We start from the raw sequence: 55,345 nt of genomic DNA on the forward strand, positions 1-55,345 counted from the left end.
CTGCATTTCGGTGCCCGACATCCGTGCCGCGTGTGAACGTTTTGAAGCGCTGGGCTGTGATTTCCAGAAACGTTTGAACGATGGCCGCATGAAGAGCCTGGCGTTTATCAAGGATCCGGATGCTTACTGGGTCGAAATCATCCAGCCAGCACCGATGTAAGACCTGGCCAAATCCCCTGTGGGAGCGGGCTTGCTCGCGAAGGCGTCGTGTCAGTCGCCATCATTATCGACTGACCCACCGTTTTCGCGAGCAAGCCCGCTCCCACATTGGAAATGCGCAAGACAACAAAAAACCCCATGATCACTCATGGGGTTTTTTGTGTTTTCAGCGCAGGCGTTTAAGCCGGAGCCGAGGTGCGGATCAGGTGATCAAATGCGCTCAGGGAAGCCTTGGCGCCCTCGCCCACTGCAATCACAATCTGCTTGTACGGCACGGTGGTCACGTCACCGGCAGCGAACACCCCCGGCAGCGATGTTTCGCCACGGGCATCGACGATGATCTCGCCGCGTGGCGACAACTCGACAGTGCCTTTGAGCCAGTCGGTGTTCGGCAACAAACCGATCTGCACGAAGATCCCTTCCAGCTCGACCGTGGTGAACTCACCCGAATCGCGATCCTTGTAGACCAGGCCAGTCACTTTCTGCCCGTCGCCCTTCACTTCGCTGGTCAGCGCGCTGGTGATGACGTTGACGTTCGGCAGGCTGTACAACTTGCGTTGCAGGACCGCATCGGCGCGCAGCTTGCTGTCGAATTCCAGCAATGTGACGTGGCTGACAATACCGGCCAGGTCGATGGCTGCTTCGACGCCGGAGTTACCGCCGCCAATCACCGCCACGCGCTTGCCCTTGAACAACGGACCATCGCAGTGCGGGCAGAAACATACGCCCTTGGCTTTATATTGCTGCTCACCCGGCACGCCCATTTCGCGCCAGCGGGCGCCTGTGGCAAGGATCAGTGCCTTGGTTTTCAGGCTGGCGCCGCTTTCGAAGCGCACTTCGTGCAACTCGCCGGCATTTTTCGCCGGGATCAGCGCAGTGGCTCGTTGCAGGTTCATGATGTCGACGTCGTATTGCTTGACGTGTTCTTCCAGGGCGCTGGCCAGTTTCGGCCCTTCGGTTTCCTGCACAGAGATGAAGTTTTCGATGGCCATGGTGTCGAGCACCTGCCCACCAAAACGTTCAGCCGCCACGCCGGTACGAATGCCTTTACGGGCCGCGTAAATCGCGGCCGAAGCACCGGCCGGGCCACCGCCGACGATCAAGACGTCAAAGGCTTCTTTGGCGCTGATTTTTTCGGCTTGGAGTTCGGCACCGCTGGTGTCGATCTTGGCGAGGATTTCTTCCACGCCCATGCGGCCCTGGCCGAAGATTTCGCCGTTCAGGTAAACGCTCGGCACGGCCATGATCTGGCGCTTGTCGACTTCAGCCTGGAACAAAGCACCGTCGATGGCGACGTGGCGGATGTTCGGGTTGAGCACGGCCATCAGGTTCAGCGCCTGGACCACGTCCGGGCAGTTCTGGCAGGACAGCGAGAAGTAAGTTTCGAAGCTGAACTCGCCTTTGAGCGAGCGGATCTGTTCAATCACCTCGACACTGGCTTTCGAAGGGTGACCGCCAACTTGCAGCAAGGCCAGCACCAACGAAGTGAATTCGTGGCCCATGGGGATGCCGGCGAAACGCAGGCTGATGTCGGCACCCGGGCGGTTGATCGAGAACGATGGCTTGCGCGCATCATCACCGTTGTCGAGCAAAGTAATTTGAGTGGAAAGACTGGCAACGTCTTTCAACAGTTCCAGCATTTCCTGGGATTTCGCACCGTCGTCGAGGGAAGCAACGATCTCGATCGGTTGGGTGACCCGTTCCAGGTACGATTTCAACTGGGCTTTAAGATTGGCGTCCAACATACGGGCGATTTCCTTTACTTTATTTGAGGCAAAAAAAAACGCCCGAGCGAATCTCGCCCGGGCGTTTTTATTGGGCGGTTGCAGCTTACTTAGGTGCGGAAACCCGCCCTGATGATGCGTGTGTCACAGACTTAGATCTTGCCGACCAGGTCCAGGGACGGAGCCAGAGTAGCCTCGCCTTCTTTCCACTTGGCTGGGCAGACTTCGCCCGGGTGAGCAGCAACGTACTGGGCAGCCTTGATTTTGCGCAGCAGTTCGGAAGCGTCACGACCAACACCGCCGTCGTTCAGCTCAACGATTTTGATCTGGCCTTCTGGGTTGATCACGAAGGTGCCACGGTCAGCCAGGCCAACTTCTTCGATCAGCACGTCGAAGTTGCGGGAGATGGCGTGGGTCGGGTCGCCGATCATGGTGTATTCGATTTTGCCGATGGCTGGCGAAGTGTTGTGCCAGGCAGCGTGAGCAAAGTGGGTGTCGGTGGAAACGCTGTAGATTTCGACGCCCAGTTTCTGGAACGCGGCGTAGTTGTCAGCCAGGTCTTCCAGTTCGGTTGGGCAAACGAAAGTGAAGTCAGCTGGGTAGAAGAACACGACAGACCACTTGCCTTTCAGGTCAGCGTCCGACACTTGTACGAAGTCGCCATTTTTGTAAGCGGTAGCTTTGAACGGTTTTACTTGGCTGTTGATGATAGGCATCGGTGACTCTCCGTCAGGGTTGAAAAGTTTGGTTGAGAAGTTGATGGAGTGAATCCTACCCACTCGATCGCCGGATGGCTCATTGGCAAAGCTCATGCTGCTCATTGGTTTTCGCTATTAGCGGAACGTATTAATAGAAGAAAACTTACTTAGCAGCGCCAATGGCCTTTTCCGCAAGGGGCGTCATCCCGAGAAACGGGTTGGCTTCAACATAGCGCATGGCGGATTTCATATCCTTCCAGCCCACGTAACTCATCAACGACTTCAAATCCCAACCACTTTGATGGGCCCATGTTGCAAAACCGCGACGCAGGGAGTGACTGGTGTAGTGCTCGGCCGGGATGCCGGCGCGCTCCAGTGCCTGGCGCATTAATGGAATTACGCTGTTGGCGTGCAAGCCCTCCTCGCTCAAGTGGCCCCAACGATCGATGCCACGAAACACTGGGCCGCGCACCAGAGCGGCTTCGGTGATCCAGGCGATGTAGGCCTGCACCGGACACAAACGCTGCAATGCCGGCGTTTGATAAGTCTTGCCGAGGTTTTCGCGGTCGCTCTTGCTGCGCGGCAAATAGAGCGTGATGCCCGATTGGGCAACGGCTTTCACATGCTCGATCTGCAATCGGCACAGCTCATCGCTGCGAAAGCCGCGCCAGAAGCCCAGCAGGATCAGCGCCATGTCGCGCCGCGCCCTCAGTAAACCGGGCTGATCTCCTTCGGTTCGAGCGGTTTGCGCTTCCTGCTCAAGCCACGCCACCACTTGCTCCAGATGCTGAAGCTGCAACGGCTCGGCTTGCTTTTCCTGTACCGGGTGCAATGCGCGAATCCCTTTGAAGACCTGGCGCACCACTGGCGCCTTGGTCGGATCGGCAAAGCCCTGGCTGTTGTGCCATTGCGCCAACGCCGACAGACGCAACTTCAGCGTGTTGATCGACAGCACGCCTGCATGCGCGACCAGATAGCGCGCGACGCTGTCGCCGGTCGCCGGCAGGAACCCGCCCCAACTGACTTCGAAGTGCTCGATGGCCGCCCGGTAGCTGCGACGGGTGTTGTCGCGGGTAGCAGCTTGCAGGTAGCGATCCAGATCGGTCATGGGCTCAACTCTCGAAAACGTACCGTTTTGGCGGGTGAAAACCGCATCTACTACTCATCACGCGGGGTAATACCAGTATATCCCGTGTTAGAAAACTAAAGGATTTAACTTTTAATATGCAATGGTACAATGTGTACATTAGTGGTACGCACCACATTACAAAATCGTAGGAAGACTCATGGCTCGTGGCGGTGTAAATAAAGCAGTGGTGCAAGCGGCGCGTTTGGCGATCCTCGCCCGTGGCGAAAACCCCAGCATTGATGCTGTACGGATTGAGATGGGCAATACCGGCTCGAAAACCACGATTCATCGGTATTTGAAGGAGCTGGATGGCGGCCCGGAGCGCACTGAAGCAACACACGAACCCATCGACGATGAGCTGGCCGGCCTGGTGTCACGCCTGGCGCAACGCCTGAAAGAGCAGGCCCAAGAGCCTATCGACCAGGCGCGCGAGCAGTTCGATCGCCAACGGAAGGAGCTGGAAACCCAGCTCGACGAAGCCCGCGAGGCCAATAGCGAACTGCATCAGCAGTATGAAATTCAAAGCCTGGCGCTGACCCAGGAATCCGACGCGTTGCTGGAAACCCGCTCGATGCTGCAGACCGAGCAGACCCGCAACGCCGGGCTGAACCAGGCGCTGGCGGATTTCGAGCTGCGCTTGCAAGACAAGGACGAGCAGATCCGCTCCCTAGAAGAGAAGCACCTGCACGCGCGGGATGCGCTCGAGCACTATCGCAACGCGGTCAAAGAGCAGCGCGAACAGGACCAGCGCCGTCACGAAAGCCAGGTGCAACAGATTCAGATGGAATTGCGACAGGCCCAGCAAAGCGCCCTCGTCCGCCAGGATGAGATCACCCAACTACATCGCGACAACGAACGCTTACTGACCGAGAACCGTGGCACCCTACGGGAATTGAGCCTGCTGCAAGAGCAACTCAAACAAGCCAACACGCGCCAGGATCAACTGCTGGAACAAGCCAACCGCGTCGACAGCGAACGCACCCTCCTCCAGGAGCGCTTGCGCATCGCCCTGCTGGAAAGTCAGGCGCTCAAACAGAACGTCGATGAGCAATCGCAGATCAATCAGTCATTGGAAATCGAATTGGCGAAGACCCAGGCCAGCCTGGATGAAAGTGTGCGTCTGGCAGCAGTCGTTGCGACCGCGCCAGACGCAGCAAAGGACGATTAACTCGCGACAGGCGTACGCATGGTGACGAACTCTTCGGCGGCCGTCGGATGCACGCCGATGGTTTCGTCGAAATCGCGCTTAGTGGCGCCGGCCTTCAGGGCAATCGCCAAGCCTTGGACGATTTCCCCGGCATCGGGACCGACCATGTGGCAACCCAACACTTTGTCGGTCTTGCCATCCACCACCAGCTTCATCAGCGTGCGCTCCTGACACTCGGTCAGGGTCAGCTTCATCGGTCGGAAACGGCTTTCGTAAATCACCACGTCGTGCCCGGCTTCACGAGCCTCTTCTTCGGTCAGGCCGACGGTGCCGATGTTCGGCAAGCTGAACACCGCTGTCGGGATCATCATGTAATCCACCGGACGATACTGCTCCGGCTTGAACAAGCGCCGCGCAACGGCCATGCCTTCGGCCAGCGCAACCGGGGTCAGCTGCACGCGACCGATCACATCGCCCAGCGCCAGGATCGACGGTTCGGCGGTTTGATACTGCTCGTCGACTTCGACGAAACCTTTCTTGTCGAGTTTGACGCCAGTGTTCTCCAGCCCGAGATTGTCCAGCATCGGACGCCGCCCCGTGGCATAGAACACGCAGTCAGCTTCCAGCTCGCGACCATCCTTGAGCGTCGCTTTCAGGCTACCGTCGGCCAGCTTCTCGATACGCTCGATGTCGGCGTTGAACTGCAGGTCCATGCCGCGCTTGGTCAGCTCTTCCTGCAAGTGTTTGCGCACCGCGCCATCGAAGCCACGCAGGAACAGATCGCCGCGATACAGCAGCGTGGTGTGTGCGCCCAAACCGTGGAAAATCCCGGCGAATTCCACCGCGATGTAACCACCGCCAACCACCAGCACGCGCTTCGGCAATTCTTTGAGGAAGAACGCCTGGTTGGAGCTGATCGCGTGCTCATGCCCCGGAATCTCCGGGATCTGCGGCCAGCCGCCCGTAGCAATCAGGATATTCTTGGCGCTGTAGCGCCCGCCATTGATCTCGACTGTATTCGGATCAACGATCTTGGCGTGGCCTTCATGCAAGGTCACGCCGCTGTTGACCAGCAGGTTGCGATAAATACCGTTGAGGCGATTGATCTCGCGATCCTTGTTGGCGATCAGCGTCGCCCAATCGAACTTCGCCTCACCCAGGCTCCAGCCGAAGCCGGAAGACTGTTCAAAGTCTTCGGCGAAGTGCGCACCGTAGACCAGCAGTTTTTTCGGCACGCAGCCGACGTTCACGCACGTGCCGCCCAGGTAGCGGCTTTCGGCCACGGCCACTTTCGCGCCAAAACCGGCAGCAAATCGCGCAGCCCGTACACCGCCGGAACCGGCACCAATCACATAAAGGTCAAAATCGTAGGCCATTTCTATCTCCTCGGCAGGCCATCAGCATACCCGCAGACGCCCTTTGGGCAAACGCTGCGAAGAATATGGGGCCGGAAAACGAAAAAACCACCCGAAGGTGGTTTTCTCAATACAAGTGGGTCAGGCGCTATCAGTAAGCCTTGCCAGTCTTGTAGAAGTTCTCGAAGCAGAAGTTGGTCGCTTCGATGTAGCCTTCAGCGCCACCGCAGTCGAAACGCTTGCCTTTGAACTTGTAGGCAATCACGCAACCGTTTTGCGCCTGCTTCATCAGGGCGTCGGTGATCTGGATCTCGCCGCCCTTGCCTGGCTCGGTTTGCTTGATCAGGTCAAAGATGTCCGGGGTCAGGATGTAACGGCCGATGATCGCCAGGTTCGACGGTGCATCTTCCGGCGCTGGTTTCTCAACCATGTTGCGCACGCGGTACAGGTCGTCACCGATCAAGTCACCAGCGATAACGCCGTACTTGTTGGTTTCCAGCGGGTCGACTTCCTGGATCGCGATGATCGAGCAGCGGTACTGTTTGTACAGCTTGACCATTTGGGTCAGGACGCCGTCACCGTCGAGGTTGACGCACAAGTCATCCGCCAGTACCACGGCGAACGGTTCGTCGCCGATCAGCGGACGGCCGGTCAGGATCGCGTGACCCAGGCCTTTCATTTCGGTCTGGCGAGTGTAGGAGAACGAGCACTCGTCGAGCAGTTTACGGATGCCGACCAGGTATTTTTCTTTGTCGGTGCCCTTGATCTGGTTTTCCAGCTCGTAGCTGATGTCGAAGTGGTCTTCCAGGGCGCGTTTGCCGCGACCGGTCACGATGGAGATTTCAGTCAACCCAGCGTCCAGTGCTTCTTCGACGCCGTACTGGATCAGTGGCTTGTTTACCACCGGCAGCATTTCTTTGGGCATGGCTTTAGTCGCTGGCAGGAAGCGAGTACCGTAACCGGCTGCTGGGAACAAGCATTTCTTGATCATATAAGTCCTTGAAAGGGCTGTGTGTACGAGTTTCGGCGCAGTCTAATCAGGCGGCGCGCACCTTACAATGCCCCGCACTGGCTAACCGATGCCATCATAGAGAAATATTCTGGCGGATAGTTCCCGTAAGCTTTTATAGATAGCACAGACCATCGGCTTTGCACTGACCGACAATCACACCACCATACGCCCATCAGCACCCGTTGAGGGCATTTGGCGTTATCATGGCGCGATTGAACCAGCCAACGAGGCAGATAGATGTCGGTAGCAAAAAGCGTCAACGGGTACCTGATCAACCAGGCAAAAGACGGCCAATGGTGGGTAGACAGCGTTGCTGGCGAGAATATCGCCGGACCTTTCCCGACCGAAGCGTTGGCGATCGAGGTGGCATCGGTGTTGCAGGATCAACCCGCAGGCCCCAAGCGGCGCGGCAAGGACAAGTCCTGAAACGCACCTGATTCGAGCAGCCCTGCCCTTGCGCAGGGCTTTTTTATGTTTGCCTGCATCAAAGTGGCCAATCGCTATAACCTTTTGACACCGCTGCTGTCACAGGCTTAGCCCCATCATCTGACGACGACAACGACATGAACAAACTTCTGGCACTGATTGCGGTACTGGCGCTCACTGGCTGCGCGACTTCTGAAAAAACCTACCTGAACAATGGCGAGCAAGGCCTGGCCATCGACTGCTCCGGGGAAGCCAATTCCTGGGCCACCTGCTACGAAAAAGCCGATGACTCCTGTGCCGGCACCGGCTACCGGATCGTGGGCACCGATGGAACACCCTCGACCAAGGAAAGCGACAAGACCCTGGGAGTCGATGTGGGCAACTACAAGAACCGCAGCGTGGTGGTGGTCTGCAAGTAAGGCGCCTGCCCTACATGTGGATTTCGGCAAACTTGATCCCGAGACCGCGCACGGTCTCGATCAAGTCGTCCAGGCGGCTGAAGGATTCGACTTCATCGTTATCATCCACCAGGAAATAACTGCGCCCGGCGCTCTTCTTGAAAAACACGATCCACTCCCCGGAGTTCGCCGGATTCTGAATCACGTGGGTGGCAGAGATATGGCCCTCTGCATGGCGCTCCCGTACTTGTTCTCGCTTCATGCGCGGCTCCAGAAATGACAATGCCGCCAAAGCATTGCTTAGGCGGCATCAGGTGGCTGTCGATAGTCTATCAGCCGGAAATGCACGCGGTGGCGGCACGCTGTACATCCTTGGGACGTACCGGCACGTTGGACATGCGCTCATGCAACTTGATGCCGCTGCCGCCGGAGCGGTCTTCGATATCAAATACGGCTGCCGGACCCGAGGAAAATTTCCCTGGAACGATCACACGCACGCCATCCTTGTGCGGCTCGAGCTGCAAGGCACCGCGGCTGGGGGCCAGCTTCTCGACCAGGCATTGCGCGTACTCCTGGGGTTTTTTACCTGAAATCACGCTCATGGTCGGCAGTGACTCGTTGATTTCTGCGACATTTGCACAACCACTCACCGCCAACGCTAGCGGCAGGACCAGGACACCCCATTTCATACAAAACCTCCGATAAAGACCCTCCGACAGCGTAATGACTGTTTTTCTCCGAGGCTCGTTGCATTTATCGCTCATAGAATTCCGAATAACTGTTTTTAATTGTCAAACACGACGCTGACAGCCAGATAATAACCCGTTCGGGCTGATAAACTGTGCCAATTGCCCTGCTATCGTTTTGATTTTGTAGAAAAAGCCCTTCTGGAGGCGCCTCATGAAATTTATCCACCAGCGCGAGCACCTCAATGAAGACGACATCGTCGTCATCCAGTGCTCCCAAATGTGCAACATTCGCTTGATGAACGACGCCAACTTCCGCAGCTTCAAGAATGGCGGCCGTCACACTTACCACGGCGGCGCATTTGATACTTTCCCGGCGCGCATCACCGCGCCGAGCACCGGTTTCTGGAACATCACCATCGACATGGTCAACAGCCGCAAGGCCATCAGCGTGACCCGCAAGCCGACCCTGACCCACTCGATCAAGATCGTCCGCCGCTCCAGCACAAAACTGAGCTGAGTAACGCCCACTTACGCAAACAGGCAGTCATGACCGTGGCCCAAACGACCAAATACGTCATCAAATACAAACTCAACGGCGAACGCCGCTTCGAATTTGCCCAGCTGGTAAACGGCTCTGAAGAAGAAGCCAAAGCTGCGCTGGACGCCATTCACGGCCAGAGCGAAGACGTCATCAGCGACATCAGCGTCAGCAAAGCTCTGTAACGCGACCGGGAGCGACAACACGGACGTCGGCTCCCTCGCCCGAATTCGACCGCAAGCGCCGGAGTGTTCGCACGATTGGCGCTCCCTAGACTGGCCACCTCAACCTTTGGTTAAGGAGTCAGAACATGTCTACTTCCTCGATTCGCTACATCAGCGGTACTTGCTCGCTGGGCGTGTTGTTGCTGGCCTTCAGTGACAAGGGGCTTTGTGCGCTGCTGCTCGGTGATGACCTGGCCACTCTTGAGCGCGATCTGGCGCGACGCTTTCGCGGCGAGCTTCAACGGGATGAGGGTTTGACGCCTCAGCTGCAGCAGACCCTGCGCCACCTCGACGATCCACGCCAGGCATTCGACTTGCCGCTGGATCTGGCGGGCAGCGACTTTCAACGGCAAGTCTGGAACGCCTTGCGGCAAATTCCGGCGGGTAAAACCGCCAGCTATCGCGAGATTGCGCAACGTCTCGATCAACCCAAGGCTTTTCGTGCGGTGGCCAATGCCTGCGGGGCCAACCCGGTTGCCGTGATCGTGCCTTGTCATCGAGTGCTGCGCCAGGACGGCAGCCTCGGCGGTTACCGCTGGGGACTGGACCGCAAACGGCAGTTGCTGGAACGTGAGGCGCACGCATGAGCAAACTGGACTGGGCGTTGCTGGAACAACAACTCGATCAAGACGGTTGCGCCATTATCCGTTCGTTGTTGAGCCACGAAACCTGTGACCAGGTCAGCGCGCTGTACCCCCGGCCCGAGCCCTTCCGCTCGCAAGTGATGATGGCCCGCCACGGCTTCGGGCGCGGGGAGTACAAGTACTTCAAGTACCCGTTGCCGGACACGGTGGCCCGGTTGCGTAGCGCGCTCTACCCGAAACTGGTGCCCATCGCCAATCGCTGGTACGAGCAGATGGACCTGCCGACCCGATTCCCCGACAGCCACGCGGCGTTTCTCAAACGCTGCCACGCCGCTGGTCAGGAGCGCCCGACACCCTTGTTGCTGCAATATGGCCCGCAGGACTACAACTGCTTGCATCAGGACTTGTACGGCGAGCATGTTTTCCCACTGCAAGTGGCGATTCTTCTGTCAGAACCGGAGGAAGACTTCACCGGCGGCGAATTCGTGCTGACCGAGCAGCGACCGCGGATGCAGTCGCGGCCCCAGGTGATCGGCCTGAAGAAAGGCGACGGACTGATCTTTGCGGTCAATCAGCGTCCGGTCAAAGGCGTTCGCGGCTATTACCGGGTCACGATGCGCCACGGCGTCAGTCGCCTGCACAGCGGTAAACGGCATACCCTTGGAATCATCTTTCACGATGCGTTATGACCCCATGAACCCGACCACCCTGGATTTATTCGCCGACAGCGAGCCCGAACAGCCGCCCCGCCGCGAACAGATCGGCGAACAGTCCTACGTCCTCCGGGGCTTTGCCCTGCCCATGATCGACCGATTGCTGCCGGCACTGGAAGCTGTGCTGCTGGCCGCGCCGTTTCGGCAAATGGTCACGCCCGGCGGTTTCACCATGTCGGTGGCCCTCAGCAGTTGCGGCGCGCTGGGCTGGACCACGGATCGCAGCGGCTATCGTTACACCCGCAATGATCCGCAAACCGGGCAACCCTGGCCGGCGATGCCCGAGGTGTTTTTCGAGCTGGCGCAAGCGGCGGCACGGGAAGCAGGATTTGAGGGCTTCGTGCCGGATTCCTGCCTGATCAACCGCTATATCCCGGGCGCCAAGATGTCATTGCATCAGGACAAAGACGAAGGTTCCTACGCTGCGCCCATCGTTTCGGTGTCGTTGGGTTTGCCGGCGATGTTCTTGTTCGGTGGATTTGAACGCAGTGACAAGAGCCAGCGTGTGCCGTTGTTTCACGGTGACATCGTGGTCTGGGGCGGTGTCGATCGCTTGCGTTATCACGGCGTCTTGCCGATCAAGGACGGGCAGCATCCGCGACTGGGCGAACAGCGGATCAACTTCACGTTTCGTACCGCGGGTTGAATTTGACCGCAAGACCCGGAGTGCGGCCTCACAACCAGCTGCATAATCTGTACGAAACCCGTCAACGGACCTGAAGCCATGACCTCCTCATCGACCAAGATCGCGACCGAGAATGACCCACGCTGGGCGGCCGTGGTTGCCCGCGACGCCAAGGCTGACGGGCAGTTTGTCTACGCGGTGAAAACCACCGGCATCTATTGCCGCCCCAGCAGCCTGGCGCGCTTGCCGAACCCGCAGAATGTCGAATTCTTCGATACCGCCGAGCAGGCCCAGGCAGCGGGTTATCGCCCTAGCAAACGGGCAGCGAAGGATCAAAGCGAGGTCGCCGCCCAGCATGCTGCGACCGTGGCGGCTGCCTGTCGCCAGATCGAGTCCGCCGAGAATTTACCGGCGCTGGGTGAACTGGCCGACGCGGCGGGCCTCAGCAGTTTCCACTTCCATCGCGTGTTTAAAGCCGTGACCGGCCTGACACCCAAGGGTTACGCCACCGCGCACCGTTCACGCAAAGTGCGCGATCGCTTGAGCGATGGCGGATCGGTGACTGACGCGCTGTATGACGCGGGTTTCAATTCCAACAGCCGATTTTATGAATCCGCTGATCAGTTGCTGGGCATGAAACCCGGCGATTACCGCGCCGAAGGCCAGAACAATGACATCCGCTTTGCGGTCGGCCAATGTTCCCTCGGGGCGATCCTGGTGGCGCAAAGTGAACGGGGTATCTGCGCGATTCTGTTGGGGGACGATCCACACCAACTGGTGTGCGATCTGCAGGACAAGTTCCGGCGCGCCAACCTGATTGGCGCCGATCACGGGTTCGAACAATTGATCGCCCAAGTCGTCGGATTTATCGAAGCGCCGGCCATCGGCCTGGACTTGCCCCTGGACGTGCGCGGCACCGCTTTCCAGGAAAGAGTCTGGCAAGCCCTGCGGGAAATTCCCGCCGGCAGCACCGCTAGCTACGCCGATATCGCCCAGCGCATCGGTTCGCCAAAAGCGGTGCGCGCCGTGGCCCAGGCCTGTGGCGCGAACAGCCTGGCCGTGGCAATCCCCTGTCACCGGGTGGTGCGCAGCGACGGCAACCTGTCGGGTTATCGCTGGGGTGTGGAGCGCAAACGGCAGTTGCTCGAACGTGAAACCCAGCCTTAGACGATGCCGATATGCACCGCGATCGACTCGGGGCCGTTATAGACTTCGAAGTCGGTGGCGAATCGGCGCGGGACCTGTGGATTGGCCTCGAAATAATTCCAGATATATTGCCAGGCACTGATCACAGCATCCGGCATCGGTCCGGAGCCCTCGAATACCAGGTAACGGCCCTCTTCGATGTTGATCGTCTCGTAACCTGACGCGGGTTCCTCGACCGCCATTCCGGCGGTCACATCGAACGCGCCGGAGGCATCGGATTCATAGCCGGAATACACGCCGTAGATCGGCGCGGCGGGTTGCTGCGGCGCAATCTGTTCATTCAACCCTTCGCCAAAGAAACGCCCCCACATCGGGCCGATTTTCGCCGTGTCAGCGGTTAGCTCGGCACTGTTACGGGTACGTACTTTCAAGCCCGAAACGTTGAACGGGGCCACGTAAACCTGTTTGACTTCCATTGAGGCGCCACTCCTTTTCATTGGGATCTGCGGCCCTTTCGAGCCGCAACGGCGCCTACCTTGTCAGCGATTGACGTCGACGACAACCCTGCCCCGTAGCTGACCGGCGAGCAAGCGCGGTGCGGCTTCAATCGCTTCGCTCAAGCCGATTTCGTGGCTGATCAATGGCAACAAGGCAAAGTCCAGATCCTCGGCCAGACGATTCCAGGCCTGCACGCGCTTGGCTTTCGGCTGGGTCACGCTGTTGATCCCGGCGAGGGTCACGCCACGCAAAATGAAGGGCGCGACGGAGGCCGGGAAATCCATGCCTTGCGCCAAACCACACGCAGCGACTGTGCCGTTGGCTTTGGTGCTGGCACAGGCGTTGGCCAGGGTGTGGCTGCCGACCGAATCGATCACCGCCGCCCAACGTTCCTTGGCCAGTGGTTTGCCCGGCTCGGACAGTGTGGCGCGGTCGATGATGTCATTGGCGCCCAACTGTTTAAGGTAGTCGTGCTCCGAGGTGCGCCCGGTCGATGCCACCACTCGATAGCCGAGCTTGCTTAACAGTGCAATGGCAAAACTGCCCACCCCGCCGTTGGCCCCGGTCACCAACACTTCACCCTGATCCGGCGTGACGCCGTTGTGCTCCAGCGCCAGGATGCAAAGCATCGCCGTGTAACCGGCCGTGCCGATCGCCATCGCTTGAGCCGTGGTGAAAGCCTTCGGCAGCGGGATCAGCCAGTCGCCATTGAGCCGCGCTTTCTGCGCCAACCCGCCCCAATGCCCTTCACCCACGCCCCAGCCATTCAGTACGACAAGGTCGCCGACCTTGTAGTCCGGATGCCCGCTGACTTCGACACTGCCCGCCAGATCGATCCCCGGCACCATGGGGAATTTTCGCACCACCGGACTGCTGCCGGTGATCGCCAGGCCATCCTTGAAATTCAACGTGCTGTACGCCACGCGCACCGTCACATCGCCTTCGGGCAGTTGATCGTCATTGATCTCTTGCAGTGTGGCCCGGTAACCGCTGTCATCTTTGTCGATCAAAATGCCCTTGAACATCGCTGCCTCCAATGGGTTTGCTGAAGTTGTGGTTCCATTGAAATAACACAAAGCAACACATTGCCCCACCCGACTTTCATCCAATCGCCAAATCCGCCGGGCGTTTCCAACACCGGCGGCTATGCTTTTTTCGCGGCCCTGAAATACCTGAAAAACCGCCCTGTCGATGGAGCTGACAATGCCTTACCTTCGCTCGTTTACCGTTTTGCTGATGCTTGGCCTGCTGGCGCTCAACAGCGCCCAGGCGGCACAGCCTCAAGCATCGACAGCCCCTGCGGCCCAGGCCGCAGCGAGCCCGACCTGGCCGCAGGTCCTGACCGCCGGCGATACCAAACTGACGATCTATCAGCCGCAACTCGACAGTTGGGACGGTTATACCCTTCAGGCCCGGGCGGCGGTCGAAGCCACCGGGGCCGATGGGAAATCCACCTATGGCATCGTCCAGTTCAGCGCCCATACCCTTGTGGACAAAGCCACGCGCTGGGTGGCGCTGGATCAATACACCCTGATCAAAGCGGATTTTCCGTCCAGCGCCGCGCAATCCGACGCGTGGGTCGCCGCCCTGAAAAAAGACGCAGCGAATCGCAAGAAAACTATTTCCCTGGACCAGCTCGAAGCAGCTGTCGGCGTGCTCGCGGCGGAGCAGAAATCCAGCAGCGATCCAATCGAAAATACCCCGCCGACCATCATCACCTCCGACGTCCCGGCATTACTGGTGTACATCGATGGCGAACCGGCCTACCGGCCGGTGGACGACACGGCGTTGCAACGGGTGATCAACACGCGACCGCTGCTGCTCAAGGATGCCCAAGGCAAACATTACCTGCATGTGTTCGACGGCTGGATGGTCGCCGATCAGCTCGGCGGCCCATATGCGCCGCTGCCCTCACCGTCAGCCGACCTGGAAAAAGCCAAGAAAGCGGCGATCCAGAGCCGTCAGGTTGATTTGCTGACCGGCCAAAGCGATCCGAAAGATAAAATTCCTACGCTGGCCAAGCCACCGATCCCACAGATCCACATCGCGACGACACCCACCGAATTGATCGTCACCGATGGCGCGCCGCAATGGCAGCCGATCCAGGGCACTCAGTTGCTCTATGTGACCAACACCACCGGGCATATCTTCAAGGAAATCGGTGATCAGGACAGCTATGTGCTGATCTCTGGGCGCTGGTTCAAAGCGGCTGATATGAAAGGACCGTGGACCTTCGCCCCGGCGGACAAATTACCGGCCGACTTCGCCAACATCCCCGATGACAGCGCCAAAGAAAACGTCAAAGCCTCGGTGGCCGGCACGCCCCAGGCCCGGGAAGCAGCGATTGCGGCAACCATCCCGCAGACCTCGGCCATCAAGAAGAGCCAGGTGAAAATGACCGCGCCGCAGTTCGACGGCCAACCGCAGCTCAAGGCCATCAGCGGCACGCCGCTGCAATATGTGGTCAACACGCCGACGCCGATCATCATGGTCGATGCCAAGAGTTGGTACGCGGTCGAGAACGGGATCTGGTTCAGCGCCACGTCGGTCCAGGGCCCGTGGTCGGTCGCGACTTCGGTGCCGGCGGTGATTTACTCGATTCCGCCCAGTTCGCCGATGCACTACATCACCTACGTGAAAGTCTATGAGGCCAACGGCGATACGGTGGTCGTGGGGTATACGCCGGGGTATCAGGGCTCCACCGTGGACCCGGCCAGCGGCGTGGTGGTCTATGGCACCGGTTACCCGTATACGCCATGGGTCGGCACTGTCTGGTACGGGCCGCCGGTGACCTACGGTTTCGGCGTCGCGATTCGCTACACCCCGTGGACCGGTTGGACCTTCGGTTTCGGTTTTGGCTGGAGTTGGGGCGGCAGCACCATGGCCATGGGCTGGGGGTGGGGCGCTTACCCATGGTGGGGCAATTACGGTTGGGGTTACGCCTGGGGCCCGCGCCTTTACCCGGCGCCAATGCCGTGGGGTGGCGCGGCGTATGGTTATCACGGCGGCGCAGTGGCTTGGGGACCGGGTGGTTGGGCCGGCAGCACCGGCAACATCTATCGCCAATGGGGCGATCGCGCCTCGGTCAGCCGTTACGGTGCGGGCTACAACGCCTGGACCGGCAATCGCTGGGCCGGTCAGGTCGGTTCTTCCTACAATTCTCGCACCGGCATTGCCACGGCCGGTCAGCGCGGCGCTGTACACAACGTCTACACCGGCAACTACGCCGCCGGCCGCAGCGGCGAGATCGTCGGCCCTAACGGCGGCGCGATTGCCGGCGGGAAGGTCACGGCGGGCAACGTGCGTAACGGCACCCAAGTCACCGCCAATCGCGGCGCCGTGTACAACCCCAACACCGACAAAACCACCCAGTACGGTGCCATTCGCGGACGCAACAGCGGCGCTGCGAAAGTCGGCGACAACGTCTACGCCGGGCATGACGGCAATGTGTACAAAAAGACCGACGATGGCTGGCAATCGATGGTCAAGGGCGGCGCGACACGGGTCAATCCGTCGAACAACGCTCAGTTGCAGAATCTAAACCGCGAATCGGCGGCGCGCTCTTTTGGCAATGAACGCTTCAACAACTATCACAACTCATCCCAGGTCATGAATCGCTCGTTCGGTGGAGGGGGTGGTGGCGGGTTCCATCGTCGTTGACATCCCGTTGAATGATCGCTGAAGGGACTGCCATGTTTCGTTTTATCAAAACCACCGTGGCCGGTGGGCTGCTGTTTATCCTGCCGCTGTTGCTGGTCTTCATGCTGCTGGAAAAAGGCGTTCGCCTGCTGCGCGAGCCGATCCACAAATTGCTGCCGATGTTCGCCGAGTACAGCGTCGCCGGGGTGACGCTGTTTACTCTCGTCGCATTGGTGGTGTTGGTGTTGATTTGTTTTTTTGCCGGGTTGCTGGCCAAGACCCGCTTGGGAACCACCGTGTTTAATGCGCTGGAAGACAACGTGCTCGGCAAAGTGCCCGGTTATACCCTGCTCAAGGATGCGACAGCGCACCTGGCCGGCCTGGAAAATGTCGAGGGCACCAAGGTCGGGTTGATCAACGAGGACGACGGTTGGTTGTTTTGCCTGGTGCTTGAACAGCAGCAGGCGTGGTATTCGGTGTTTATCCTCGATGCAGGCCCGGCGGGTGGCACGTCGGGTGAAGTACGCGTGGTCCCGGCTTCCCAGGTTCGCTTGACCGAACTGACCTGGGTGCAGGTGCTGGCCTGCGTCCGGCGTGGCGGCCATGGCGCGCTGGCACTCGCGGCCCCCTGGCTGCCAAAGGCATAAACATCGGCGTCGGTCTATTCTGAAAAACCGACTCGGACCGTTCAGAAAAACCGACTGGCCGGCCCTCCCCGTAGCTGATACAAAACGGGTATTACCGTCGATGTCGGAGAAGCTTCAAATGAGCCAATGGCCAGACACCCGCATTCTTGACCTGCTCGGGATCGAGTTACCGATCATCCAGGCACCCATGGCCGGCGCCCACGATTCCGCCATGGTGATTGCGGCGAGTAACGCCGGCGGTCTGGGCTCATTGCCCGCCGCGCTGTTGAGCATCGAGCAGTTGCGCGAAGAGCTGAAGACCATCCGCCAGCACAGCCAGCGGCCGTTCAACGTCAACTTTTTCTGCCATCAACCGCCAGCGCCCGACGAGCAAAAAGCCCGGGACTGGAAGAATCTGCTGGAGCCTTACTACCGTGAACTGGGCGCTGATTTCGACGCGCCTACGCCGGTGTCCAATCGTGCGCCGTTCGACGAAGCCGCCTGCGCATTGATCGAAGAGTTTCGCCCCGAGGTCGTGAGTTTTCACTTCGGCCTGCCGGAAAAATCCCTGCTGGATCGAGTGAAAGCCACCGGAGCGAAAATTCTGTCATCGGCAACCACTGTTGAAGAAGCCGTGTGGCTGGAACAACGCGGCTGTGACGCGATCATCGCCATGGGGTACGAGGCCGGTGGGCATCGCGGGATGTTTCTCAGCAATGATTTGACCAGCCAGGTTGGAACGTTCGCGCTGGTGCCGCAAATCGTCGATGCCGTGAAAGTGCCGGTGATTGCTGCTGGCGGAATCTCGGACGCGCGCGGGATTGCCGCCGCGTTTCACCTGGGCGCGTCGGCGGTGCAAGTGGGGACCGCGTATTTGTTCACGCCGGAAGCCAAGATCAGCGCGGCACACCACAAGGCGTTGCGCACCGCCAAGGAAAGCGAGACGGCGGTGACTAACCTCTTCACCGGACGCCCGGCGCGGGGGCTGCTGAATCGGGTGATGCGTGAAGTGGGCCCCATGAGCGACAAGGCCCCGGCCTTTCCACTGGCCGGTGGCGCGCTAATGCCATTGCGAGCAAAGGATCCTGCGGACTTCGCCAACCTGTGGGCCGGACAGGCGTTCAGGCTGAGCGTTGAATTCCCCACGGCGGAACTGACCCGGCGCTTGGCCGAAGAAGCTTTGGCAAAACTGACTCGCCACTAACCTGAGAACACCATAAGACCCTGTGGGAGCGAGCCTGCTCGCGAAAGCGGATCAACATTCAATAGACATGTTGACTGATCCATCGCCTTCGCGAGCAGGCTCGCTCCCACAGGGGATAGCGGTACCCCTGAAACCCTAATCAATCCATCGCAATACCAACAAGTTCCGTTTACCGGCATTTCGCTATATATTCCGATATATAGCGTTTCACCCCTCGCATCGGCGCAGTTCACCCCCCTATAAAAACTGCCCACTGCACTTGCCTACCACGGAGCCGTTCCATGACCATTCGTGTCTCACGTTTTGCCCCTACTTGCCTGGCGAGCCTGCTCGCTGTCTTCGCTTTCGGCTCGGCCCAGGCGGATGAAGTCCAGGTGGCTGTTGCCGCCAACTTCACCGCGCCGATCCAGGCGATCGCCGCCGATTTCGAAAAAGACACCGGGCACAAACTGGTAGCGGCTTATGGCGCGACCGGTCAGTTCTACACCCAGATCAAGAACGGCGCGCCGTTCGAAGTGTTCCTCTCGGCGGACGACACCACTCCACAAAAACTCGAAACCGAAGGCGACACCGTCAAGGGCTCGCGCTTCACCTACGCCATCGGCACCCTGGCGCTGTGGTCGGCCAAGGAAGGTTACGTCGATGCCAAAGGTGAAGTCCTGAAGAAAAACGAGTACCAGCACCTGTCCATCGCCAACCCGAAAGCCGCACCGTATGGCCTGGCGGCCACTCAGGTATTGGCTAAAGAAGGCCTGACCGACAAGGTCAAGGACAAGATCGTTGAAGGCCAGAACATCACCCAGGCCTATCAGTTCGTGTCCACCGGCAACGCAGAACTGGGCTTCGTGGCCTTGTCGCAGATCTACAAAGACGGCAAAGTCACCAGCGGTTCGGCGTGGATCGTTCCAGCCAGCCTGCACGACCCGATCAAACAAGACGCGGTGATCCTCAACAAAGGCAAAGACAACCCGGCTGCCAAGGCGCTGGTTGAATACCTGAAAGGCCCGAAAGCCGCCGCTGTTATCAAGTCCTACGGTTACCAACTCTAAATGACGCTGACGAGTGCCGATTTTTCCGCCATCTGGCTGACCCTGAAACTGGCGTCCCTGACGACCGTCATCCTGTTGGTGATCGGCACTCCGATTGCGTTATGGCTATCGCGCACCCGCTCCTGGTTGCGCGGCCCGGTCGGGGCGATCGTCGCCCTGCCCCTGGTGTTGCCGCCCACGGTGATTGGCTTCTATTTATTACTGGCACTCGGGCCTCACGGTTTCGTCGGCCAGTTCACCCAATCCCTGGGTTTCGGCACCCTCACTTTCAGTTTTGCAGGGTTGGTTATCGGCTCGGTGCTCTATTCGATGCCGTTCGTGGTGCAGCCGCTGCAAAACGCCTTTTCCGCCATTGGCACCCGCCCATTGGAAGTCGCCGCCACCTTGCGCGCCAATCCCTGGGACACGTTTTTCAGCGTGATCCTGCCCCTGGCGCGTCCCGGTTTCATCACCGCCGCGATTCTCGGTTTCGCCCATACGGTCGGCGAGTTCGGCGTGGTGTTGATGATCGGCGGCAACATCCCGGACAAGACCCGTGTGGTCTCAGTGCAGATCTACGATCACGTCGAAGCCATGGAATATGCCCAGGCCCATTGGCTGGCCGGGGCGATGTTGGTGTTTTCTTTCCTGGTGTTGCTGGCGCTCTACTCCAGCCGTAAAACCAAAGCGGGCTGGAGCTGATTGATGATTCACACCCGTCTGAAACTGAGTTACTCGGGGTTCGCCCTGGATGTGGATTTGCAATTGCCAGGGCGCGGCGTCACCGCACTGTTTGGCCATTCCGGCTCGGGCAAAACCACCTGCCTGCGCTGTATCGCCGGGCTGGAGAAGGCTGAGGAAGGCTTTATCCAGATCAACGATGAAGTCTGGCAGGACAGCAGCCGGAAGATTTTCGTCCCGCCGCACAAACGCGCGCTCGGTTATGTGTTTCAAGAGGCCAGCCTGTTTCCACATTTGTCGGTGTTGGCCAACCTGGAGTTCGGCCTCAAGCGCATCCCGAAACAGCAGCGCCGGGTCGATATGGCCCACGCCACCGAGTTGCTGGGCATCGGTCATCTGCTGGACCGTCATCCGCAACACCTGTCCGGCGGCGAGCGCCAACGCATCGGCATCGCCCGCGCCCTGCTCACCAGCCCGAAACTGTTGCTGATGGACGAGCCCCTGGCGGCGCTGGACAGCCAACGCAAAAACGAAATCCTGCCGTACCTGCAACGGCTGCACGATGAACTGGACATTCCTGTGCTGTACGTCAGTCATTCCCAGGATGAAGTGGCGCGACTGGCCGACCATATCGTCCTGCTCAGCGACGGCCAGGCTTTGGCCAGCGGCCCGATCGGCGAAACCCTGGCCCGCCTCGACCTGCCGCTGGCCCTGGGGGACGACGCTGGCGTGGTGATCGAAGGACACGTCAGTGCCTACGACAGCGCTTATCAATTGCTGACCCTGCAACTGCCGAATTCCGGCCTGAATCTGCGTGTGCCCCATGCGCCGATGACCGAAGGCCAGGCCCTGCGCTGCAAAGTGCAGGCGCGGGACGTCAGCCTGAGCCTGCACAGCGTCGAGCAAAGCAGCATTCTCAATCGCCTGCCGGTCACGGTGATCAGTGAACTCGGCGCCGACAACGCCGCCCATGTGCTGATTCGCCTGGACGCGGGCGGCACGCCGTTGCTGGCACGGATCACCCGCTACTCCCGGGATCAACTGGGCATCCATCCCGGACAGGCGTTATGGGCGCAGATCAAGGCAGTCGCCGTGCTGGCCTGAATCCGTTGGCACCACGGCGATAGCGCGCGGTCAATGGCTTAACAAGCCCTCGATTCGTTGCCAAGGACTACCGCCATGCCCGACACCGCGCTGACCGATGTGTTGCCGCCCGACCTGCATTACGTCGATGACACCCAGCCCGGCATCACCCGCAGGAAACTGCGGGGCAAGTTCTGTTATTTCGACCCGGCCGGCCAGCGCATCACCGATCCCGATGAAATAAAGCGCATCAACGCCCTGGCGGTGCCCCCGGCCTACACCGACGTGTGGATCAGCGCCGACCCGCGCGGACATCTGCAAGCCACCGGCCGCGATGCCCGGGGCCGCAAACAATACCGCTATCACGTGCGCTGGCGCGAAGTGCGCGATGCCGACAAGTACTCACGACTGCGCGACTTCGGCCTGGCCCTGCCGAAACTGCGCAAGCAACTGGAAGCCCTGCTGGCGGCGCCGGGCTTCAGCCGCGACAAGGTCATGGCCACGGTCATCACCCTGCTCGACGCGACGCTGATCCGGGTCGGCAACACCCAATATGCGCGGGACAACCGCTCCTATGGCCTGACCACCCTGCGCAACCGGCACGTCGAGGTCAATGGCAGTGCGATCCTGTTCCAGTTTCGCGGCAAGAGCGGCGTCGAACACCAGATCACCGTGAAAGACCGGCGACTGGCGCGAATCATCAAGCGCTGCCTGGAAATCCCCGGACAAAACCTGTTTCAGTACCTCGATGAAAACGGCGAGCGACACACCGTCACTTCCTCCGACGTCAACGCCTACCTGCAAACCCTCACCGGCGCCGACTTCACCGCCAAGGATTACCGCACTTGGGCGGGCAGCGCACTGGCGTTGTCGGTGTTGCGGGAACTGCAGTGGCAGCCTGAATCCGATGCCAAGCGGCATATGGTGGAAATGGTCAAGAACGTCGCCAAACAACTGGGCAACACCCCGGCGGTGTGCCGCAAGTGCTACATCCATCCAGCGGTGCTGGAGGGTTTCCTGCTTGGCGCCCTGGCTGAATTGCCGCGACCGAGGGTACGTAAAGGACTGAGGGCTGAAGAAGTCGGGCTGGCGATCTTCCTTGAAAAAATGGTCGCGGCCGCCCAAAAATCCTGACACTCACTCCTACGAGGGCCTTGATCGAGCATCCAACCGACGAACAGACCTGTCTATTTTTTGCACGATCGTAAAGGGCTTCTATAGTTGATCTGAACACGAATCAGCTACGGTGGTGCCATGGAAGACATTTTCGTTGTGAAACGTTGCAACAAGATCATCATTCATGGCCGCCGGGCCGGAGAAGTGAATCACGCACCACCGGCCGCCGCCGTCTGGTATCGCATCGCCGATACCCGCACTCGTGGCTTTATTGGTGACGGTTACGATCACGAAGAAGACGCCCGCCGTGAGTGCCACCAACTGAACGCCCGCTCACAAGTGACAGCCCGGCAAAGCTGAAAGGGTTCAAGATTTTTTACCGGGTCTATACTGAAATCAGCTGAAGGACCAGCGACCCCATCGGCAGAGAGCTCGCATCCGCGGGCTTTTTGCTGCCACTGCCAGGTTTGCTTTAAATGGAGGTGTGTCATGTCCGAAAAAGAGTCCATCACCACCCTGCTCACCCTGCTTGACTCCCGTCAGGCTCGTCTCGCGGCCGCGTGCAAGGAAATTGCCGACTGGGTCGATCATCAAGGCGGGCATCCGACGGCCCTGAAAATTCGTGACCGGCTGAACGACATCGAGAAAGACGCACCGCTGATTCGCAGCACGCTGTCTTCGTTGCGCCCTGTCGAACCACCGCTGCCCCGGTTCAGATAATCATTTGACTCAAGGACAGGCCTGACTCAGGAAGCATGAACGGCGACAACCGTGTCACCGAGACCCTGCCTGCCTGATAGCCTCCTACCACACCCGCAACCCGGCCTCGCGCTGGGATTTTTTTGCGCCTGATCTTTCACATCCTGTTCACAACCGACGCCCTACTGTGGACTCACTCCTTTGAAGAATCCCTTGGCCCGCCCGCATGCGGGCTTTTTTTTGGACTGGATTCCATCAACGAACGCTGCCGACGGCGGGAGGTCAAACGATCACACGTCAAGAAGGAGACGTCCCAATGGTCACTCACTTCAAAGTCGGCGGGCATCTGGCCTGCGGTCATACAGGCACCAAACTGGTTTCGAGCAAAATACTCGCCCAAGTGAAATGCAGAAGCTGTCGCAACACCGATGCGTTCAAGGACGCGCGAAAAGACGAACGCAATGCGGCACGGCGCGCGGCGCGCAAGGCAAAGGTTACTCATACCGCCAATGATTGGCGTGCCGAGTGGGTTCAGCGACTGACTGCGATGGCAGGCATGCAACGCCTGCCCCGGGGATTCAGAGGCCAACCGTTTGTTTAGCTGACACGCCGCATGCCCGTTAGCGATCCGCAACGGTGCCCGCCCTGGTCTGTTTAGACGCCAGGCGGGTTATCGGGAGGATCGCTTCCGTCGCGGCTATTGATAAAGGCATTCCAGTGCACATAGGCATCGTGCTGGCGTTTGACGGCTTCCTCCCAGACAGGTCCGGACACAGACCTGGATGAGATCAGCTTCATCATTTCAGAGGTTGCAGCATCGAGATCCACAAGTAGCTCATGTGATTTGATCCTGAAATCATCGACAGATGTCATTGCCCACTCTCCGGTCTTGCCATCCTTTAGAAGCAAATGCTTCTGGACAAGTTGAGCGTGGATTCACTGAATGATTCATAGATGCCGATCACCGGTACAGCCCCACCGAAAATAGTGGACCAGAAACAAACAAGGGTTTGCATCAGCTTTCGCTCGCAAACCCTTGATTTTAGATGGTGCCCGAAGCCGGAATCGAACCGGCACGCCCTTACGAGCGGGGGATTTTAAGTCCCATGCGTCTACCAGTTTCGCCATTCGGGCGGTAGCGCGGTGAAGTGGTCTGAAGGCTGCCGGATAAACACCTGGCAGTTCTGACGCTTGTGCAGCAGAGGTGGAAATATATACATCCCTCCCCCGTGAAGCAAGTTCGCCGATGGCCTTTTCAAGACTAAATCTTGCAGGACGGCGAAAATAAAAAAGCTCCGTAGATCAAGGATCTACGGAGCTCGTCTAAAGTGGAGGCCGAGGTCGGAATCGAACCGGCGTAGGCGGATTTGCAATCCGCTGCATAACCATTTTGCTACTCGGCCTCAAACATCTGATGTCAGTAGCACGACACCAAATGCATACAAACGCTGAGCTTCGAGAGTTGATTAAATCATTCTCTAACTCGTTGAAAACATTGAGCTTTTTAAGCCGTCAGTGCTTTCGATGGCGTGAATTATGTACTGATTTCCCGAGGCTGGCAACCCCTTGATTTCAAAAAAAATTTCTGCCCCGTTGATCACGCCGGGTTTCACGCAGCGTCACGTTGCTCATGCCGTTCCAGCGACTGCTGTACCAAGTGAGCAAGGTGATTGTCCAATGCGTTAACCAGGGCTTTGGTGCGTTTTGAATCTTTGAAATACTGATAACCGTAAAACACCGCTCCCACCAGGAAACCCAGCGCATAGGCGCCAGTCACGTAGCCCAGGACAATCCACAACGCCAATGCGATCAGCAGCGCTTTGTAGTTGTAAGGCGTCAGTCCCAGTTGCTTGTTCAAGCCATCTCCATTTTTCAGCACCCACTGTTTGTCAGCGCTGTGGTTGACCAGCACGCTGTGATAGACATTCGCGCCGCCCTTGTTGCCGGCGCTGATCAACGTGATCTGCTGACCGGTGCGCAACGGAATGTCATAGCCCCGAAGTTTCACGTCGCATTCCTTGCCATTGCTGGTCTTTACCCAGAACTCATGGTTGATGACGTTGACCGAACTGATCTGCGCCGCCGCGACATGACCGCCCTCCTTGCCCACATAACCGCCGCCACCACTGGAGGAGACCAAGGTTTCGTTGAGCTTTTCACTGCCGATCACTTCGCCGCTCAACGCTTGGAATACAACCGTTTTGTCGCCATGGATAAAGTCTTGCATCTCGATTCCTTGATAGGCCTATGTCAACTGACAGTCAGGGCGCAGGGTCCGTAAAGGTCGAATGCTACTAATTAGCCATCATCCTGTCCAGAAAGCCTCTGCACCTTGACATTGGTTGCCCCACCGCTCCTTAAAGTGACCTAGAATTTCCCACCCAACGGATACTCCACCGCCAGCCGAATCTGGTTGGCATCCAGCTCGGCCTGGGCCGCATTCCCTCGATGCACCGCATGGCGCAAGGTAACCGCCAGGTTCTTCGCCGCGCCGGATTGCACCACGTATTTGGCCTGTAGATCCCGTTCCCAATGTTTGCCGCCCTGCCCGTAACCCAGCCATTTGTAGCCGCCGTTCGGGTCCATGTGGCTGCCGTCGATGCCACTGCCTCGGACGTAGAGTGCGCCGAAGGTCAGGCCGGGGATGCCATAGCCCGCCAGGTTCAGGTCGTAGCGAGCCTGCCAGGATGCCTCTTGCGGGGCGTTGAAGTCGGACAGGGCTACGGCGTTGCTCAGGTAGATTGCGCCCCGTGTGACGTAGTCGTAGGGCGTGTCGCCGTCGACTTTTTGATAACCCAGACCAAAACTGTGGGAACCGACCTTATAGGTCGTCAGAAAACTCCACGTGGTGTTGTAGATCCGGCCGGACAAGGCTTTGCCGGTGTCCTGGGTGCGATACAGATTGAGGTCGAAAGTCAGGTCCTGCCCGTCCGCCAGCGGCTGAGTGTAGACAGCGCCCAGATAGTGCTGCCGCCACGTATCGGCGTAGAGCGCACTGAACAGGCTGGCATTCAGCCCTTTGACCGCCGTGTTGCGCACGCCCACCAGATCGAAGCTGTCGCCCTGCTTGCCGTTGGAATAATTGACCACAAATCCCTGGTCATGACTGGTGGCGTTGCGGTCGGTGCTTTCGTTGAAGTGTCCGCCGTACAGCGTAGTGGCGGGCAATTCTCGGCTGGTCAGCAACCAGCCCGTGGCGGTTTCGGGCAGCAGTCGGCTGTCCGACGATCCGAACACCGGGGTTTTCACCCGTTGCTCGCCGTAACGCAGTTCGGTGGAAGAGAAGCGCAGTTTGGCCACCGCACCACCGCGACTGTACTCATCCTTGGGATGCCCATCATTGTCCACGCCCAGCAACCGCGCTTTGCCGGCCCGCCCGCCCCCGCTGTCCAGCTCCCAGCCAGAATAAACATGGGCGTCGAAGCCAAAACCTACAGTGCCACGGGTATATCCAGAGCTGAAATCAGCCATCAGACCGTAGGCCCATTCTTCGGCAAGGTCACTGCGCTGGGCGCGGGGTTTGTAGGCATTGCGCGCGCCGTTGCTCAGGGCGCCATGTTGATAGTCGCGACGGTCGTAGACGCTGCGGTTGAGCAGGTTCCACTGACTGTCCTCGACAAAGCCTTTTGCGTTGTCCTGCTCTGAAGCCAGGGCGAACAGGGACTGCCCGCCCAATGCCAATAGCAGGGTGTGTGTCGATAGGGTTTTCACTGTGCAACTCCACGGAATTCGGGGTCTGCAAGGTGTCCCGCCAAACGGGGGGACACCCTCGGGCACCTCAGAGGTATTTGAGGATCGCGATGTCGCGACGACGCTGCTTGAGGCTGGCGAACCAGCGCGTCGGGAAGAACATCAGCACGCCGAGAATCGCGCTCCACAGCCACACGGTCGGCAGGTTATCGAAGCCGTAATACGCCCCCTGATTGGCGCCCCAGATCGCAACGGCCACCAGGTACATGGCCTTGAGCACATAGAGGTGCAGCAAATAGAAGAACATCGGCGCGCCGCCGTAGATCGCCAGCGTCGCGGTGGACCAGCGATCCTGCAACTTCTCGAACAACGCCAGCAGAAGCAGCCCCAAGCCGAGGGTCGGCATCAGGAACATCAGCGACGGCGGATACTTCTTCGCACTCATGAAACTCATGAAAGTGCGCAGCGAGTCGCCGGTCTGCACCCACGGCTTCTCGCCATAGACGTTCAGGTAACGGATGAACACGAACGCCACCAGCAAGCCGACGCCGAGTTTGACCAAACGGGAAATCCGCTCGGCCGGTTCCATGTCCTTGCCGAACCACGGTCCGATGGCCCAGCCCAACAAAATCACGCCGATCCACGGCAGCACCGGATACGTGGTGCGCGCCCGGGTGAACTCGGTGATGTCGATAAACACCTTCTGATGCAGGATCGACCACGGCACATAAAACGGCGACTCCGGCCCGACCACCACGTTGTCGAACAGGTTGTGCCCGGCGACGATCACCAGCCCCAGCACGATCAACCAACTGCGTTTGAAGTGCAGCAACCCGGCGAGCACGATCATGCAGATTCCGATGCACCAGATCACTTGCAGCCACAGGGTCTTGGGCGGGAACTCGGCGTTCCAGGCGAAGCAGACGAAGGTGATCTCCAGAAACACGAGGAAGAACCCGCGCTTGAGCAGGAACACCGAGGTTTCGCTGGCGGTGTGTTTCTGGCTGTAGAGCCAGGCCGACAGGCCGGTGAGGAAGATAAACACCGGGGCGCAGATTTCGCTGAGCATGCGGGTGAAGTACAGGTCCGGCGTGACGCTCAAGGCGTCGATCGGGTCGGTAACCTGACGGTGCAGCAGGAAGGTTTCCCGCACATGGTCGATCAGCATCAACAGCATGACGAAACCGCGCAAGGCATCGATCGCCAGCATCCGGGTGTTGGCTTTTACAGCGGGGGTGGCCAGCGCCGGGGAAATACTTCCCGCCTGCCCGGCCAATCCTGAAGATTGGGACATCGTGGTGACTCCTTTGGGGGCAATGGATCAGGCCTGTTTCTTCAACCGGGCGACTTCGGAAGCCGGTAGCTGCGACGGTGCCCGTGGCAACGACGGCTTGCCCTCGGCCCGATAGAACGACAGCGTCGAGCTGAAGCTCTTCAGGTCATACGGCTCGGCCTTGCCTTGGGGGCTGACGCGTTCACCGGGGGTGCGGTCCTTGTATTCGACGGCGACCACATACGTGCCCTGCCAGGGCAACTCGAAGCTGACCTTGCCCGTCGCATCGGTGCGCTGGGTGAAGACTTCGCCAGAGCCGGTTTCCAGCATAACGTCCTGATCCGCCAGCGGTTTTTTCGAATAGTACACTTGGAACTGCGCCGTGTTTGCGTCAGCGATGCCGGTGGGCACGATGTCCAGGGTCAGTTCCGGGCTGCGCGCGCGTAAATCGCCGACCCATCGGGTCGCCGGCGTCCAGTGGGTTTTCAGCGTCTTGTCGGCTTCGTGCAGGTCGAAGATCGGATAATGCGGATCTTGGGCCAGAAGTGAGTCATCGCGCTTGGCCTGATGCGCCACCGCAAATGCCTGACGTTGCAACGTCAGATTCAATGGTTTCGAATTGTTGCTGATCGACCATCCCTTGAGTTGCTGGAACCGGTCCATCCCGCCCGGCGTCACCTCCAGCATGTTCTTGTCATATTCCCCGTAGTACAACGCCAACGGTTGCCCCGGTGGCTGTTCGTACCAGATCTGATGCGCCTCGCTGCTGCCAGCCAGCAGCAAGACGCCGTAACCCAACAGTGCTTTTGCGTTGCTCATTCGCATTTTTTTGGCTCCGATTGGTGTTATTTCGCGATTTGCTGCCGGCGCTTCATCCTCCCGAAATCCGCGACATCACAAACCACGCCCCTCTCTCTGTACGCATTACAGCGCGAAGACTTTTGCGCGTTGTTCTGAAATCAGTGGGTGTGGAGTCATCGGAGACTGTTTTTGCGGGGGAAACAGCGGTTTATGCGGCTTGCGCCAGGATGAGGCGGGATGGGTGGTTCTAGCGGACTCATGTCCAAACGCGGTGCATGCAGCACTGCAAAAACAATGTGGGAGCGGGCTTGCTCGCGAAGGCGTCATCTCAGTCAACATCTGCTTTGACTGACACACCGCTTTCGCGAGCAAGCCCGCTCCCACAGGGGATTTGAGTTGGGGGTGGGAATGCTGCCAGTCAGTGCCGCAACAATTTACGCAACGGCACGCCGTCCTTGAGCACAGGCGACTTGATGACGATGTAGCTGAAGTACTTGGAGATGCCGATGTTCTTGTCCAGCAGGCTTTCGATCACTTCCTGGTAATGCTGGATGCTGCGGGTCATGAAGCGCACCAGGTAATCGTAGCCACCGCTGATCAAATGGCATTCGAGCACTTCATCCACCAGGCGAATGTTGGATTCGAACTTGGCGAAGTCTTCGCGCTTGTGGTCGCTCAGGGTGATTTCGGTGAAGACCGTCACCGAGTCAGTGATTTTCGCCAGGTTCAGGTGCGCCTTGTAGCTGGAAATGTACCCGGCCGATTCCAGCCGCTTGACCCGTTGCAGGCAGGGGCTGGCCGATAAACCCACGGCATCGGCAAGGCTGACGTTGGTCATGCGCCCATCCTTTTGCAGCTCAACCAGGATGCTGATGTCGATTCGGTCCAGTTTTACTAAACCTTCCATTGCGTACCTCTTGACTGCCGTTTGTAAGACAATCTTCTAGCAAAATCAGCGCCGTAAAGACAGCTGATGCTGAGCCACCAGATCCGCCATGCTGTTGATGCAGTAATCCGCCGCGCAAGGCGTCGGGTGTTTGACCCGGCCACGACAGATCAGGCACACATCGCGACTCGCCTGGCGACTGGCGGAAGGCCTCGTCACTTGCAGGATTTCGCCGGGCTTGAAGGCGTTAGCGTGTAGCCACTCTGTATCCTGCAACGGGTCGCTGGCCAGCGAGATAAAGTCATCGGGCATGATCCCCAGACGTTCACAAAGCTGCCCGCGATCCTCGGCATCCCGATCGCCCTGTACCAGCAGACGATAGAACTTGCGCAGGTACAACATTGCCCCCGGCGCGTCCTCGAATAGCGACCAGCCGGCCACCGAACGGGCGAAGCTCATGCCCTCCTCCCAACTGGCTTTCAACCCCCAGCGCTCGGCCAACTGGCGATGGGCAAAACACAGCAGTCCACTGAAGCCTAGCTCACCGAAGCGCGGATACAGCGCGCGCACCACCTCGCCGAATTCAGCCAGCACCTGTTCCTTGTCCGGGTGCCCGCCCCGGCTGTCGAGCAGCGGTTGCAACGCCGCCCAAACCCCCGAGTCACGATCGACCAGGACTTCATCGCAATCGATGAGCAGCGCACGATATTCAGTCAGCCCCATGGTGTGCCAAGCCTCCAATGATGCATTCCATCCCTCCATGCTCCATAACGGCTCACGGGCGATGCCTCGCAGCAGCGCCCCGAGCCGGCAGAAGCTCAGTTCAAGACGCGTGCCAAAGCGGCTTCGAGAATCTGCAGCGCTTCGTCGACCTGGGCTTCGGTCGCCACCAGTGGCGCGAGGAACCGCAGCACGTTGCGATACACGCCACACTTGATCACCAGCAAGCCACCCTTGCGCGCTTCATCGATCAGCCGCTGATTGAGGTCGGCGTCCGGCGTGCGGGCCTCATCCGGTTTGATCAGCTCGATGGCCAGCATGAAGCCGGCGCCGCGCACGTCGCCGATTTGCGGGTGACGGCTCTGCAAGCGCAGCAGCCCCTGACGCAAACGCTCGCCCAACGCTTCGCCGCGGGTCAGCAGTTGCTCTTCCTCGAAGGCATCGATCACCGCCAGTGCCGCCGCGCAAGACAACGCATTGCCGCCATAGGTGCCGCCCAGGCCACCGGGCAGCGGCGCGTCCATGATCGCGGCTTTGCCGACCACACCGGACAACGGCAAGCCACCGGCCAGGCTTTTGGCGACCGTCACCAGGTCCGGCTGGATCCCCGCGTGCTGGAAACCGAACCATTTGCCGGTGCGGCCGAAACCAGTCTGGATTTCATCGAGAATCAGCACGATGCCGTGCTTCTCAGTCAGAGCGCGCAAGCCTTTGAGAAACTCCACCGGCGCCGAAAGGAAACCGCCGTCACCCTGCACCGGTTCGATGATGATCGCGGCGACCCGCTCCGGCGCAACCTGGGTAGCGAGCAATTCGTCCAGCGCCTTGAGCGCCATATCGCTGGTAACGCCGCGATAGGCATTCGGATACGGCGTATGGAACACCTCCGGCGCGAACGGCCCGAAGTTCTGTTTGTACGGTTGGCTCATGCCGGTCAGCGTGGTGCCGAGCAAGGTACGACCGTGGAAACCGCCACGAAAGGCAATCACCGCCGAACGATTGGTGTGGGCACGGGCGATCTTCACCGCGTTTTCCACGGCCTCGGCGCCAGAGGTGAAGAACGCCGCTTTATAGGCTTCTTTACCGCCGATCATTTCGCACAAGCGCTGGGCCAGATCCAGATACGGCTTGTAGGCGACCACCTGGAAACAGGCGTGGGAGACTTTTTGCAGCTGCGCCTGCACCGCCGCGACGACTTTCGGGTGGTTATGGCCGATGTTCAGCACGCCGATGCCGCCGACAAAATCCAGGTAGCGCTTACCGTCCACATCCCACAACTCGGCACCTTGGGCGCGATCGATCACCAACGGGTGAGCGGTGACCAGGCCACGTGGCACGAATTGATCGCGCTGACGGAGCAAATGAGGGGTTTCGTCGACTTTGCTATTCATGGCATTTCCCATCGTGAGTCCGGCAACCGGGAGGTGGTTGCGATGCTGTCCAGATTAAGGCCTGGGCGAAACGAACTACGCCGAACTTGGCCCCTGAGAAATTCGGATCGACTGTTTTCGCCCTGCCAAACGGCAGATTCCTTCAGCCCGCCGAATCTGCCGCTGCCTCGGCGATACAACGCGGCCGGAGCCGTTTAACCCGGTGCTTTCGACAGATCCTGCGCCGGAAGTGCGCGATGATGAGAGCACCTTCACCCTTTCAGGAATTGCCCATGGCCCTGCTTTATAAAGCTGACCCTGTGCGCGGCGAACAGTGGCAAGCGCTGTTCGCCGAACACGCCCCGGATATCGAATGGCGCGCCTGGCCGGAGATTGGCGATCCGTCGCAGATTGAATACCTGGCGGCGTGGCAGGCGCCGGATGATCTGCAAACGGTGTTGCCGAACCTGAAGGTGTTGTTCGCGCTGTCCGCCGGGGTCGATCAACTGGACCTCAGCCGTATTCCGGAGAGCTTGCCGGTGGTGAGGTTGCTCGATCCGGGCATTACCCGTGGCATGTGCGAGTACGCGAGTTTTGCCGTGCTCGGCCTGCACCGGGACATGCTGCGTTATCGGCAGCAGCAGCTGGCGCGGTGTTGGCAGGCGCACTTGCTGCAACCGGCGAGCAAGCGTCGGGTGGGTGTGATGGGGCTGGGTGCGCAGGCACAGCAAATTCTGGCGACGCTGCAACCGTTGGGGTTTGCGTTGAAGGGTTGGGCGCGCAGTGCGCATCAGGTGGCGGGCGTGGATTGTTATGCCGGTCGCGAGCAACTGCCGGCGTTCCTCAGTCAGTGCGATATTTTGTTGTGTGTGCTGCCGTTGACTAAGCAAACCCAGGGGATTCTGGATCGTGACTTATTCAGGCAACTGCCCCGTGGCGCGGCGTTGATCAATATGGGGCGTGGTGGACATCTGGTGGAAAGTGATTTGCTGGAGGCGCTGGACAACGGGCAATTGAGCGGCGCGGTGCTGGATGTGCTGCAACAGGAACCGGCACCGGCGGAGCATCCGTTCTGGGGGCATCCGCAGATTCTGCTGACACCGCATATTGCGGCGATGACCCAGCCGGAAAGTGCGTTTGGGGTGTTGTTGGAGAATATTCGGCGGTTTGAGCGAGGCGAGCCAATGGTGGGCCAGATCGACCGCCGCCAGGGATATTGAGTGGGTCAGGCTCGGCATTGGCGGTGTCTATTATATCCACCCCTCACCCTAACCCTCTCCCCAAAGGGGCGAGGGGACTGACCGAGTAGATCTGTAAAAATTCTGCGACCTGCAATACCGAGTCGAACTCAGGTTTGAACTGCATGAAGATCGGCTCCCTTTCCCCCTCTCCCCTCTGGGGAGAGGGTTGGGGTGAGGGGTGGATCTAGAATCCCCCCACATGCTCAAAGCCGATCAACAATCGCCTTACCAACATCCTGCGTCGAGCCCTTCCCGCCCAGGTCCGGCGTAATCGGCCCCTCCGCTATCACCCGTTCGATCGCCTGCAAAATCCCGTCATGAGCCGCGCGATAGCGTTCATCGCCATTCCCGAGGAAGTCCAGCATCAACGCCCCGGACCAGATCATCGCAATCGGATTGGCGATGTTCTGCCCATAGATATCCGGCGCCGAACCATGCACCGGTTCAAACAACGACGGAAACCGCCGCTCCGGATCAAGATTCGCCGACGGCGCAATCCCGATGGTCCCGGCACACGCCGGCCCCAAATCGGAAAGGATGTCGCCAAACAGGTTCGACGCCACCACCACATCAAACCGGTCCGGTTGCAGTACGAAGCGCGCGCACAGAATGTCGATGTGCTGCTTGTCCCAGGTGATCTCCGGGTACTTCGCCGCCATCAACGCGGTGCGCTCGTCCCAGTACGGCATGCTGATGGAAATCCCGTTGGACTTGGTTGCCGCCGTCAGTCGCTTGCGTGGCCGGGTCTGGGCCAGGTCGAAGGCGAATTTGAGAATCCGGTCGACGCCACGCCGGGTGAACACCGATTCCTGCAGCACGAATTCATGCTCGGTGCCTTCGAACATCTTGCCGCCAACCGAGGAATATTCGCCCTCGGTGTTTTCGCGGATCACCACAAAATCGATGTCCCCCGGTTTGCGTCCGGCCAACGGACACGGCACACCGGGAAACAATCGCACCGGGCGGATGTTCACGTATTGGTCGAAATCCCGGCGAAACTTCAGCAACGAACCCCACAACGAGATGTGATCCGGCACCTTGTCCGGCCAACCGACGGCGCCGAAGTAGATCGCGTCGAAACCCTTGAGCTGTTCGAACCAGTCATCGGGCATCATCTGCCCGTGTTCCAGGTAGTAATCGCAATGCGCCCAGTCGAGCACTTCGATGCTCAGATCCAGTTGCCATTTCTTCGCGGCTTGCTCCAGCACCCGCAGCCCTTCCGGCAGCACTTCCTTGCCGATGCCATCGCCGGCAATCGCGGCGATTCTGAATGTCTTGCTCATCAATGTGCCTCCCCCAGTGTCTGTGAATTACAGCCCGCCGATGTGGAAGGCTTTGACTTCAAGGTATTCGTCCAGGCCGTACTTGCTGCCCTCGCGGCCCAGGCCCGATTGCTTGATGCCGCCGAACGGCGCGACTTCCATGGAAATGATCCCGGTGTTGAGGCCGACCATGCCGAACTCCAGCGCCTCGCCAAAACGCCATGAGCGGCGCAAGTCCTGAGTGAAATAGTAGGCGCCCAGACCGTAAGGCGTGGCGTTGGCCAGCGCGAGGGCTTCGGCTTCATCGGTAAAGCGCATCAGCGGTGCGACCGGGCCGAAGGTTTCTTCGTTGGCCAGCAACATACCGGCATGGGTGTTGCCGAGAACCGTGGGTTGTACGAACTGGTTGTCGCCCTCGGGAATGCCGCCGCAGAGCAACGTCGCGCCTTGGCTCAAGGCATCGTCGATATGCCGGGCGACCTTATTCACGGCAGCCGGGTTGATCAGCGGGCCGATGGTGACGTCGGCGTCGAGGCCGTTGCCGACCTTGAGCTTGCCGACCTCTTCCACCAGGCGCTTGGCGAAACGTTCATAGATGCCGTCCTGCACCAGAATCCGATTCGCGCAGACGCAGGTCTGGCCGGCGTTGCGAAACTTGCTGAGCATAATCCCGGCCACGGCCTGCTCGAGGTCCGCGTCATCGAACACGATGAACGGCGCGTTGCCGCCCAGTTCCAGGCTCAGGCGCTTGATGTGTTCGGCGCTTTGACGCATCAGCAAACGGCCCACGGCGGTCGAACCGGTGAAGGAAATCTTGCGCACCGTCGGGTTGCTAGTCAGCTCTTCGCCGATACCAGCGGGCATGCCGGTCAATACGTTGAACACCCCGGCCGGAATGCCGACGCGTTCGGCCAATACCGCCAACGCGAGAGCCGACAACGGCGTCAAGTCCGACGGCTTGACGATGATCGGGCAGCCCGCCGCCAATGCCGGTGCGCACTTGCGGGTGATCATCGCGTTCGGGAAATTCCACGGGGTGATCGCGGCGCAGACGCCAACCGGTTGCTTGAGGGTGAGCAATCGACGGTCGCCGCTGGGGGCCGGCATGGTTTCGCCGTAGACCCGCCGGGCTTCTTCGGCGAACCATTTGACGAAACCGGCGCCGTAGCGGATTTCGCCCTTGGCTTCGTTTAGTGGTTTGCCCTGCTCGCAAGTCATGATCAGCGCCAGGTCGTCGAGGTTGTCGATCATGGCCTGATACCAACGCTCCAGCAGCGCCGCACGCTCGGCGGCCGGGCGAGCGCGCCAGGCCGGCCAGGCATTGTCGGCGGCCTTGATCGCGCGCCGGGTTTCCGCGCCTTGCATGGCCGGCACCCGAGCGAGCAACTGGCCGCTGGCCGGGGCGATGACGTCCAGGGTCGCGGCGTTGTCGGCGCCGATCCACTGCCCGTCCACATACGCGAGTTCTGCCAAAAGGCTGGGGTCTTTCAAACGATTCTTGAGCATGGTCGAGTCCTGATCCGAGACATGCTCAAGTCTAGGGAGGTGTGGCGGAGGAGGATGCTGAAAGCGTTTTGAGGACAGTGTCGGATGCTGAAATTCGCCTCGCCACAGCAGATGATCGTTCCCACGCGCAGCAAAGGAATGCCTCAACGGACACTCTGCGTTCGGCTCTGGATGGGACGCGGAGCGTCCCGGGCTGCATTCCCACGCGGAGCGTGGGAACGATCAACCCTGTGGGAGCGGGCTTGCTCGCGAAAGCGGTTTAACATTCAACATCATCGTTGACAGATACATAGCTTTCGCGAGCAAGCCCGCTCCCACATTGGATCTCTACTGTTTCAGGGACCCGAGCAATCCATCCAGAAACCGCTCCCCGGCCTCCATCTGGCTGATCTCGATAAACTCGTCCGGCTTGTGCGCCTGTTCAATCGAGCCCGGCCCGCAGACCACCACCGGCACATCCAGCCGTTGTTTGAACAACCCGCCCTCGGTGCCGAACGAAACCTTCGCCGTCCCGGTATCCGGCGCGGCGAAGTTTTTCAGGAAACGCACCGCTTCGACGCTCGGGTGCGTGTCGAGGCCGGGATAGACGTTGAGGGTTTCGATCTCGATCGCCGCCACGCTCGACAACAACCGCGCCTCGCGCACGATCAGTTCGGCACGTTCCTGCATCTGCTCCAGAAACTGATCCAGGTTGTCCGCCGGCAAGTTGCGCACTTCGAAATCCAGGGTGCACAAATTCGGCACGATGTTCAGCGCGCGGCCGCCGCCGATCTGCCCGACATGCACGGTGCTGTAAGGCACGTCGTAATCGGCATCCTGGGCGCCCTGCTCTTGCAGTTGCTGTTGGCTCTGGCGCAACGCGGCGATGAAATCGCAGGCCACGTGGATTGCGTTGACCGAGCGCGGCGCCAGGGACGAATGCGCCTCCAGGCCCCGGCAATAGGTGCGATACGAACCCTTACCCTTGTGCCCAAGCACGAATTGCATGTTGGTCGGCTCGCCGATCAGGCACAAAAACGGCCGCACCGGCGTCAGGTGCAGCACGTCGAGCAAGCGCCGCACACCGACGCAACCGGTCTCTTCGTCGTGGGACAGCGCCAGTTGCAGCGGCCGGCTCAAGGAATGGTCGGCAGCGTCGAGCATGGCGTCGATGGCCAGGGCGATGAAACCTTTCATATCGCAACTGCCGCGCCCGTAGATCTTGCCGTCCTGCACCGTCGCCTGGAACGGCGGCACGGTCCAGGCCTGCCCCGCCGCCGGCACCACGTCGGTGTGGCCGGACAGAAGAATCCCCGGCAGCTCTTTCGGGCCGGTGCTGGCGAACAGGTTGGCCTTCTTGCCGGTTTCATCCTTGACGATCAGCGACTCGATACCCTTGCTCAGCAGCAAGTCGCGCACATACTCGATCAGGGCCATGTTCGACTCCGAAGACACGGTGTCGAAGGCCATCAGGCGTTTGAGAATATCCAGTACGCGGGGTTTCATGAGGCCTTGCTCCGTTGCTCGGCTAAATGGGCGAACCGGCGAATGGAGAACGGCTCAATCGAAGTGCTGGTGCTGCCGGTGCTGATCAGTTCGGCCAACACGTCACCGACGCCGGGGCCGAGTTGGAAGCCGTGGCCGCAGAAGCCAAACGCGTAGAACAAGCCGTCGACAGTGCCACTCGGGCCCATGATCGGCAAGGAGTCTGGCAGATAACCTTCGATGCCGCTCCAGACGCGGATGATGTTGAGGTTGCCGACACCTGGCAGCAAGCGGCGCATCTGATTCATCTGGTTGAGGATGCTGCGCGGCTCGACGTAGGCCCGGCGATTGAGCATGTCCGGTTTGCTGCGATAACCACCGCCGATGACGATATTGCCGCGCGGAATCTGCCGGAAGTAGATCACTTCCTCGGGAATTTTGGTGTAGACGCCGATCACCGTCGGCAAGGCGTAGGGCACCGGTTCGGTCACCGCCATTTGCGGGCCGTGGGTGTCCAGTGGCACCGGCTCGCCGAACTGATCCGAGAGCTTTTGCCCCCATGCACCGGCCGTAATCAGCAGTTGCGCGGCGCTGAACTGACGGCCGTCGGTGGTGATGACGCTGAATTCGCCGCCGACTTTCTGCACCTCGGCCACTTCCGTCTGTTCCTCGATCTGCGCCCCGAGTCGGCGTGCTGCACGGGCAAACGCGGGAGCAGCCAAACGCGGGTTGGCGTGCCCATCGTGAGGCGCATAGGAGCCGCCCTTCACATCCTTCCCGAGGAATGGAAAGCGCTGATGCAACTCGGCACCGCGATAAATCTTCAGGTCCAGTTGCGCCGCCTCAGGCGCAGCGGCATAGGCCTCCAGCTCGGCAATCTCGTCTTCGCGATAACACACGCGCATATGCCCGCTGGCGATGAATTCCAGGTCATCGTCGATCAGTTCCGGCAAGCGTTTCCACAGGGCCCAGGAGCGGTTGGCCAGTTCCAGCTGGCCGAGGTAACGCCCCTGGCGCCGCACGTTGCCGAAGTTCACGCCGCTGGCGTACTGACCGATCTGGTCACGCTCCAGCAGGATCACCGACTGCCCGCGCTTGCGCAGGAAAAATGCCGTCGCCGAGCCCATCAGGCCGCCGCCGACAATCAGCACATCGGCTTTCTGTAACGTCATGGCGACACCTCCTCGGTGAGCATCGAAAGGGGTTTGACCGGCGCTTGGCCGCGTTGACGGCCGACCTGTTGCACGCTGACGCCCGCCGCAGCCGCAATCACTTCCGCGCCAGCCTGGGAACAATAACGGCCCTGACAGCGGCCCATGCCGACCCGGCTGAAGGCCTTGGCCCGATTGACTTCGCAGGCGCCTTTCTCGCTGACGGTGCGGCGCAGTTCACCGGCGCTGATCATCTCGCAGCGGCAGACGATGGCGCTGTCGGGCAAGGCTTTGGCTTGCTCGGCGGGCCAGGGAAACGCCTGGGCCAGGCCGAGGCGGAACTGGTCCATTACGGCCAAGGCCTGGCGTTGTTCGTCGCGCAACCCGGCGTTCACCGGTTGCTGCAGGTCTTCCAGCAGCGCCATGGCCACTAGCCGCCCGGCGTGCTCGGCGGCGTCGGCACCGCGAATCTTCGAGCCGTCGCCAGCGGCATACACGCCACTGACCGAGGTCCGGCCCTCCTCATCCACCGCCAGCCACCATTGGCCGGAGGCCTCGTCGAAGCGCATGCGGCAACCGGCCAAGTCCGCCAGTTGGGTTTCCGGGCGCAAGTGATAACCCAGGGCCACGGCATCGCAATCGACGCTCAAGTCCTCGCCACGCGCCGTCAGCACTCGCACGCCACTGACGCCGCTGCTGGCATCGCCCAGCACCTGCAAAGGCTTGATCCCCAAATGCACCGGAATCTTCGCCCGATACAGTTGAGCCAACAATTTCATCCCGGTGATCAGCAATCCGGGCCGCGCCAGCAATTTTGGCAATGCACCGATGCGTTTGCTGAACGGCGAGGTATCTAGCACCGCCGTCACCGTCGCGCCTGCCTTCACATACTGACTGGCGACCAGGTACAGCAACGGCCCGCTGCCCATAAACACTACGCTGCGGCCAATCGAAACTGCCTGGGACTTGAGCGCAATCTGCGCCCCGCCGAGGCTGTAGGTGCCTGCTAACTGCCAGCCTTCGATCGGCATCAAGCGGTCGGTGGCGCCGGTGCAGAGGATCAGTGCGTCGTAATCCACCGTCGTGTGCTTGCCCTGTTTGACGCAGCACAACTGCCCCGGTGTCAGGTTCCACACCAGGGTATCGGGGCGGTAATCGATAGCGCCACGCAGACGATCAAAACTGTCGTGCAGGTCCCGGGCCTTGCGCGCTTCGGTGCCGTACAGCGTCGCGTAATTACGGGTAAACCCTTCAGGCTGGCGACGATAAATCTGCCCGCCATCCCGACGATTTTCATCGATCAGGATCGGTTTGAACCCCGCCGCCACCAGGGTTTCGGCACAGCGAATACCCGCCGGCCCGGCGCCGACAATCACTATCCGTGCAGTGGCCATGTCGCCTCCGGTTGTGTGGTGACGATGTCCAGCCCTTCGCGGACTTCGTTGGAGCATGCGCGCAGACGCTCGCCGCTGCGGGTCCAGACCCAGCAATCCTGGCACGCGCCCATCAGGCAGAAACCGGCGCGTCGGCCCGAATCAAACTCCGACTGGCGCAACCCGTTGCCCTGGGTCAGCAACGCCACCATCAAGGTATCGCCCTGCAACGCCTCGATAGCCGCACCGTCCACCTGCAGTTTGACGGTCGGCCGGCCCTGCTCGGCCAGCCTCACAAAACGTCCCTTCATGCGTAGGCTCCGTGGGTCATGGTGATCACATCCTGCTGGGTTTTCAGCAACTCGGCGCTGTCGTGATGGCAGAGGATTTCACTGCCGCCGTCGATGATGCGACGGTTCGGCGCGGTGCGATTGCACAGGCCATCGACCCGCACCGGGCAGCGACTGAGGAAGGTGCACAGCTCCGGCACGTTGGCCCTGGCGCCAATCGGCGGCAGCTCGGCGCAGGTGGTGCCGCAGTTTTCCAGCCAGCCCTGACGCAGTTCCGGCACCGAATGAATCAACAGATCGGTGTACGGATGGAACGGGGCCTGGGCAAACGACTGTCGGGTGCCGGCCTGGATCTTGTGGCCGCTGTACATCACCACAATGTCATCGCACAGCGCGCGCACCGTGGAAATGTCGTGGCTGATAAACAGATAGGAAACCCCCAGCTCCTGACGCAGGTCGCGCAGCAGTTCGAGAATCGCCGCACCGACCACCGTGTCCAGCGCCGAGGTGACTTCATCACAGAGGATCAAATCCGGTTTGGCCGCCAAGGCACGGGCCAGGTTGACCCGCTGCTTTTGACCGCCGGACAGTTCATTCGGCCGCCGTTCCGCCAGGGTCCGGGGCAAGCGCACCAGGTCCAGCAGCTCGCCGATACGCTCGCGCAACGCCGCGCCCTTGAGGCCGAAATACATCTTCAGTGGCCGGCTCAGAATCGTGCTGACGCTGTGCATCGGGTTGAGCGCGGTGTCGGCGTTCTGGAACACCATTTGAATGCGACGGAATTGTTCGTCGGTACGCTCGGACAAGCAGCCGCCCAAGGGTTGGCCGTCGAAGGTCAAGCCACCGAGCGCCGGGGTCAGCAACCCCGCGACCACTCGGGCCAGGGTCGATTTACCGGAACCGGACTCACCGATCACGCCGATGGCCTGGCCCCGGCGTACGGTCAGGTCGATGTCTTCCAGCACGCGGATCGCCGGCATGCCATGCATGTTCTTGTTGCCGTAACCGGCGGTCAGGCCCTGGATGGTCAGCAATGGCGTGTCTTCGGCTACGCCGCAGGGCGGGCGGATCGTCGTGTCGGGGCGCGCCGCCGCCAACAGGCTGCGGGTGTATTCGTGGGTTGGCGCTTTGAGCAACGGCGCGGTGGCGCTCTGTTCGAAGATCTGGCCGCCGTTGAGCACGACAATTTGATCGGCCATTTGCGCGACCACCGCCAAGTCGTGGGACACGTAGACCGCCGTCGCCCCGCGCTCACGGACTACGCGTTTGAAGGCGCGCAGCACATCGATCTGGGTGGTGACGTCGAGGGCAGTGGTCGGCTCATCGAGCACCACCAGCAACGGATCGCTGATCAGCGCCATGGCGGCCATCACCCGTTGCAGTTGCCCGCCGGACACCTGATGCGGGTAACGCTGGCCAATGTGGTCCGGGTCCGGCAACGCGAGGTCGCGGAACAACTGGATGGCTTTGGCTTCGAGCACAGCGCGCGTGCCGAGGCCATGAATCAAGGCGCCCTCCACCACTTGGTCGATCAACTTCTTCGCCGGGTTGAATGCCGCCGCCGCGCTTTGCGCGATGTACGACACCCGGTTGCCGCGCAGGCCCTGCAATTCCTTTTCGCTGAGGGCGAGCATGTTGTGCTCGCCGACCTGCACCACGCCACCAGACAACCGGCAACCGCGTCGCGCATAGCCCAGCAGTGCCAGGGCGATGGTGGTTTTGCCGGAGCCGGATTCCCCGATCAGCGCCAGCACTTCACCTTTTTCCAGGGCGAAGCTCACGCCTTTGACGATCTCCGTTTCTCCGCGCTCGCCACAGGCGACCACGCGCAGGTCTTCGACTCGGATCAATTCAGTCATCTCAATGCCCTCCCGTGCGGCGACTACGTCGGGACGACAGTCTGTCGATAAACAGATTCACGCCGATGGTCAGGGTGCCGATGGCCAGCGCTGGAATCACGATGGCCGGCGCGCCCTGGTTGAGGCCACCGATGTTTTCCCGCACCAGCGAACCGAGGTCGGCGTCCGGCGGTTGCACGCCGAGGCCGAGGAAGCTCATGCCGCTGAGCAACAACACGATGAAGCCAAAGCGCAGGCCCAGGTCGGTCAGCACCGGGTTGAGCATGTTTGGCAAAATTTCCACGCAAGCGATGTACAAGCGGCGCTCGCCACGGGTACGGGCGACTTGCACGTATTCCAGGGCTTCGATGTTCACTGCCATGCTGCGGGCGATGCGGAATGCGCCGGGGGTGAAACTCAGGACCGCCGTGCATATCAACAAGGTCACCGAAGAGCCGAAGGCCGAGACCATGATCAGCGCCAGCATCTTGCTCGGGATCGAGATAAACGCATCCATCAAACGACTGATCACTTCGTCCAGCCACTTCGGCGACACCACCGAAAGCAAAGCACAACTGGTGCCCAGGCCGCTGGCCAATACGGCCGCAATCAATGCCAGGCCCACGGTAAACCGCGCACCGACGAGCACGCGGCTGAGCATGTCGCGGCCCAGGTAATCGGTGCCGAACGGGTACAACGCACTGATGCTGTCGAAGACATTGTCAGAGACCACTTCACCCACCGGGTGCGGCGCCAGCCACGGCCCGAAGACCGCCACCAGCAACCAGATCACGCACATCGCGGCGCCGATCAGACCCAGCCACGCCGGGCCATGGGACACCTTGCCAACCGACAGGTCGGGGGTCGCAGGCGTCGATTTCACAATGAGATTGTTCATTGGTTTCTCAGCCTCGGATTGGACAGAATCGCGCACAGGTCGGCAATCAGCACCAACCCCAGGTACGCGGTACAGAACAGCATGGTGCAGGCCTGGACCAGCGCCATGTCACGGTTGGTCACGGCATCGACCATCAGGCTGGCGATGCCGGGGTAGTTGAAAATCGTCTCGACAATCACCACTCCACCGAGCAAATACGAAAGGCTCAGGGCGATGGCGTTGGCAATCGGCCCGATCGCGTTGGGCAAGGCATGGCGCAGCACGATACGCATCGGGCTGACGCCTTTGAGCCGGGCCATTTCCACGTATGGGCTGTCGAGTTGATCGATGACGGCGGCGCGAGTCATGCGGGCCATTTGCGCGACGATCACGCAGCACAGGGTCATCACCGGCAAGGCGTAGGTGCGCATGAATTGCCACGGTGAGGTGATGTCGCTGGCATAGGACAGCGCCGACAACCAACCAAGGTTCACCGCAAAAATGAGTACCGCCAGGGTCGCTACCAGGAACTCCGGGACGGCGACCATGGCCAGGGTGAAAAAGCTCAGGAAGCTGTCGATGCGCCCGCCCCGGCCCATGGCCGAACCGATGCCGAGGATCAACGCCACCGGCACCGAGACCAGCGCCGTGGCGGCCGCCAGCATCAGGGTGTTGGGCACGCGGCCGGCCATCAACTCACCGACGGGCATCGCGTTGGACACCGACAGGCCCATGTCGCCGCTGAGCAAGTTCATCAACCAGTGCAGGTAACGCAGCACACCGGGCTGGTCGAGCCCCAGCTTCAGGCGCAGTGCCGCCACCTGTTCCGGCGTGGCGAACTGCCCGAGGGATTGTTGCGCCGCGTCCCCCGGCAGTACCGCCGTGATCGCAAACACGACCATGGACACGATCAACAAAGTCACGATCGCGGCGCCCAGACGCCGACCGATCAACCACAGTGTGTTGCTATTCATCGCCTACCCTCCTGCACTGTCCCTGACGTACAACCCAACTACCCATCAAGCGTCCAGCCAGACCTGCTCGGCGAACATGTAGCCCATGAAGCCACCCAGCGGATTGCTGCCGTAGCCTTTGATGCGCTGGTCAACGCCATCGATGTTGCTGATGAAAACCGGCACGCCGATACCGCTGTGGTCATGCACCAGGGTTTGCATGTCCGCGTACATCTTGCTGCGCTTGGCGTCGTCGGTTTCCCCGCGAGCGAGCATCAGCAACTGGTCGAACTGGTCGTTCTGCCAGCCGGATTCATTCCACGGCGCCTTCGACTGGAAGAACTGCGAGAACATCACGTCGGCGTTCGGCCGCGGGTTGATGTTGCCGAAGCTCAGCGGGTGCTTCATCCAGTGGTTGGACCAGTAGCCGTCGCTCGGCAAGCGGTTGACGTCGAGCTTGAGCCCGGCCTGCTTCGCCGATTGCTGCAACAGCACGGCGATGTCCACTGAACCGGTGGCGGCGGGCGACGCGACCAGCGGCATGCTGATGCTTTCCATGCCGGCCTTCTTGAGCAGAAATTTGGCTTTTTCCGGGTCGTAGACGGTTTGCGGCAGGTCGGCGTTGTAGTAGCGCGAACCGGGGGCAATCGGATGGTCGTTACCGACCACGGCAAAGCCACGGAATACGGCGGATTTGATCTGTTCGCGGTCCATCAGGTGCTTCATGGCCTGGGTGAATTCCGCGCTTTTACCCGGCATCTGATCCTGACGGATGATCAAGTCAGTGTAGTTGCCCGATGGCGCATCGACGACCCGGTGCTTGGCGCTGGCCTTGATCCGCGTGGTGGAGCGCGGGTTGACCTCGTTGATCATGTGTACGTCGCCGGACAGCAGCGCGTTGACCCGGGACGGTTCGTCGGCAATCGCTATGAATTCGATCTCGTCGAGGTACGGCAGGCCCGGTTTCCAGTAGCCGGTGTTGCGCGCGGCAATCGAACGCACGCCGGGTTTGAATTCCTTGACCTTGAATGGCCCGGTGCCGATGCCCTGGTTGAAGTCAGTGGTGCCTTCGGGAACGATCAGCAGGTGCGACACGGCGAGGATCGACGGCAATTCGGCGTTCGGCGCACTGAGGCGGATCTGCACTTCATTGGTGCCGGTGGCCTTGATCTCGGCGAACTGCTCCATCAGCGGCATGACCTTGGAACCGGTCAGCGGGTCCTTGTGCCGCGACAGCGAGTACACCACGTCGGCGGCGCTGAGGGTCTTGCCGTTGTGGAAGGTCACGTCCTTGCGCAGGGTGATGGTCCACAGCGTGGCGTCGGTGTTGTCGATGCGCTCGGCGAGTTCCAGTTGCGGCACCAGGTGCGTGTCGAAACGGGTCAGGCCGTTGTAGAACATGAAGTGGCGCACGTAGTCGGTGGACAGCGCGCCTTTGGCCGGGTCGAGGGTGTCGGCGGTGGAGCTGGACATGCCGGCGACACGAATGCGCCCGCCCGGTTTGCCTTTGCCGGGGGTGGCGGCTTCTTCGGCGAACAGTTTGCCGGCGGCGCCAAACAGGCTGCCGGCGCCCGCTGCGGCGACACCCGCCACGCCGAGCATTTGCAGGGCGTTGCGGCGCGACATGCCGCGATTGAGGCCTTCAAACACTCGCAGGCTTTCTTGGCCGGAAATCAGTGGGGAGTCGATCTTCTTGTCAGTCATATCAGTTGTACCTGTCGATAATGAGAAGGCTCGGGTTGTCCGGAGCGTTGAAACGCAAACGACGGTGACGCCACAACATCAACTCAATGCAAATAATCCTGGAAGCGGTAATAGGCGCCCACGAACGGCAGGAACCACGGTTTGCCGAAGTGTCCGGGGATCGCCGGCCAATCGAGTTCGCGCCAGGGGTTGGCCTCGACCTTGCCGGCCATCACCTCGGCCATGACCTGGCCCATATGCACCGACATCTGCACCCCGTGGCCGCTGTAGCCCATGGAGTGATAAACCCCGCCGTGCTGGCCGGCCCGAGGCAAACGGTCGGAGGTCATGTCCACCAACCCGCCCCAGCAGTAATCGATTTTCACGTTGGCCAGCTGCGGGAACATCTGCACCATCGCCGCTTGCAGCACCTTGCCGCTCTTGGCGTCGTTGACGCTGTCGGACATCGCGAACCGCGCACGGCCGCCGAACAGCAGGCGGTTGTCCGGGGTCAGGCGGAAGTAATTGCCGATCATGCGGCTGGTGACATAGGCGCGACGGCCCGGCAGCAGTTGCTCGATCAGCTCTTTTGAAAGCACTTCGGTGGCGATCACAAAACTGCCCACCGGCACGATCCGCCGCCGATACCAGCCCAAGCCACCGTGCTGACAGGCGCCGGTGGCCAGCAAAACCTGCCCGGCGTGCAGCGAACCCTTGCTGGTGTTGACCTGATAGCCGCCGGCCTGGGCTTTCCAGTCCAGCACCGAAGTGCCTTGATGGATCAGTGCGCCATGACGCGCAGCGGCTTCGGCCAACCCGACGCCGAAACGCCCGACGTGCATCTGCACGCCGTTGCGCTGCAGCAAGCCACCGTGGAATTGCGCCGAATTGACTTCGGCGCGGGTCTGTTCGGCGGACAGCAACTCGACCTCGGCATCGACTTCCTTGCGAATCAATTCGCAGGTCCGCGCCAGGCCTTCGTAGTGCAGCGGCTTGGCCGCCAACTTGAGCTTGCCGTTGCGGATCAGGTCGCACGCAATCTGCTCCTGCTCCACCAGCGATACCACGCTCTGCACCGCGCTTTCGTAGGCCTGGTAATAAGCCCGGGCCTTATCGGCGCCGAGGCTGGCGCTGAGCCCGGCGTAATCCTGAGCCACCCCGGTGTTGCACTGGCCACCGTTGCGCCCCGAGGCTTCACCGATCACCCGCCCGGCTTCGAGCACCACCACACTGGCGCCTTTCAGGGCCAATGCCCGGGCCGCCGCCAGACCGGTAAAACCGCCACCGACGATGGCCACGTCGACCTGCGCCGGCAATGCGCCGAGCTGGGCACCGGTGAAAGCCGGTGCGGTGTCGAGCCAGTAGGATTCACTGCCCATGTCCAACCCCTTATGCGGTAGTGACTCAGAGACCAACCAGTGCCGCGAGCCCACCGATGTCGGTGATCTGCTGATAGCCGTAGAAGGCATTGCCCGGGACTTCATGACCACGGGCGACGAAGGCCTTGTTCTTGATCTTCATGTCGTGGGCCGGCATCAGGTCGTAACGGAAGCTGGAGGACACATGCAAGATGTCTTCCGGGCCGCAGTTGAGGTTGTCGAGCATGTACTCGAACGCCGCCAGACGCGGCTTGTAGGCCTGGGCCTGTTCTGCGGTGAAGACCTTGTGGAACGGCGCGCCGAGCTTGTCGACGTTGGACATGATCTGGCTGTTGCTGGCGTTGGAGAAAATCACCAACGGGATCGTGTCGGCGATCTTCGACAGGCCGGCCGGTACGTCCGGGTGCGGGCCCCAGGTCGGCACGGCGTCGTAATACAGCTGGCCTTCGTCGCGGTATTCGATACCCCAGCGCTTGCAGGTCCGGGCCAGGGCGGTCTTGAGGATTTCGTCGTAGGGCATCCAGTCGCCCATGACCTGGTCCAGGCGATAGGCCGAGAAATCCTTGACGAACTGATCCATCTGCTCGGGTTTGACGCGATCGGCGAAAAGCTCGCGAGTCATCGTGCCCATGTGGAAATTGGTCAGCGTACCGTAGCAGTCGAACGTAATGAATTTGGGGCGAAGAAAGCTCATTGAGTGCGGTCCTGAAGTTCGTTGAGGTCATGGCGCGACGAGCATTTGCTTCATTTGCGAAGCGCTGATGCAACGCTGCAGCACACCGTCATTACAACACCGTGAAATCAGCAGATGGCGTTAAAAGCAGCCTCTGCCCGATACAAACCACCGTTTTAGCCACCCCCCTCAGCAGACTTTGCGGCTCGCTCCAGCCTTGGGCAAACCCCGTATTTGTGCGCTCTTATGGACCTTTATAGCCCTGTGCGGCCCGCGTGTGCCGCGATTGGCCGCAGAAACTGCGCCGGGCGGAATGAAAACGGGCGCTTCCCTGAGGAAGCGCCCGTATGAGTGGAGATTGAAGCGCGCAAAAATCTGAAGGTTGCTGAGAACATGTGGGAGCGAGCCTGCTCGCGAAAGCGTCCTATCAATCAATAATGATGTTGCCTGACGCACCGCTTTCGCGAGCAGGCTCGCTCCCACAGGGGGGATTTGTGAGTTATTGGAGGATATCGATCAGCACGCTTTTGAATCGCAAATTGGCTTCAAACGCTTCACGCCCCAGGTCCTTGCCAATCCCGGAGCGTTTGTAGCCACCCGTCGGCAGGATGTAGTCGTTACTGCGCCCATAACGGTTGACCCACACCGTCCCCGCCTCCAGCTTGCGTACCAGTCGCAAGGCGCGGTTGATATCCGCGGTGTGCACCCCCGCCGCCAATCCATAAGTGGCGTGGGCGGCCAGGCTCAGCGCCTGTTCTTCGTCATCGAATGCCTGCACCGTCAGCACCGGGCCGAAGATTTCTTCACAAACCGCCGGGTTCTGGTTGTCTAGGCCCGCCAGCAATGTCGGTTGGTAATAGGCACCGCCCAATCCTTCAAACAATCCGCCACCGGTCAGCACTTCGGCCCCGGCCTGGCGCGAGCGCTGGACGATGCCGTCGATGCGACTGGCCTGGAGCCGGGAAATGATCGGCGACAGCGTGCTCTGTGGCGACCACGTCGGACCGGGACGCAGCTCTTCGAAGTACGCCTGCAAGTGCGCGATAAACGGTTCCATGATCGAACGCTGAATCAACAACCGCGAACCGGACACGCAGACCTGCCCGGCGTTACCGGTAATCGCCAGCGCCACGGTGCGCGCGGTTTTGGCAATGTCCGGGATATCGGCGAACACCAATTGCGGACTCTTGCCGCCCAGTTCCAGCGTGACCGGTTTCGGCCCCACCAGTGCGCAGGTGGACATGATGCTCGACCCGGTGGCGGTGGACCCGGTAAAGGTCACTTTGCCGATGCGCGGGTGACGGCACAAGGCATCGCCGGTGGTGCGGCCATCGCCCTGCACCACGTTGAAAATCCCCGCCGGAACCCCCGCCTGCAACGCCAGTTCGGCAAAACGCAGGCTGGAAAATGGCGTCAGTTCCGACGGTTTGAGCACCACGGCATTACCTGCGGCGAGTGCTGGGGCGACTTTCCAGGAAGCCATGCTCAGCGGGAAATTCCACGGTGCGATGGCTGCGATCACGCCGTAGGGTTCGGCGATCTGCATGCCGAGTCGATCGGTCTGGGTTGCCGCGACTTGCCCGCCGTGTTTGTCCGCCAGTTCGGCAAAGAAGCGAATGCCTTCGGCGACGTAGGGGATATCCCAGGCGATCACGTCTTTATGCGGGCGGGTCGAACCGACGGCTTCCAACGGTGCGAGGATCTCGGCGTCCGCTTCGATCAAATCGGCCCAACGGCGCATCACTCGCGCCCTCTCCCGTGGCGGACGGCTGGCCCAATCGCTGCGGTTGAAGGCTTGCCAGGCATTGTTGACCGCTTCGTCTACCAGGTCGGCATCGGCAATCGGCAACTCGGCATACACCTGGCCATCCGAGGGCCGCACCACCTCCAGCCCCGGTTGAGCGTCGCGGTATTGGCCGCCGATAAAGTGAGCGCTGCGCACAGCAATTAGACGAGGATCGAAGCTATCCATGGAGCACTCCAAATAGGGTCGGCGAGTCGTTGACTCAGGCTTCCATCGTAGAAAAAAAGCCCTGGCATTTGCTGCCGACCTTGCGGTGCAATTTAGTAGTAAGTGTGGTCTTGTGGCCTCTGTCTTGCGGAATCTGCCGAATGTTCCGAGGCCCCTTGTCAGGCCTGCGCGCAGATGGGATACAGGCACCATCACGCCGGACAACCGGCCGCACGCGCCCCCTGTTCAACGGAGACTCGCCATGTCCGCCCCTTACCTTTATCGACCGATGACCGCTGCCGATCTGCCCGCCGCCCATGCCTTGTCCGTGCAATTGAAGTGGCCCCATCGGCTAGACGACTGGGCGATGGTGCTGCGTCTCAGCGACGGCTTTGTGGTGCTCGATGGCGAGCGTCTGATCGGTACGGCGTTCGCCTGCCCCCAGGGCGATTTCGCCACCATTGGCCTGGTAATTGTCAGCGACGACTATCAAGGCAAGGGCATCGGGCGCAAGTTGATGGAACTGGCGCTTGAGGCGTGCCAGTCGCGCACGCCGCTCTTGAACGCCACCCTCGCCGGCGCGCCGCTGTATGTCAGCCAGGGTTTTGTCGAGTTTGGGCGGATTCAGCAACATCAAGGTCTGGTGCAGGCTCCGGAGCTTGAGCCGCTGGCCGAGGGTGAAACCTGTCGCCCGCTGTGTAACGCTGATCAGGCGCGGGTGCTGGAACTGGCCAACGCCGGGACCGGGCTGGATCGCCGAACGGTGATCACCGATTTGTTCGATGTCATCGAGACTGCGGTCGGCATCGAGCGCGACGGCCAGTTGCGTGCTTTCGCGATGTTGCGCCCTTACGGCCGTGGTCGCGGAATCGGCCCGGTGGTCGCCGAAAACCTCGAACAAGCCAAACACCTGATCACGGTGTTGCTGGCCCAGGTGCCGGAAACCTTCGTGCGCATCGACATCCCGGCGGATAGCGGCTTGAGCGACTGGCTGGAAACCACCGGCCTCAAGCAAGTCGACACCGTGGCGCAAATGGCCCGTGGCACGCCGCCGCACGCCGACAACGGCGTCATCCAGTTCGCCCTGGTCACCCAAGCCATCGGCTGATGACCTAACTCACTCCTTTACTTGTCTGGAGCGTCACCCGTATGTCCCAACCTACCGTTCTGCTGTTGGCGCGTGCCGACGGCAGCCGCGTTGTCACGCCTTTCAAAACCCTGGCACTGAGTGCGGCCGATCCGTTTATGGACACTCGCCAAGTGGCGTGGTCCGGCGTTGATGGTGTGTCTGCCGGCATCGTTGAAGCCGGCGACGTGTTTGATAGTGAGGATTTCCCGCACACTGAAGTGCTGGTGGTCCACGCTGGCCACTTAGTGCTGAAAACCCTGGAGCAGACGCTGGAATTGGGCGTCGGCGCCAGCGCGGTAATCGGTCGCGGCACGGCGCTGCGGATCGAGGCGCATCCGGGCACGCAGTGGGCGTTTTGTGCCATGGTCACCGAGGTGACGACACCCGGCCTGACCTTGCTGGATCCGCTGGCAATGCTCTCGCCTTCTGCCGCGCCGGAACCACAAATACTGATCGGCCCAACGCCGCAATGTCGGTCGCGCAACGCCTTCGAAGACGCGGCAACCGATCTGCGCGTCGGTGTCTGGGATTCGACGCCTTACGAACGCCACGGCCGAGCGCACAAGCTCAATGAGCTGATGCACCTGATCGAAGGCAGCGTGACCTTGCTCGCAGCCGATGGCTCCAGCGTGACGGTCAACACCGGCGACAGCGTGTTCGTGCCCCAAGGCGCGCCGTGCGCGTGGAAAAGCACGCGGTATGTGCGCAAGGTGTATGCGGTCAAATAGCGGTATGCGCCAACAGGCACTGGACCAAGGCATCGAAGACCACCTTGCAGCGCGGGCTGTTGCGCAGGTCTTCATGCATGGTGATCCAGGCGTCCAGCTGGAAGCTGAAGTGCTCTGGCAATACCCGCACAAGGTTGGCATCGCGAATGGCCAATGGCGACTGGCAAAAGCCGATGCCGGCGCCTGCGCGGATCATGGCCAGTTGCGCCAGATCGCTGTCGGAACGCAGTGACAGACTTTCGCGGGTCCAGCCCGGTACGTGTTTGCTCGCCGCACGCACGAACGGCGTTTCCGTGTCGAAGCCAATCAACGTATGCCGCGCCAGATCCGCTGCCCTCTCAGGCGTGCCCTGCCGGTGCAGATATTCAGCCTGGGCGTAGAGCCCGATCTCGACATTGCCGACGCTGCGTGCGATCAGCTGTTCCTGTTTCGGCGGGGTCATGCGCACCGCGATGTCGGCTTCCCGCTGCAACAAATCCTGCACGCGGTTGCTGGCGACCACCTCGATGCTCAGTTGCGGATGTGCCTGGCGCAACTGCGCCAGTGCCGGCGGCAACACCTCCACCGCGACCACTTCGCTGGCGGTAATCCGCACCGTGCCGCCGGTGGTTTGCCCGTGTCCGGTCATCGCCCGCTCCAGTGCGGCCGCGTTGCTGCTCATGGCTTCGGCGTAACTGCGCAGGGTCAACGCCGCTTCGGTGGGCATCAGCCCGGTCCTTGAGCGGGTGAACAGGGTTTGTTTGAACGACGCTTCCAGCTCGGCAATATGCCGGCCCACGGTGGGCTGGGTGATGTCCAGCGCCCGCGCGGCAGCAGACAGCGAGCCGTGGATCAGCACCGCCAGAAAGCTTCGATAGAGTTCCCAACCAATGGATTTAGTCATACATAAATGTATAGCTAGTCGTGGATTTTCAGCAATTTCTTTCATCCCCCGTGGGACATCAGAATGGATTCCTGACTTGGGAGAAGGTGATATGACGCAGAAGGTTCTGGTTTTGGGTGCAACGGGTGGCATCGGCGGCGAAGTGGCCCGGCAGTTGCGCGATGCAGGATGGCAAGTCCAGGCGCTGCAACGGGGGCTCGCCCAAAGCAGCGAAACCCGCGACGGCATTGTTTATCTGCGCGGCGATGCGCTGGACCGTGAGGACGTGATGCGCGCCGCACAGGGTTGCAATGTATTGATCCACGCAGTCAATCCACCCGGCTATCGCCGCTGGAGTGAATGGGTGCTGCCGATGATGGACAACACCATCGCCGCAGCGCTGAAGGAAGGCGCGACCATTGTGTTGCCGGGCACGGTCTACAACTACGGGCCGGATGCCTTCCCGTTGTTGACCGAGGACGCACCGCAGCATCCGCAGACCCGCAAAGGTCAGATACGCGTCGAACTTGAACAGCGCTTGCAAGCCGCAACGGAACAAGGCGCGCGGGCGATTGTGCTGCGCGCCGGGGATTTTTTTGGTCCGAAGGCCGGTAACAATTGGTTTTCCATGGGGCTGATCAAGCCTGGGAAAACGGTCAAGCGCATCAACCTGCCGGGCGATCCCGGCGTGGGCCACCAGTGGTCCTATTTGCCGGATGTCGCTCAGGCCATGGTGCAATTGCTCAACCGTCGGGAGCAATTGACGCCCTTCGCGTCTTTCCACATGGCCGGACATTGGGACGCCGACGGTACCCGGATCGCCGCTGCCATTGCCCGCTGCGTCGAGCAGCATGGCGGGCAGGCAAAAGTGCGGGCGTTCCCGTGGTGGCTGGCGCGCCTGGTCTCGCCCTTCGTAACGACCCTGCGTGAACTGCTGGAGATGCGCTACCTGTGGCAGCAACCATTGCGCATGGACAACCGTCGTTTGCTGGCGGTGCTCGGGACCGAACCGCACACGCCACTGGAACAAGCCATCGAAGCGACCCTGAAAGGTTTGGGGTGTCTTTCGCTCCCCCATCGCTGAAGCTTTCAGCGATACTCGGCGCACCTCTCATAGGATTTGAAAGTGAGCGCCGAGTATATGAACGATAAAAAACCCGCCCTGCTCCTCTGCGGACTCCTCGCCCTGCCCTTGGGCGTGCACGCACAGGAAACCCCTTCGCACCTGGACAGCGTCATCCAGCAGGGTCAACTGACGGTCTGCACCACCGGTGACTACAAGCCCTACACCTATAAAAACGAAAACGGCGAGTACGAAGGCAGCGACATCGCGATGGCCCGCTCACTGGCCGACAGCCTGGGCGTCAAGGTGAAGTGGGAACAGACCACCTGGAAAACCCTGATGCCTGACCTGCTGGCCGGCAAATGCGACATCGCCATGGGCGGGATTTCCGTGACGCTGGAGCGGCAGAAAAAAGCCTTCTTCAGCAGCACCCTCGACGTCGATGGAAAGGTGCCGCTGGTGCGCTGCGAAGATCAGTCGCGCTACCAGACCATCGAGCAGATCAACCAGCCATCGGTGCGGCTGATTGAACCGGCCGGAGGTACTAACGAGGCGTTCGTGCATGCGTTCCTGCCCAAGGCGCAGTTGATGCTTCACGACAACGTGACGCTGTTCCAGGCGTTGCTGGACAAGAAAGCCGACGTGATGATTACCGATGCGTCCGAGGCGCTGTATCAGCAGAAACTCAAGCCCGGATTGTGTGCGGTGAACCCGAGTCAGTATTTCCAGTATGGCGAGAAGGCGTATCTGCTGCCGCGGGATGACGAGACCTGGAAGCAGTACGTCGATCAGTGGCTGCACCTGAGCAAGGTCACTGGCAACTATCAAAAAGTGGTTGGCGAGTGGTTGGCGGTGCCTGGGCAATGATGCCCCAATACCTGTGATCGGGGGGGCTTTTGTGGCAAGGGGGCTTGCCCCCGTTGGGGCGCGAAGCGGCCCTGAAAAGAAGGGGACTGCTGCGCAGTCCAACGGGGGCAAGCCCCCTCGCCACAAGGTCAGTGTCACACCTGCTAACTTAGGGTTACCAAAGCCCCACGGTATAACTCACGATCAGCCGATTCTCATCCAGATCGTTCCCAAAATTCGAACGCACTGAAGCATTGCGCCATTTAAACCCCAACCCTTTCAACGTGCCGTCCTGCACCACGTAGGCGATGTCGGTGTTGCGCTCCCATTCCTTGCCCTCCCCCGGTGCGGTGCGCTGCACGTTGTCGCCGGAGATATAGCGGGTCATAAAGGTCAACCCGGGTACGCCGAGTGCGGCGAAGTTGTAGTCGTAGCGGGCTTGCCAGGAGTGTTCGTCGATATTGGCGAAGTCTCCGATCTGCACAAAGTTGACCAGATACGGATCGCTGCGACCGATGTACGGAAACGGATCGTCGCCGCTCATGCGCTGGTAGCCGAAGCCCAAGGCATGGCCGCCGAGGCTGTAGGTGAATAGCGCTCCAAAGGCCTGGTTATCGATCTTGCGAAAGCTGCCGTCTTCAGCGCTGCGGGCATAGCGCACATCGCTTTTCAGTGACTGGCCAGAGCCCAGATCCAGCGCATGGACAAACCCGAGGTAGTTCTGCTGGTAGATGTTTTCCAGTTTGCCGTAGCGATATTGCGCCGTGAGGTTGGGCAGGAACTGATAGTCCGCCCCGGCGAACTGGAACTTGTCGCTGTTGCCGCCGATGCGGTTGGCGGTCATGTCCTGATAGTCGGTGGAGTCGACAAAATTGATCTGCGTGAATTGCCCCGCAGTCAGCTTCAACCGGTCGATTTCCTGCACGCTGAGCAACCCGCCCTTGAACGTGCCCGGCAACAGGCGCGTGTCGTTGGAACTCACCACCGGGTCCTTGATCTGCAACGTTCCCAGTTTCAGCGTGCTGTTGGACAAGCGTACTTTGGCGGTCAGGCCCAGTTCGCCATATTGATCCTGGGAGCCACCGGACAGATCCGGCGGCAACAGATTGGTGCCTGCCGTGCCGCCACCGGAATCCAGTTTGAAACCGGCCATGCCCAAGGCGTCCAGGCCAAAACCCAAGGTGCCGGCGGTGTA

Annotated in this window: 56 protein-coding genes, 2 tRNA genes and 1 pseudogene (2 of these 59 running past the window's edge); 25 read left to right on the plus strand and 34 right to left on the minus strand. The window is 60.4% G+C overall.

Going from position 1 to position 55,345, the window contains the following annotated elements:
- Positions 1-160, plus strand: partial view of a lactoylglutathione lyase gene (gene gloA / locus ACIQY3_RS20195; RefSeq protein WP_054050577.1) — the 3' portion only. 362 nt of this gene lie to the left of the window's left edge; only the last 160 of its 522 coding nucleotides appear in the window; the start codon falls outside the window, past its left edge; it ends in the stop codon at positions 158-160.
- A 178-nt stretch (positions 161-338) separates the two neighbouring features.
- On the opposite strand, the gene ahpF is transcribed toward gloA, so the two are convergent.
- The 3 genes from ahpF to ACIQY3_RS20210 all read right to left on the minus strand — a co-directional run bounded on the left by ahpF (position 339) and on the right by ACIQY3_RS20210 (position 3,689).
- The gene (gene ahpF, locus ACIQY3_RS20200) at positions 339-1,904 is read right to left on the minus strand and encodes an alkyl hydroperoxide reductase subunit F (protein WP_265038697.1); all 1,566 of its coding nucleotides are present in this window, start codon (positions 1,902-1,904) and stop codon (positions 339-341) included.
- A 131-nt stretch (positions 1,905-2,035) separates the two neighbouring features.
- Positions 2,036-2,599, minus strand: coding sequence for an alkyl hydroperoxide reductase subunit C (gene ahpC / locus ACIQY3_RS20205; protein ID WP_054050573.1), 564 nt, complete (start codon positions 2,597-2,599; stop codon positions 2,036-2,038).
- Between the two features lie 145 nt (positions 2,600-2,744).
- Positions 2,745-3,689 (minus strand): site-specific integrase, encoded by a 945-nt coding sequence (locus ACIQY3_RS20210; RefSeq protein WP_403022575.1) that lies wholly within the window; start codon positions 3,687-3,689, stop codon positions 2,745-2,747.
- Positions 3,690-3,867: 178 nt separating this feature from the next.
- Here ACIQY3_RS20210 and ACIQY3_RS20215 point away from each other — a divergent pair, with 178 nt between their 5' ends.
- Positions 3,868-4,878 (plus strand): DNA-binding protein, encoded by a 1,011-nt coding sequence (locus ACIQY3_RS20215; RefSeq protein WP_403022578.1) that lies wholly within the window; start codon positions 3,868-3,870, stop codon positions 4,876-4,878.
- On the opposite strand, the gene gorA is transcribed toward ACIQY3_RS20215, so the two are convergent.
- Positions 4,875-6,233, minus strand: coding sequence for a glutathione-disulfide reductase (gorA, locus tag ACIQY3_RS20220; RefSeq protein WP_403022581.1), 1,359 nt, complete (start codon positions 6,231-6,233; stop codon positions 4,875-4,877). The two genes, ACIQY3_RS20215 and gorA, sit on opposite strands and share 4 nt — an antisense overlap.
- A 130-nt stretch (positions 6,234-6,363) precedes the next feature.
- Positions 6,364-7,203, minus strand: coding sequence for a UTP--glucose-1-phosphate uridylyltransferase GalU (galU, locus tag ACIQY3_RS20225; protein WP_054050566.1), 840 nt, complete (start codon positions 7,201-7,203; stop codon positions 6,364-6,366).
- Positions 7,204-7,461: 258 nt separating this feature from the next.
- On the opposite strand from galU, the gene ACIQY3_RS20230 reads away from it, so the two are divergent.
- Entirely contained in the window at positions 7,462-7,650 is a 189-nt protein-coding gene (locus ACIQY3_RS20230) for a hypothetical protein (RefSeq protein WP_054050563.1), read from the plus strand.
- Between the two features lie 137 nt (positions 7,651-7,787).
- Positions 7,788-8,069, plus strand: coding sequence for a hypothetical protein (locus ACIQY3_RS20235; protein ID WP_403022585.1), 282 nt, complete (start codon positions 7,788-7,790; stop codon positions 8,067-8,069).
- A gap of 10 nt (positions 8,070-8,079) precedes the next feature.
- Here the strand turns inward: ACIQY3_RS20235 and ACIQY3_RS20240 are convergent, their stop codons facing one another.
- Entirely contained in the window at positions 8,080-8,310 is a 231-nt protein-coding gene (locus ACIQY3_RS20240) for a hypothetical protein (RefSeq protein ID WP_054050560.1), read from the minus strand.
- Positions 8,311-8,380: 70 nt separating this feature from the next.
- Positions 8,381-8,737, minus strand: coding sequence for a hypothetical protein (locus ACIQY3_RS20245; protein ID WP_403022588.1), 357 nt, complete (start codon positions 8,735-8,737; stop codon positions 8,381-8,383).
- A 211-nt stretch (positions 8,738-8,948) separates the two neighbouring features.
- Between ACIQY3_RS20245 and ACIQY3_RS20250 the strand changes: the two genes are divergently transcribed.
- The 6 genes and pseudogenes from ACIQY3_RS20250 to ada all read left to right on the plus strand — a co-directional run bounded on the left by ACIQY3_RS20250 (position 8,949) and on the right by ada (position 12,588).
- A complete protein-coding gene (locus ACIQY3_RS20250; RefSeq protein WP_054050556.1) occupies positions 8,949-9,254 on the plus strand; it encodes a DUF1883 domain-containing protein in 306 nt (101 codons plus the stop codon).
- Positions 9,255-9,283: 29 nt separating this feature from the next.
- On the plus strand, positions 9,284-9,460 hold the full coding sequence (locus tag ACIQY3_RS20255; protein ID WP_213940527.1) for a hypothetical protein: 177 nt from the start codon (positions 9,284-9,286) through the stop codon (positions 9,458-9,460).
- A gap of 344 nt (positions 9,461-9,804) precedes the next feature.
- Positions 9,805-10,086, plus strand: a pseudogene (locus ACIQY3_RS20260) (methylated-DNA--[protein]-cysteine S-methyltransferase); the annotation flags it as partial.
- A complete protein-coding gene (locus tag ACIQY3_RS20265) occupies positions 10,083-10,772 on the plus strand; it encodes a 2OG-Fe(II) oxygenase (protein ID WP_403022593.1) in 690 nt (229 codons plus the stop codon). The pseudogene ACIQY3_RS20260 and the gene ACIQY3_RS20265, both read left to right, overlap by 4 nt.
- Positions 10,762-11,442: a DNA oxidative demethylase AlkB gene (gene alkB, locus ACIQY3_RS20270; protein WP_403022595.1), complete on the plus strand. Its 681-nt coding sequence runs from the start codon at positions 10,762-10,764 to the stop codon at positions 11,440-11,442. The genes ACIQY3_RS20265 and alkB overlap by 11 nt, the downstream gene beginning before the upstream one ends.
- Before the next feature lie 78 nt (positions 11,443-11,520).
- Positions 11,521-12,588 carry a bifunctional DNA-binding transcriptional regulator/O6-methylguanine-DNA methyltransferase Ada gene (gene ada, locus ACIQY3_RS20275; protein ID WP_403022598.1) on the plus strand — a complete coding sequence of 356 codons (1,068 nt, stop codon included), beginning with the start codon at positions 11,521-11,523 and terminating at the stop codon, positions 12,586-12,588.
- Here the strand turns inward: ada and ACIQY3_RS20280 are convergent.
- Together ACIQY3_RS20280 and ACIQY3_RS20285 are read right to left on the minus strand one after the other, a co-directional pair.
- Positions 12,585-13,043: a GyrI-like domain-containing protein gene (locus ACIQY3_RS20280; RefSeq protein WP_403022601.1), complete on the minus strand. Its 459-nt coding sequence runs from the start codon at positions 13,041-13,043 to the stop codon at positions 12,585-12,587. The two genes, ada and ACIQY3_RS20280, sit on opposite strands and share 4 nt — an antisense overlap.
- A gap of 63 nt (positions 13,044-13,106) precedes the next feature.
- On the minus strand, positions 13,107-14,090 hold the full coding sequence (locus ACIQY3_RS20285; RefSeq protein WP_403022604.1) for an MDR family oxidoreductase: 984 nt from the start codon (positions 14,088-14,090) through the stop codon (positions 13,107-13,109).
- A gap of 178 nt (positions 14,091-14,268) precedes the next feature.
- Here ACIQY3_RS20285 and ACIQY3_RS20290 point away from each other — a divergent pair, with 178 nt between their 5' ends.
- The 10 genes from ACIQY3_RS20290 to ACIQY3_RS20335 all read left to right on the plus strand — a co-directional run bounded on the left by ACIQY3_RS20290 (position 14,269) and on the right by ACIQY3_RS20335 (position 23,742).
- Positions 14,269-16,725 (plus strand): autotransporter, encoded by a 2,457-nt coding sequence (locus ACIQY3_RS20290; RefSeq protein WP_403022607.1) that lies wholly within the window; start codon positions 14,269-14,271, stop codon positions 16,723-16,725.
- 32 nt (positions 16,726-16,757) lie between these two features.
- Entirely contained in the window at positions 16,758-17,351 is a 594-nt protein-coding gene (locus ACIQY3_RS20295; RefSeq protein ID WP_403022610.1) for a hypothetical protein, read from the plus strand.
- A 118-nt stretch (positions 17,352-17,469) separates the two neighbouring features.
- A complete protein-coding gene (locus ACIQY3_RS20300; protein WP_403022613.1) occupies positions 17,470-18,534 on the plus strand; it encodes an NAD(P)H-dependent flavin oxidoreductase in 1,065 nt (354 codons plus the stop codon).
- 281 nt (positions 18,535-18,815) lie between these two features.
- A complete protein-coding gene (gene modA / locus ACIQY3_RS20305; protein ID WP_403022616.1) occupies positions 18,816-19,583 on the plus strand; it encodes a molybdate ABC transporter substrate-binding protein in 768 nt (255 codons plus the stop codon).
- Entirely contained in the window at positions 19,584-20,264 is a 681-nt protein-coding gene (gene modB, locus ACIQY3_RS20310) for a molybdate ABC transporter permease subunit (protein WP_163910289.1), read from the plus strand.
- A gap of 3 nt (positions 20,265-20,267) precedes the next feature.
- A complete protein-coding gene (gene modC, locus ACIQY3_RS20315) occupies positions 20,268-21,347 on the plus strand; it encodes a molybdenum ABC transporter ATP-binding protein (protein ID WP_403022619.1) in 1,080 nt (359 codons plus the stop codon).
- 75 nt (positions 21,348-21,422) lie between these two features.
- Positions 21,423-22,460, plus strand: coding sequence for a DNA topoisomerase IB (locus ACIQY3_RS20320; protein ID WP_403022622.1), 1,038 nt, complete (start codon positions 21,423-21,425; stop codon positions 22,458-22,460).
- A gap of 120 nt (positions 22,461-22,580) precedes the next feature.
- Positions 22,581-22,802: a hypothetical protein gene (locus ACIQY3_RS20325; protein WP_403022625.1), complete on the plus strand. Its 222-nt coding sequence runs from the start codon at positions 22,581-22,583 to the stop codon at positions 22,800-22,802.
- 129 nt (positions 22,803-22,931) lie between these two features.
- The gene (locus ACIQY3_RS20330; protein WP_054050531.1) at positions 22,932-23,162 is read left to right on the plus strand and encodes a hypothetical protein; all 231 of its coding nucleotides are present in this window, start codon (positions 22,932-22,934) and stop codon (positions 23,160-23,162) included.
- 295 nt (positions 23,163-23,457) lie between these two features.
- Positions 23,458-23,742: a hypothetical protein gene (locus ACIQY3_RS20335; RefSeq protein WP_403022628.1), complete on the plus strand. Its 285-nt coding sequence runs from the start codon at positions 23,458-23,460 to the stop codon at positions 23,740-23,742.
- 53 nt (positions 23,743-23,795) lie between these two features.
- Here ACIQY3_RS20335 and ACIQY3_RS20340 read toward each other — a convergent pair whose 3' ends face one another.
- The 10 genes from ACIQY3_RS20340 to gabT form a co-directional block, all read right to left on the minus strand.
- Positions 23,796-24,014 (minus strand): hypothetical protein, encoded by a 219-nt coding sequence (locus tag ACIQY3_RS20340; protein WP_403022631.1) that lies wholly within the window; start codon positions 24,012-24,014, stop codon positions 23,796-23,798.
- A 174-nt stretch (positions 24,015-24,188) separates the two neighbouring features.
- Positions 24,189-24,275, minus strand: a tRNA-Leu gene (locus ACIQY3_RS20345).
- Positions 24,276-24,470: 195 nt separating this feature from the next.
- A tRNA-Cys gene (locus tag ACIQY3_RS20350) sits at positions 24,471-24,544 on the minus strand.
- A gap of 206 nt (positions 24,545-24,750) precedes the next feature.
- On the minus strand, positions 24,751-25,368 hold the full coding sequence (locus ACIQY3_RS20355) for a hypothetical protein (RefSeq protein WP_403022634.1): 618 nt from the start codon (positions 25,366-25,368) through the stop codon (positions 24,751-24,753).
- A gap of 140 nt (positions 25,369-25,508) precedes the next feature.
- Entirely contained in the window at positions 25,509-26,852 is a 1,344-nt protein-coding gene (locus tag ACIQY3_RS20360; RefSeq protein WP_403022637.1) for an OprD family porin, read from the minus strand.
- A 67-nt stretch (positions 26,853-26,919) separates the two neighbouring features.
- A complete protein-coding gene (locus ACIQY3_RS20365; protein ID WP_403022640.1) occupies positions 26,920-28,125 on the minus strand; it encodes a DUF1624 domain-containing protein in 1,206 nt (401 codons plus the stop codon).
- Positions 28,126-28,152: 27 nt separating this feature from the next.
- Entirely contained in the window at positions 28,153-28,923 is a 771-nt protein-coding gene (locus ACIQY3_RS20370) for a DUF4198 domain-containing protein (protein WP_403022643.1), read from the minus strand.
- Between the two features lie 400 nt (positions 28,924-29,323).
- Positions 29,324-29,812 carry an Lrp/AsnC family transcriptional regulator gene (locus ACIQY3_RS20375; protein WP_008055821.1) on the minus strand — a complete coding sequence of 163 codons (489 nt, stop codon included), beginning with the start codon at positions 29,810-29,812 and terminating at the stop codon, positions 29,324-29,326.
- Positions 29,813-29,857: 45 nt separating this feature from the next.
- Positions 29,858-30,514 carry a 2-haloalkanoic acid dehalogenase gene (locus ACIQY3_RS20380; protein ID WP_403022647.1) on the minus strand — a complete coding sequence of 219 codons (657 nt, stop codon included), beginning with the start codon at positions 30,512-30,514 and terminating at the stop codon, positions 29,858-29,860.
- Positions 30,515-30,609: 95 nt separating this feature from the next.
- Positions 30,610-31,902: a 4-aminobutyrate--2-oxoglutarate transaminase gene (gene gabT / locus ACIQY3_RS20385; RefSeq protein ID WP_403022650.1), complete on the minus strand. Its 1,293-nt coding sequence runs from the start codon at positions 31,900-31,902 to the stop codon at positions 30,610-30,612.
- Positions 31,903-32,174: 272 nt separating this feature from the next.
- Here gabT and ACIQY3_RS20390 point away from each other — a divergent pair, with 272 nt between their 5' ends.
- A complete protein-coding gene (locus ACIQY3_RS20390) occupies positions 32,175-33,101 on the plus strand; it encodes a 2-hydroxyacid dehydrogenase (protein WP_403022653.1) in 927 nt (308 codons plus the stop codon).
- 224 nt (positions 33,102-33,325) lie between these two features.
- Here ACIQY3_RS20390 and ACIQY3_RS20395 read toward each other — a convergent pair whose 3' ends face one another.
- The 13 genes from ACIQY3_RS20395 to ACIQY3_RS20455 all read right to left on the minus strand — a co-directional run bounded on the left by ACIQY3_RS20395 (position 33,326) and on the right by ACIQY3_RS20455 (position 49,543).
- The gene (locus ACIQY3_RS20395) at positions 33,326-34,405 is read right to left on the minus strand and encodes a tartrate dehydrogenase (RefSeq protein ID WP_403022656.1); all 1,080 of its coding nucleotides are present in this window, start codon (positions 34,403-34,405) and stop codon (positions 33,326-33,328) included.
- A gap of 27 nt (positions 34,406-34,432) precedes the next feature.
- The gene (locus tag ACIQY3_RS20400; RefSeq protein WP_403022659.1) at positions 34,433-35,890 is read right to left on the minus strand and encodes an NAD-dependent succinate-semialdehyde dehydrogenase; all 1,458 of its coding nucleotides are present in this window, start codon (positions 35,888-35,890) and stop codon (positions 34,433-34,435) included.
- 327 nt (positions 35,891-36,217) lie between these two features.
- Complete coding sequence (gene argE, locus ACIQY3_RS20405) at positions 36,218-37,375, minus strand: acetylornithine deacetylase (RefSeq protein ID WP_403022662.1); 1,158 nt, start codon at positions 37,373-37,375, stop codon at positions 36,218-36,220.
- A complete protein-coding gene (locus ACIQY3_RS20410) occupies positions 37,372-38,526 on the minus strand; it encodes an NAD(P)/FAD-dependent oxidoreductase (protein ID WP_403022665.1) in 1,155 nt (384 codons plus the stop codon). Before ACIQY3_RS20410 ends, argE begins: the two co-directional genes overlap by 4 nt.
- The gene (locus tag ACIQY3_RS20415; protein ID WP_403022668.1) at positions 38,523-39,899 is read right to left on the minus strand and encodes an FAD-dependent oxidoreductase; all 1,377 of its coding nucleotides are present in this window, start codon (positions 39,897-39,899) and stop codon (positions 38,523-38,525) included. The genes ACIQY3_RS20410 and ACIQY3_RS20415 overlap by 4 nt, the downstream gene beginning before the upstream one ends.
- Positions 39,881-40,189 carry a (2Fe-2S)-binding protein gene (locus ACIQY3_RS20420; protein ID WP_403022671.1) on the minus strand — a complete coding sequence of 103 codons (309 nt, stop codon included), beginning with the start codon at positions 40,187-40,189 and terminating at the stop codon, positions 39,881-39,883. The genes ACIQY3_RS20415 and ACIQY3_RS20420 overlap by 19 nt, the downstream gene beginning before the upstream one ends.
- A complete protein-coding gene (locus ACIQY3_RS20425) occupies positions 40,186-42,027 on the minus strand; it encodes an ABC transporter ATP-binding protein (RefSeq protein WP_403022674.1) in 1,842 nt (613 codons plus the stop codon). Before ACIQY3_RS20425 ends, ACIQY3_RS20420 begins: the two co-directional genes overlap by 4 nt.
- Position 42,028: 1 nt before the next feature.
- Complete coding sequence (locus tag ACIQY3_RS20430) at positions 42,029-42,904, minus strand: ABC transporter permease (protein WP_403022676.1); 876 nt, start codon at positions 42,902-42,904, stop codon at positions 42,029-42,031.
- Positions 42,901-43,857, minus strand: coding sequence for an ABC transporter permease (locus tag ACIQY3_RS20435; RefSeq protein ID WP_054050496.1), 957 nt, complete (start codon positions 43,855-43,857; stop codon positions 42,901-42,903). Before ACIQY3_RS20435 ends, ACIQY3_RS20430 begins: the two co-directional genes overlap by 4 nt.
- A 45-nt stretch (positions 43,858-43,902) precedes the next feature.
- Entirely contained in the window at positions 43,903-45,540 is a 1,638-nt protein-coding gene (locus tag ACIQY3_RS20440; protein ID WP_403022679.1) for an ABC transporter substrate-binding protein, read from the minus strand.
- A gap of 83 nt (positions 45,541-45,623) precedes the next feature.
- Entirely contained in the window at positions 45,624-46,898 is a 1,275-nt protein-coding gene (locus ACIQY3_RS20445; protein WP_403022681.1) for an NAD(P)/FAD-dependent oxidoreductase, read from the minus strand.
- Positions 46,899-46,923: 25 nt separating this feature from the next.
- Positions 46,924-47,592 carry a haloacid dehalogenase type II gene (locus tag ACIQY3_RS20450; protein WP_403022684.1) on the minus strand — a complete coding sequence of 223 codons (669 nt, stop codon included), beginning with the start codon at positions 47,590-47,592 and terminating at the stop codon, positions 46,924-46,926.
- Between the two features lie 478 nt (positions 47,593-48,070).
- On the minus strand, positions 48,071-49,543 hold the full coding sequence (locus ACIQY3_RS20455; RefSeq protein WP_403022687.1) for an aldehyde dehydrogenase family protein: 1,473 nt from the start codon (positions 49,541-49,543) through the stop codon (positions 48,071-48,073).
- A gap of 241 nt (positions 49,544-49,784) precedes the next feature.
- On the opposite strand from ACIQY3_RS20455, the gene ACIQY3_RS20460 reads away from it, so the two are divergent.
- The gene (locus ACIQY3_RS20460) at positions 49,785-50,630 is read left to right on the plus strand and encodes a GNAT family N-acetyltransferase (RefSeq protein WP_403022692.1); all 846 of its coding nucleotides are present in this window, start codon (positions 49,785-49,787) and stop codon (positions 50,628-50,630) included.
- 41 nt (positions 50,631-50,671) lie between these two features.
- On the plus strand, positions 50,672-51,379 hold the full coding sequence (locus ACIQY3_RS20465; protein ID WP_403022696.1) for a cupin domain-containing protein: 708 nt from the start codon (positions 50,672-50,674) through the stop codon (positions 51,377-51,379).
- Here ACIQY3_RS20465 and ACIQY3_RS20470 read toward each other — a convergent pair.
- On the minus strand, positions 51,372-52,262 hold the full coding sequence (locus ACIQY3_RS20470; protein ID WP_403022699.1) for a LysR family transcriptional regulator: 891 nt from the start codon (positions 52,260-52,262) through the stop codon (positions 51,372-51,374). The genes ACIQY3_RS20465 and ACIQY3_RS20470 overlap by 8 nt on opposite strands.
- Positions 52,263-52,353: 91 nt before the next feature.
- Here ACIQY3_RS20470 and ACIQY3_RS20475 point away from each other — a divergent pair, with 91 nt between their 5' ends.
- Both ACIQY3_RS20475 and ACIQY3_RS20480 read left to right on the plus strand, forming a co-directional pair.
- Positions 52,354-53,325 (plus strand): SDR family oxidoreductase, encoded by a 972-nt coding sequence (locus ACIQY3_RS20475; RefSeq protein WP_403022701.1) that lies wholly within the window; start codon positions 52,354-52,356, stop codon positions 53,323-53,325.
- Positions 53,326-53,382: 57 nt separating this feature from the next.
- The gene (locus tag ACIQY3_RS20480) at positions 53,383-54,171 is read left to right on the plus strand and encodes a transporter substrate-binding domain-containing protein (protein ID WP_403022704.1); all 789 of its coding nucleotides are present in this window, start codon (positions 53,383-53,385) and stop codon (positions 54,169-54,171) included.
- 154 nt (positions 54,172-54,325) lie between these two features.
- Here the strand turns inward: ACIQY3_RS20480 and ACIQY3_RS20485 are convergent, their stop codons facing one another.
- A protein-coding gene (locus ACIQY3_RS20485; protein ID WP_403022706.1) for an OprD family porin crosses the window boundary here: on the minus strand, positions 54,326-55,345 show its 3' portion. The gene runs 222 nt beyond the window's last position; the window shows 1,020 of its 1,242 coding nt (coding positions 223-1,242); its start codon lies beyond the right edge, outside the window — the gene reads right to left on this strand; the stop codon is at positions 54,326-54,328.

The sequence above is a fragment of the Pseudomonas sp. NPDC096950 genome (assembly GCF_044762525.1).
GTDB lineage: Bacteria > Pseudomonadota > Gammaproteobacteria > Pseudomonadales > Pseudomonadaceae > Aquipseudomonas.

Excerpts from the sequence above, each read along its gene's own strand:
- ahpF (WP_265038697.1), bottom strand. The coding sequence starts at position 1,904 with ATGTTGGACGCCAATCTTAAAGCCCAGTTGAAATCGTACCTGGAACGG.
- ahpC (WP_054050573.1), bottom strand. The coding sequence starts at position 2,599 with ATGCCTATCATCAACAGCCAAGTAAAACCGTTCAAAGCTACCGCTTAC.
- ACIQY3_RS20210 (WP_403022575.1), bottom strand. The coding sequence starts at position 3,689 with ATGACCGATCTGGATCGCTACCTGCAAGCTGCTACCCGCGACAACACC.
- ACIQY3_RS20215 (WP_403022578.1), top strand. The coding sequence starts at position 3,868 with ATGGCTCGTGGCGGTGTAAATAAAGCAGTGGTGCAAGCGGCGCGTTTG.
- gorA (WP_403022581.1), bottom strand. The coding sequence starts at position 6,233 with ATGGCCTACGATTTTGACCTTTATGTGATTGGTGCCGGTTCCGGCGGT.
- galU (WP_054050566.1), bottom strand. The coding sequence starts at position 7,203 with ATGATCAAGAAATGCTTGTTCCCAGCAGCCGGTTACGGTACTCGCTTC.
- ACIQY3_RS20230 (WP_054050563.1), top strand. The coding sequence starts at position 7,462 with ATGTCGGTAGCAAAAAGCGTCAACGGGTACCTGATCAACCAGGCAAAA.
- ACIQY3_RS20235 (WP_403022585.1), top strand. The coding sequence starts at position 7,788 with ATGAACAAACTTCTGGCACTGATTGCGGTACTGGCGCTCACTGGCTGC.
- ACIQY3_RS20240 (WP_054050560.1), bottom strand. The coding sequence starts at position 8,310 with ATGAAGCGAGAACAAGTACGGGAGCGCCATGCAGAGGGCCATATCTCT.
- ACIQY3_RS20245 (WP_403022588.1), bottom strand. The coding sequence starts at position 8,737 with ATGAAATGGGGTGTCCTGGTCCTGCCGCTAGCGTTGGCGGTGAGTGGT.
- ACIQY3_RS20250 (WP_054050556.1), top strand. The coding sequence starts at position 8,949 with ATGAAATTTATCCACCAGCGCGAGCACCTCAATGAAGACGACATCGTC.
- ACIQY3_RS20255 (WP_213940527.1), top strand. The coding sequence starts at position 9,284 with ATGACCGTGGCCCAAACGACCAAATACGTCATCAAATACAAACTCAAC.
- ACIQY3_RS20265 (WP_403022593.1), top strand. The coding sequence starts at position 10,083 with ATGAGCAAACTGGACTGGGCGTTGCTGGAACAACAACTCGATCAAGAC.
- alkB (WP_403022595.1), top strand. The coding sequence starts at position 10,762 with ATGCGTTATGACCCCATGAACCCGACCACCCTGGATTTATTCGCCGAC.
- ada (WP_403022598.1), top strand. The coding sequence starts at position 11,521 with ATGACCTCCTCATCGACCAAGATCGCGACCGAGAATGACCCACGCTGG.
- ACIQY3_RS20280 (WP_403022601.1), bottom strand. The coding sequence starts at position 13,043 with ATGGAAGTCAAACAGGTTTACGTGGCCCCGTTCAACGTTTCGGGCTTG.
- ACIQY3_RS20285 (WP_403022604.1), bottom strand. The coding sequence starts at position 14,090 with ATGTTCAAGGGCATTTTGATCGACAAAGATGACAGCGGTTACCGGGCC.
- ACIQY3_RS20290 (WP_403022607.1), top strand. The coding sequence starts at position 14,269 with ATGCCTTACCTTCGCTCGTTTACCGTTTTGCTGATGCTTGGCCTGCTG.
- ACIQY3_RS20295 (WP_403022610.1), top strand. The coding sequence starts at position 16,758 with ATGTTTCGTTTTATCAAAACCACCGTGGCCGGTGGGCTGCTGTTTATC.
- ACIQY3_RS20300 (WP_403022613.1), top strand. The coding sequence starts at position 17,470 with ATGAGCCAATGGCCAGACACCCGCATTCTTGACCTGCTCGGGATCGAG.
- modA (WP_403022616.1), top strand. The coding sequence starts at position 18,816 with ATGACCATTCGTGTCTCACGTTTTGCCCCTACTTGCCTGGCGAGCCTG.
- modB (WP_163910289.1), top strand. The coding sequence starts at position 19,584 with ATGACGCTGACGAGTGCCGATTTTTCCGCCATCTGGCTGACCCTGAAA.
- modC (WP_403022619.1), top strand. The coding sequence starts at position 20,268 with ATGATTCACACCCGTCTGAAACTGAGTTACTCGGGGTTCGCCCTGGAT.
- ACIQY3_RS20320 (WP_403022622.1), top strand. The coding sequence starts at position 21,423 with ATGCCCGACACCGCGCTGACCGATGTGTTGCCGCCCGACCTGCATTAC.
- ACIQY3_RS20325 (WP_403022625.1), top strand. The coding sequence starts at position 22,581 with ATGGAAGACATTTTCGTTGTGAAACGTTGCAACAAGATCATCATTCAT.
- ACIQY3_RS20330 (WP_054050531.1), top strand. The coding sequence starts at position 22,932 with ATGTCCGAAAAAGAGTCCATCACCACCCTGCTCACCCTGCTTGACTCC.
- ACIQY3_RS20335 (WP_403022628.1), top strand. The coding sequence starts at position 23,458 with ATGGTCACTCACTTCAAAGTCGGCGGGCATCTGGCCTGCGGTCATACA.
- ACIQY3_RS20340 (WP_403022631.1), bottom strand. The coding sequence starts at position 24,014 with ATGACATCTGTCGATGATTTCAGGATCAAATCACATGAGCTACTTGTG.
- ACIQY3_RS20355 (WP_403022634.1), bottom strand. The coding sequence starts at position 25,368 with ATGCAAGACTTTATCCATGGCGACAAAACGGTTGTATTCCAAGCGTTG.
- ACIQY3_RS20365 (WP_403022640.1), bottom strand. The coding sequence starts at position 28,125 with ATGTCCCAATCTTCAGGATTGGCCGGGCAGGCGGGAAGTATTTCCCCG.
- ACIQY3_RS20370 (WP_403022643.1), bottom strand. The coding sequence starts at position 28,923 with ATGAGCAACGCAAAAGCACTGTTGGGTTACGGCGTCTTGCTGCTGGCT.
- ACIQY3_RS20375 (WP_008055821.1), bottom strand. The coding sequence starts at position 29,812 with ATGGAAGGTTTAGTAAAACTGGACCGAATCGACATCAGCATCCTGGTT.
- ACIQY3_RS20380 (WP_403022647.1), bottom strand. The coding sequence starts at position 30,514 with ATGGGGCTGACTGAATATCGTGCGCTGCTCATCGATTGCGATGAAGTC.
- gabT (WP_403022650.1), bottom strand. The coding sequence starts at position 31,902 with ATGAATAGCAAAGTCGACGAAACCCCTCATTTGCTCCGTCAGCGCGAT.
- ACIQY3_RS20390 (WP_403022653.1), top strand. The coding sequence starts at position 32,175 with ATGGCCCTGCTTTATAAAGCTGACCCTGTGCGCGGCGAACAGTGGCAA.
- ACIQY3_RS20395 (WP_403022656.1), bottom strand. The coding sequence starts at position 34,405 with ATGAGCAAGACATTCAGAATCGCCGCGATTGCCGGCGATGGCATCGGC.
- ACIQY3_RS20400 (WP_403022659.1), bottom strand. The coding sequence starts at position 35,890 with ATGCTCAAGAATCGTTTGAAAGACCCCAGCCTTTTGGCAGAACTCGCG.
- argE (WP_403022662.1), bottom strand. The coding sequence starts at position 37,375 with ATGAAACCCCGCGTACTGGATATTCTCAAACGCCTGATGGCCTTCGAC.
- ACIQY3_RS20410 (WP_403022665.1), bottom strand. The coding sequence starts at position 38,526 with ATGACGTTACAGAAAGCCGATGTGCTGATTGTCGGCGGCGGCCTGATG.
- ACIQY3_RS20415 (WP_403022668.1), bottom strand. The coding sequence starts at position 39,899 with ATGGCCACTGCACGGATAGTGATTGTCGGCGCCGGGCCGGCGGGTATT.
- ACIQY3_RS20420 (WP_403022671.1), bottom strand. The coding sequence starts at position 40,189 with ATGAAGGGACGTTTTGTGAGGCTGGCCGAGCAGGGCCGGCCGACCGTC.
- ACIQY3_RS20425 (WP_403022674.1), bottom strand. The coding sequence starts at position 42,027 with ATGACTGAATTGATCCGAGTCGAAGACCTGCGCGTGGTCGCCTGTGGC.
- ACIQY3_RS20430 (WP_403022676.1), bottom strand. The coding sequence starts at position 42,904 with ATGAACAATCTCATTGTGAAATCGACGCCTGCGACCCCCGACCTGTCG.
- ACIQY3_RS20435 (WP_054050496.1), bottom strand. The coding sequence starts at position 43,857 with ATGAATAGCAACACACTGTGGTTGATCGGTCGGCGTCTGGGCGCCGCG.
- ACIQY3_RS20440 (WP_403022679.1), bottom strand. The coding sequence starts at position 45,540 with ATGACTGACAAGAAGATCGACTCCCCACTGATTTCCGGCCAAGAAAGC.
- ACIQY3_RS20445 (WP_403022681.1), bottom strand. The coding sequence starts at position 46,898 with ATGGGCAGTGAATCCTACTGGCTCGACACCGCACCGGCTTTCACCGGT.
- ACIQY3_RS20450 (WP_403022684.1), bottom strand. The coding sequence starts at position 47,592 with ATGAGCTTTCTTCGCCCCAAATTCATTACGTTCGACTGCTACGGTACG.
- ACIQY3_RS20455 (WP_403022687.1), bottom strand. The coding sequence starts at position 49,543 with ATGGATAGCTTCGATCCTCGTCTAATTGCTGTGCGCAGCGCTCACTTT.
- ACIQY3_RS20460 (WP_403022692.1), top strand. The coding sequence starts at position 49,785 with ATGTCCGCCCCTTACCTTTATCGACCGATGACCGCTGCCGATCTGCCC.
- ACIQY3_RS20465 (WP_403022696.1), top strand. The coding sequence starts at position 50,672 with ATGTCCCAACCTACCGTTCTGCTGTTGGCGCGTGCCGACGGCAGCCGC.
- ACIQY3_RS20470 (WP_403022699.1), bottom strand. The coding sequence starts at position 52,262 with ATGACTAAATCCATTGGTTGGGAACTCTATCGAAGCTTTCTGGCGGTG.
- ACIQY3_RS20475 (WP_403022701.1), top strand. The coding sequence starts at position 52,354 with ATGACGCAGAAGGTTCTGGTTTTGGGTGCAACGGGTGGCATCGGCGGC.
- ACIQY3_RS20480 (WP_403022704.1), top strand. The coding sequence starts at position 53,383 with ATGAACGATAAAAAACCCGCCCTGCTCCTCTGCGGACTCCTCGCCCTG.